Genomic DNA, 57,079 nt, shown 5'->3' on the forward strand with positions numbered 1-57,079 from the left:
GCGCCGGGACATCCCGCTGGTCGGCTCGCGGCTCACCCTCGCGTTCGTCGAGGCCAAGCTCAAGGAGCACCGCATCAAGCCGGTGCTGCGCGTCGTGGCGGAGGACCAGACCGCGCGGTTCGGCCCGTTCGACTGCGAGTTCGTCGCCGTCAACCACTCGATCCCGGACGCGCTCGCCGTCGCGGTCACGACCGGCGCCGGCACGGTGCTGCACACCGGCGACTTCAAGATGGACCAGCTGCCGCTCGACGGCCGCATCACCGACCTGCGCGCGTTCGCCCGGCTGGGCGAGAAGGGCGTCGACCTGTTCATGGTCGACTCCACCAACGCCGAGGTGCCCGGGTTCGTCACCAACGAGGTCGAGATCGGCCCGGCGCTGGACGCCGCCTTCGCGCAGGCGGAGAAGCGGATTGTCGTCGCGTCGTTCTCCTCGCACGTGCACCGCGTGCAGCAGGTGCTCAACGCCGCCCACGCGCACGGCCGCAAGGTCGCGCTCGTCGGCCGCTCGATGGTGCGCAACATGGGCATCGCCGCCGAGCTGGGCTACCTCGACGTCCCGCCGGGCGTCCTCGTCGAGCTCAAGCAGGCGGCCAGCCTGCCCGACGACCGCATCGTCTACATGTCCACCGGGTCGCAGGGCGAGCCTATGGCCGCGCTCAGCCGGATGGCCAACGGCGACCACAAGGTGCAGGTCGGCCACGGCGACACGGTGATCCTCGCGTCGTCGCTCATCCCGGGCAACGAGAACTCGGTGTTCCGGGTCATCAACGGGCTCACCCGCCTCGGCGCCCGCGTCGTGCACTCCGGCAACGCCAAGGTGCACGTGTCCGGCCACGCCAGCGCCGGCGAGCTCCTGTACTGCTACAACGTGCTCAAGCCGAAGAACGTCATGCCCGTGCACGGCGAGGTCCGCCACCTCGTGGCGAACGGGGCGCTCGCGGTCCGCACGGGCGTGCCGGCCGACCGCGTCGTGCTCGCCGAGGACGGCGTCGTCGTCGACCTCGTGGACGGCAAGGCGTCGGTCGTGGGCGCGGTCCCGTGCGGCTACGTCTTCGTCGACGGCTCGACCGTCGGCGCGGTCACCGAGAACGAGCTCAAGGACCGCCGCACGCTGTCCGAGGAGGGTTTCGTCTCCGTCTTCGCGGTCGTGGACACCGCCACCGGCAAGGTGCTCGCCGGCCCGCAGATCCTCGCGCGCGGCATGGCGGAGGACAACGCGGTCTTCGAGGAGATCCAGCCCGACGTCGTGAAGGCGCTCGAGGACGCGATCGCCGGCGGCGCCACCGACGCCTACCAGCTGCAGCAGGTGATGCGCCGTGTCATCGGGCAGTGGGTCAACCGGCGCCTGCGTCGCCGGCCGATGATCGTGCCGGTGGTCGTCGAGGCCTGACGGCGGGACGTCCGCCCCGGTCGGGGCGTCCGTGCGGCGGGGCCGCGCCAGTAGGCTGGCGCGGCCCCGCCGCCGTCCCCGGAGGAATCGATGACGCAGCCCGAACCGTTCACCCCGCCGTCCGGCGCGGCGCCGCCCGAGCAGCCGCACGCCGCGCCGGTGCCCGCGCCGCGCTACGGCGCGTACGCCCCGGGCGGCGTGCCCGCCGCGGGAGGCGCGCCGGCCGCCGGGAGCGACCCGTGGGCGCCCCCGGTCGCGCCGGCCCCGCTGGTGCCTGCCGGGCTCGCCACGGCGACGGTGGCCCTGGCGACGGCGTGGGTCGCACTGCAGGTGCTCCTCCTGGCGACGGCGTTCCCGGCGGTCGCGCCGTACGAGGCGGCGCTCGCGGCGGGCCGGCCCCTGTCGTCGGTCTGGACGGCGTACGACGCGATCGGCGGCTTCGTCATGCCCGTGCAGGTCGCGGCGTTCGTCGTCGCGTGCCTCTGGCTGCAGCAGTGCCGCCGCGTCGCCGTGGGGCTCGCCCCGGCCGCGCGGCAGGTGCGCGGACCGGTGTGGGTCTGGCTCGGCTGGGTGGTGCCCGTCGTGTCCCTGTGGTTCCCGTACCAGGTGCTGCGCGACGTGCGCGCCGCCGCGGTGGGCGGCGCGACGCCGGCCAGGCTCGGCTGGTGGTGGGCCTGCTGGCTGATCGGCCTCTGGTCGTCGAACCAGGCCGCCTTCTCGGCGGTCGGCTTCGGCTCGCGCGACCCCGCGACCATCCCCGTGTTCGAGGGCGTCGCCGCGGTGGCCCTCGTGGCGGGCGGCGTGATCTGGGTCGGTCTGGTGCGCGAGATCACCCAGGCGCTGCGGGCCCGGCTCGCCCCCGTCGCCTGACGCGCCCGGACGGGCCCGTACGCTGCCTGCCATGACCGCACCGCCGACGACCCCTCGCCCGCCGCGCGCCGAGCTGCACCTGCACCTGGAGGGCACCCTCGAGCCCGAGCTGGCGTTCTCCCTCGCCGAGCGCAACCGGGTCGCGCTGCCGTTCGCGGACCCGGCCGCGCTCCGCGCCGCGTACGACTTCACGGACCTGCAGTCGTTCCTGGACCTGTACCACGCGACGTCGCAGGTGCTGCGCACGGCCGAGGACTTCGCCGACCTCACCGTCGCGTACCTGCGGCGGGCGGCGGCGGGTGGCGTACGGCACGCGGAGGTCATGGTCGACCTGCAGACCCACGTCGCCCGCGGCGTGCCGCTCGAGGAGGTCGTGGCGGGCGTGGCGCGAGGCCTCGCGGACGGCGAGGCCGAGACCGGGGTCTCCGGGCTGCTGATCGCCGCCTTCCTGCGCCACCGGCCCGCGGCGGAGGCGGACGCGCTCCTGGACGACCTGCTCGCGCTGGACGCGCCCGTCGCCGGCGTCGGCCTGGCCTCCACCGAGGTCGGGTTCTCGGCCGCGCCGTTCGCGCCGGCCTTCGCGAGGGCCGCCGCCCACGGGCTGCGGCGCACGGCGCACGCCGCCGAGGAGGGGCCGGCCTGGCACGTCACCGAGGTGCTGGACGTGCTCGGCGCCGAGCGGGTGGACCACGGCATCCGAGCCCTCGAGGACCCGGACGTCGTCGCCCGGCTCGTGCGCGACCAGGTGCCGCTCACCGTGTGCCCCGTGTCCAACGTCCGGCTGCGCGCCGTGCCGTCGCTCGCCGAGCACCCGCTGCCCCGGATGCTCGCGGCCGGGCTCAACGTCTCGCTGAACTCCGACGACCCGTCGTACTTCGGCGGCTACGTCGACGAGGTCGACGACGCCGTGACCGCGCAGTTCCACCTGACGCGCGACCAGCGCGCCGACCTTGCCGCGGCGTCGTTCCGCGGGTCCTTCCTCCCGGCCGAGCGGGTCGCGACGCACGTGGCCGACGTCGAGGCCTGGCGCGGCGCGAGCGGCAACACGCGCCCGGGACCTGCGGCGTCGTGACCCGCGGCGCGGGTACCGTGGGGGCATCATGGCGACCCGGACACCCGCCCGCAGGATCACCGGGACTCCGCGGGGGACGGCACGAACGGGGCGGACCGCATCCGTGGCCGCCCCGACCCGGCGCGCGCCCGCCCGGTCGTCCTCCGGGCGCTCGTCGGGCAGATCGACCACGTCGTCCAAGGGGTCGGGCAGGTCCACCAAGGGGTCGGGCCGCGGCTCCGCCGGGCGCCGGCCGCCGGCGCGGACCGGACCGTCCTGGCCCGTCCGGGCGGTGCGAGGCCTGTACCTGGGCGTCGCGCACGGGCTCGGCGGACTGACCCGCAGCATCACCAAGGGAGCAAGAGACCTGGAACCCGAGCACCGCCGAGACGGCGTCGCCTTCTTCCTCATCGCCCTCGCGCTGGTCGTGGCCGCGCGCGAGTGGTGGGGGATCTCCGGCACCTTCGGCACCGTCGTGCACGCCGTCGTCGCCGGCACCGTGGGCCTGGCCGGCGTGGCCGTCCCCGTGCTGCTGCTGTGGCTCGGGTTCCGCGTCATGCGGCACCCCGAGCGGGGCCAGGCCAACTCCCGTGTGGCGATCGGCCTGATCTTCATCGTGCTCTCGGTGTGCGCGCTCGTCGCGATCGCCGAGGGCACCCCGGCCCCGGCCGACGGGTTCGAGGCCCTGCAGGACGCGGGCGGCATCATCGGCTACCTGGCCGCGACGCCGGTCGTGACCGGGCTGACCGAGTGGGTGGCCGTCCCGCTCTTCCTGCTCCTGGGCTTCTTCGGGCTGCTGGTGGTCACGGCCACGCCCGTGCACCGCATCCCCGAGCGCCTGCGGGGCCTGTACGACCGCCTCACCGGGAACCACCGCCCCGACGAGGCCACCGACGACGACGGGCTCGCGCTCGCCGAGGGCGTCTCCCGGCACGACGGCACGGACCCGGCGCCGCGCAAGAAGCGCACCCGCAAGACGAAGGCGCAGCGCGCCGCGGAGGCCGCCGCGGCGGACGGGCTCGACGAGTACGCCGGCGACGAGGCCTTCGAGAAGGCCGCCGTGCTCGAGAAGGAGGCGGCCGCGGGCCGTGCCGCAGCCGCCGCGGCGAAGGCCGGCCGGGGCGCCGCGACCCAGCGCGTCGGGGCCGCGGCGACCGCGCCGGTCGAGGCCGTCGCCACCGCCCCCGAGGAGCCCGCGCCGGCGCCCGCCGGCGAGCTGCCGCCGATGGGCCGCGCCGAGCAGCCGATGCTCGACGGCGACACCGTCTACCTGCTGCCCAGCGAGGACTCCCTGGGCAAGGGAGCGCCGCACAAGACGCGGTCGGCGGCGAACGACCGCGTGGTCGAGGCGCTCACCAAGGTGTTCGACGACTTCGGCGTCGACGCGCAGGTCACGGGCTTCACCCGCGGGCCGACCGTCACGCGGTACGAGGTCGAGGTGGGGGCCAAGACCAAGGTCGAGCGCATCACGTCGCTGTCGAACAACATCGCCTACGCGGTGGCGAGCGCCGACGTGCGCATCCTGTCGCCGATCCCCGGCAAGTCCGCGATCGGCATCGAGATCCCGAACTCCGACCGCGAGACGGTCGTGCTGGGCGACGTGCTGCGGTCCTCGGCCGCGCGCCGCACCGAGCACCCGATGGTCATGGGCGTGGGCAAGGACGTCGAGGGCGGGTACGTCGTCGCGAACCTCGCGAAGATGCCGCACATCCTCGTCGCCGGCGCGACGGGCGCTGGTAAGTCGAGCTTCATCAACTCGATGATCACGTCCATCCTCATGCGCGCCACGCCCGAGCAGGTCCGCCTCATCCTGGTGGACCCGAAGCGCGTCGAGCTGACGATCTACGAGGGCATCCCGCACCTCATCACGCCAATCATCACCAGCCCGAAGAAGGCCGCCGAGGCGCTGGACTGGGTGGTCCGCGAGATGGACGCGCGCTACGACGACCTCGCGACCTTCGGCTACAAGCACCTCGACGACTTCAACGCGGCGGTCCGCGCGGGCAAGGTCAAGCCGCTGCCGGGCTCGGAGCGCAAGATCGCGCCCTACCCGTACCTGCTGGTCGTGGTGGACGAGCTGGCCGACCTCATGATGGTGGCCCCGCGCGACGTCGAGGCCTCGATCCAGCGCATCACCCAGCTCGCGCGCGCCGCGGGCATCCACCTCGTGCTCGCCACGCAGCGGCCGTCGGTGGACGTCGTCACGGGCCTCATCAAGGCGAACGTGCCGTCGCGCCTCGCGTTCGCGACGTCGTCGCTCGCCGACTCCCGCGTCGTGCTCGACCAGCCCGGCGCGGAGAAGCTCATCGGCCAGGGTGACGCGCTCTTCCTGCCGATGGGCGCGGCCAAGCCGATGCGCGTGCAGGGGGCCTGGGTCACCGAGTCCGAGGTGCACAGCGTCGTCGAGCACGTGAAGGAGCAGCTCAAGCCGGTCTACCGCGAGGACGTCACCGCGCCGGCCGCGGCGAAGAAGCAGGTGGACGAGGACATCGGCGACGACCTCGACCTGCTGCTGCAGGCCGCGGAGCTGGTGGTGACCACGCAGTTCGGCTCGACGTCGATGCTGCAGCGCAAGCTCCGGGTGGGCTTCGCCAAGGCGGGGCGCCTCATGGACCTGCTCGAGTCGCGCGAGATCGTGGGGCCGTCCGAGGGGTCGAAGGCACGCGAGGTGCTGGTGAGCCCGGACGACCTGGCGTCCGCCCTCGCTCTGCTGCGCGGCGAGACGCCGCAGGCCTACGACCAGGCCGCCGACGACGGGTCGGCCGCGGCCGGCGACGGCGGGGCGGACCCGTACGCCGACGGCACCGACGGGCACGCGCCGCCCGTGGCGAAGGACTACCACGACGACGCCGACACCGACCCGGAGAACGGCTGGCGCTGAGGACGCGCGCGGCACCTCAGCCGTGGCGGGGGACGACCCGCGGCGGCGGTCCCGTCGTCGCGGCGGGCTCGCGCCGTTCCTTCGCGACGTCGCCGACGGCGTCGTGGACCCGCTCCTGGCGCGCGTCGAGCTCCGCGGGGGACAGGGACGTGCCGCCGGGACGGTCCAGCACGTCGGGCAGCGCGTGCACCTCGTGCCCCGCGCCGACGTCGACGGTGGCCCCGGTCCAGCGGACGCCGGTCACGAGGACGGGGTCGCCCGGCGCGTCCTGCGTGAACCGCGCCGTGAGCAGCACGCCGTTGCTGGTGCGCGCGTCGCAGCAGTCGGCGCTCTGGTTGGACAGCAGGTTGCCCAGGCCGTAGGCCACCCACATGCCGTGGCCGTCGGGCCCCGCACCGACCCGGTCGATCCGCTGGGGCACGTGGGCGTGGTGCCCGATGACGAGGTCGACCTGGCGCGACCGCGCCAGGCGGCGCACCACGTCCTCCTGCTGGTCCGTGAGGTCCTCGGTGTACTCCGTCCCGGCGTGCAGGCTCACGACGACGGCGTCGGCGCCGTCCGCGCGGGCCGCTCTCGCCTGCGCCACGAGGCGGCGGCCGTCGATGAGATCGACCGCCCAGGGCGCGTCCGGGTCCGCGGTGGCCGGGTTGAGACCGTACGCGGCGGCCAGGTGCACCACGGTGAGGTCGCGCCCGGCGCGGGCGAGCACGTAGCGCTGCGGCTCGTCCTGCTCCGCGCGGTCGCGGGCGGTGCCGGCGTGGCCCATGCCGGCGGCGTCGAGGCGGCGCAGGGTGGCCCGCACGCCGTCGACCCCGCGGTCGAGGGAGTGGTTGGACGCCGTGGAGCACCCGTCCCAGCCCTGCTCCGCCAGGTCGCGCACGAGGGCGGGCGGGGCGCCGAACAGCGGGTAGCCGGTCGGCTCCGTGCCCCGGGGCGCGACCGGGACCTCCAGGTGGCACAGGGCGAGGTCCGCGCCCCGCACCCAGGGGTCGAGACCGGCGAGCAGCGGGGAGAAGTCGGGGTCGGCGGCGCCGCCGGCCGAGCGGACGACAGGGGCGTGCGTGAGGAGGTCGCCCGCCGCGAGCAGCGTGAACGACGCCGGCCCGGGCGCAGGATCCGGGGACGGGCTCGGCGTGGGTGCCGCGGTCGGGCGAGGGGCGGTCGTGGGCGCCGGCCCAGGCGCGGCTCCCGGTGCGGTCGGGCCGGGCGACGAGCCACCCAGCGCGAGCGTGCCCGCCACGCCGACGGTCGCGCCGGCGAGGGCGGCGACGGCGTAGAGCCACCGCGCGGGACGTCCGTCGTCGGACGCATGGCGTGCCACCCGAGGAGGGTACTGCCGGCCGCCCCGGCACGGCGGGACGCGAGGGCCGGGGCCGCGCGCGCCCCCGACGCCGCTAGGGTGGTCCGGTGGTCAACGAAGCGCCCTCGCCCTGGAACGTCGCCAACGCGGTGACCCTCGTGCGCATCGCGCTCGTGCCGGTGTTCGCCTGGACCTTGTTGATGGACGGCGGCGACTCGGTCACGTGGCGACTCGTGGCGACGGGGGTGTTCGTCGTCGCCGCCGTCAGCGACCGCGTCGACGGCTACCTCGCCCGGTCGCGCAACCTGGTGACCGACGTCGGCAAGATCCTCGACCCGATCGCCGACAAGGCGCTCGTGGGCGCGGCCCTGATCCTGCTCTGCTGGCCGCTCGGGGAGCTGCCCTGGTGGGTGCCGACGGTGATCCTCGTGCGAGAGCTGGGCGTCACGGCGCTGCGGATGGTGGTGCTGCGGTACGCCGTGATGCCCGCGTCGCGCGGCGGCAAGCTGAAGACGGTGCTGCAGGCGGTGGCGATCACCCTCTTCCTGCTGCCGCTGGCGGCCCTCCCCGGCGCCGTGCACGTGGTGGCGTGGATCGTGCTGTGGGCCGCCATCGCGGTGACCGTCGTGACGGGCGTCGACTACTTCGTCCAGGGGTCGCGCCTCCTCGCCGCCGGCCGTCGCGAGGCCGGCCCCCGGCCCGCCGCGTGACCGACGACGGTCGCGGCCCGACGACGGGGGCGCTCGCCCGCGCGGTGCTCGACGGCGCCCGCGCGCGCGGCTGGTCGCTGGGCGCCGCGGAGTCGCTGACGGGCGGGCTGGTGGTGGCCACCCTCGTCGACGTCCCCGGGGCGTCCGCCGTCGTGCGTGGCGGCGTCGTCGCCTACGCCACCGACCTCAAGGCCGCGGTGCTGGGCGTGGACCCGGACCTGCTGGCGCGGCGCGGACCCGTCGACCCGGAGGTCGCCGGCCAGATGGCGGCCGGTGTGCGGCGCGCCCTGACCGCCGACGTCGGCCTCGCGACGACCGGCGTGGCCGGGCCCGACCCGCAGGACGGGCACCCGCCGGGGGTGGCGTACGTCGCGGTGAGCACCCCCGCGGGCGACCACGTGCGCCGGCTCGACCTCGCCGGCACCCGCGCCGAGGTGCGGGCCGGGGTGGTGCGGGCCGTGCTGGCCCTGGCGCTCGAGGCCTGGGACGGGCCGGCGCCCGACGGTGACGGCCCGGCGGTGCTGTGAAGGGTGCGTGACGAGCCTGTCGCGGGTCGGGGCGCCGGGAACAAGGCCCCGGGTGCCCGCGTTGCGCAGGGTGTGATGACCGACAGGGCACGAAGCCGTCTCGATGTGCGCCAGACCAGGCCGGGCGGGCCGCGCGCGCGGTACGGTAGTGCCACCCCTGGAACCAGGGGAGCGACAGGACGGACGAGGAACCCGGTCACGACCGGTCCGGTGCCGGGACGATCGGACACGGAGAGGGGGCGCGAGATGGTCGTACTGCGACGTGAGATCGGCGACGTGCTGCGCGACGCGCGGCAGCGCCAGGGGCGCACCCTGCGTGAGGTGTCGTCCGCAGCGAGGGTCTCGCTCGGATACCTGAGCGAGGTGGAGCGCGGGCAGAAGGAGGCGTCGTCGGAGCTGCTGGCGTCGATCTGCGAGGCGCTCGACGTCCCGATGTCTCTCGTGCTGCGTGAGGTCAGCGACCGGATCGCGGTGGCCGAGGGCCTGCACATCCCCGACACGATCCCGGCGGACGTCTACGCCGGGCTGCTCAGCCGCGCGGGCGAGCCGCGCGACGCCGAGGCGATGCGAGGAGACCTCGCACCGGTCGGCTGACCGTTCTGCTCAGCAGGACCTACAGATCCGGCCCCGCGGGTACCGCCCGCGGGGCCGGATCTTTCTGTGTCCGCGGTGATCTTCAGGGCGCGGCCTGGCAGGTGGGGCACCAGTAGATCGCGCGCTCGCCGCCGTCGGGGCGCCGTCCGGGGCCGCTGGTGCTGCCCAGCGCGACGGGCGTCCGGCAGCGCCGGCACGGCCTGCGGTGCCGGCCGTGGACGGCGAGCTCGACGGCCCCCAGCCCGGACCGCCGACCCACCTCGACGCTGCGCGCCATGAGCCGCCGGCCGGCCGCGAGCAGGGCGCGCCGCTCGTCGTCGTCCAGCTCTCCCACGGGCGTCCAGGGCCACCGCCGGGTGGCGAACAACGACTCCGCGGTCCAGATGGTGCCCAGCCCGGCCACCGTGCGCTGGTCGAGCAGGGCGACGCAGAGCGGGCGGGCGGGGTCGGCGACGAGCCGGCGCGCCCCTTCGTCGATCCGCTCCGGGAAGTCGTCGCCGAGGACGTCCGGGCCGAGGTGGGCCAGCAGGCGCGGCTCGTCGCGGGTGCGGAGCACGTCGAGCATGCCGAGCTGCAGGCCCAGGCAGGTCCACGACGACGTGGCCAGCACGGCGCGGACGGCGGGGGAGCGGCCGGCCGCCTCGCGGCTGCCGGTGCGGTACACCCGCCACGAGCCGTCCATCCGCAGGTGGGTGTGCAGCGTGCGACCGTCGTCCAGCCGGGTGAGCAGGTGCTTGCCGTACGCGACGGACTCGCGCACGGTCGCGCCCACGAGGTCGACGCCCGCCGCCGAGGGCCAGCGCAGCTCCGCGCGCTCCAGGGGTGAGCCGCGCAGCGCGACGCCGAGCCGTTCGGCGGTGAGCCGCAGCACGTCTCCCTCGGGCACGGCGTCCGCCTAGGCCGGCCGCAGGCCGCGCGGCGTCACGCCGAAGCCGGCGTCGAGCAGCGCGGCCGCGGCGGGGGTCCGGTCGCGGGCGGCGGTGAGCGCGGGGACGCCGTCGACGCGCTGGACCGTGACCCGCCCCAGGTGGTCGGCGCGGGTCTCGGTCACGAGCAGGCGGGCCGCCGCGGCGAGCCGGGCGGCGTCGCCCGCGTCGCCCCGGCCGAAGGACAGCACGGTGCGCCCACCGCGCTCGACGAACAGCACCAGCTCGCCGTCGACCAGCACGACGACCGCGCCGGCCTTGCGGCCCGGTCGGTGGGACCCGCCGGAGTCGTCCCCCGCGCCGCGGGACCGTGACGCGGAGGACGCCGGCCACGCGACGGCGGCCCCGTACGGGTTGGCCGGGTCGGTGGCGGCGAGGAGCACGGCGCCCGGCTCGGCCCGGCCACTACCTCGGCGGGACCCGCCGTCGTCGCCCTCGACGAGCGCGTCCCGGGCCCGCGCGCGGTCGGCGGCGTCCGTGCGCAGCTGGTCCACCGCGCCGGGCAGCGCGAACTGCGAGCCGCCGAGGCCTTCGACGAAGTAGCCGCGCCGCACGCTGCCGCGCTCCTCGAGCACCCGGAGCACGCGGTACACGTCGCGGAAGCGGGAGGTGACGCCCTCGGCAGGCGCCGCCGCGCGCGTCAGGACGCCGTGCCGCTCCAGCAGCACCTGGGTGAGTGCGTGCGCGCGCACGGTCGGGTCCTGCTCCACGGCGGGCAGCGCGGACCACCGGCCGCCGCCGGTGCGCGGCACCACCGCGGCCGACGTCGGGCGGGCGAGCCCGAAGCGCGACGCCCGCACCGGACGGGCCCGGCCGGGGGCCGCGGGGGCGCGGTGCGCGCCCCCGCCGTGCCGGGCGCCGCGCCGCGCCGACCCGCCGAGCGACTCGCGCAGCGGGCCCAGGCGGTCGTTCGACACCCAGCCCGCCCACACCATGTCCCACAGCGCGTCGAGCGTCGCCGACTGGCTCGCGTCGGCGAGCTCCGACAGGCGCGGCAGGAAATACCCGCCCGAGCCGGTGAGCAGGTCGAGCACCGCCCGGTGCAGGTCGGTGTCGAGGGGGCCGCCCTCCTCCAGCGGGTCCGGGTCGCGCAGCGTGAGCGGGGCGCCGTCGGCCAGGTGCAGGCTCACCATGCCGTCCCCGCCGCCGGAGCCCGGCAGCCGGCCGTGCCCGCACCACAGCACCTCGCCGGCGGTGGTCAGCTCGTCGAGCACGGCGGGGGAGTAGTCGGAGACCCGCGCCGGCAGCACCAGCGTCTCGAGCGCCGACGCCGGCACCGCCGCGCCGGACAGCTGCTCCACGACCCGCAGCACGCCGTCCGCGCCGCGCAGCGTCCCGCCGCCGGACCCGGTGCCGCCCACCCGCACCCCGATCCCGTGCCAGCGCGGCAGGAAGACGCCGAGCGACTCGGGCTCCACCGGCTCCACCTCGGCGCGCAGCGCCGCGAGGGAGCGGCGGCGCAGCGTGCGCAGCACCTCCGGGTCGCACCACTCGTCGCCCGTGCCGCCCAACGACGACGGCCGCAGCGCGCCGCGCGCCACGACGCCCGCCGCCTCGAGCCGCGCGAGCACCTGGCCCGCGACCGCGATCCCGAGGCCGAACCGGCGCGCGACGTCGACCGCCGGGAAGGGGCCGTGCGTGCGCGCGTGCCGGCGCACGAGGTCGCCGAGCGGGTCGGGGACGGGCTCGGTGAACGTCTCCGGCACGCCCACGGGCAGCGCCACCCCGAGCGCGTCGCGCAGGCGGCCCGCGTCCTCGACCACCGCCCACTGCTCGGCGTCGTCGCCCGGCCGGCCGCCCACGCGGACGCGGATCACGCGGCGCGCGCCCTCCAGGTCGGCCAGCCAGTCGGCGACCCGGTCGCGGGACTCCTCGCGCGTGCGGGCTTGCAGCGCCGCCAGCGGGTGCGGGCCGGTGCGTCGCAGCACGTCCCACAGGGCCTCGGCGTCGCGGGCCTGCCGGTCGGGCGCCAGCGCCTGCAGCTCCGCCTCGGTGCGCTCGACGGCGCCCGGGTCGAGCAGGTCCGCGAGCGGCGTGGCGCCCTGCTCGCCGAGCAGCTCCGTCAGCAGGTCCGGGTCCAGCGACAGGGCCGCCGCGCGCCGCTCCGCGAGCGGCGCGTCGCCGTCGTAGAGGAACTGCGCGGTGTACCCGAACAGCAGCGCCTGCGCGAAGGGGGACGGCGTCGACGTGGTCACCTCGACGAGCCGCACCCGGCCCGCCTGCAGGTCGCGCATGAGCTCGGTGAGCGCGGCGACGTCGAAGTCGTCGCGCAGGCACTCGCGCGCGGCCTCGAGCATGATCGGGAAGTCTGGGAACTGCGACGCCACCTGCAGCAGCTGCGAGGCGCGCTGGCGCTGCTGCCACAGCGGCTGCCGCCGGTCGGGCCGGCGGCGCGGCAGCAGCAGGGCCCGCGCGGCCGCCTCGCGGAAGCGGGCCGCGAACATCACGGAGCCGCCGAGCTCGTCGCGCACCGCGTCGAGCACCTCGTCCGGCTCGACGAGCAGGTCCTCGGCCGTGACGGCGGGGGCGTCGCCCGCTTCGGCACCGGCGGCGGGTTCGGCGCCCCACCCCGGCCCGCCGAGGTCCCAGCCGGAGTCGCCCGCGTCGGGCAGCCGCAGCACGATGCCGTCGTCGGCGTGCATCGCGGCCACGTCCGTCCCGTACCGGGCCCGCAGCCGCGCCGCGACGACCAGCGCCCACGGGGCGTGCACGGGCGCCCCGAACGGCGAGTGGATGACGACGCGCCAGTCGCCCAGCTCGTCGCGGAAACGCTCCACCACGACCGTGCGGTCGTCGGGCAGGCGGCCCGTCGCGCGGCGCTGCTCGCTCAGGTAGGAGGCGAGGTTGTCCGCCGCCCAGGTGTCGAGCCCGGCGTCGTGCAGCACCTCCCGTCCGCGCGCCGTGCCGCGCGCCTCGTCGTCCGCCAGGAGGGTGTCGGTCTCGCGGACGAACGCGCCCACCGCCCGGCCCAGCTCGGCGGGGCGCCCGGGGGAGTCGCCCTTCCAGAACGGGAGCCGCCCCGGCAGCCCCGGCGCCGGGGTCACCAGCACGCGGTCGGGCGTGATCTCCTCGATCCGCCACGTGGACGAGCCCAGGGTGAACGTGTCCCCGACGCGCGACTCGTAGACCATCTCCTCGTCGAGCTCGCCGACGCGCTTGCCCCCGCGGGGCCGGTCGGTCGCGCCACCGCCGTCCGCGGGCGCGCCGGTGGTGGGCGCCTCGGTCGCGAGGTAGACGCCGTAGAGCCCGCGGTCGGGGATGGTGCCGCCGCTGGTCGCGGCGAGCCGCAGCGCGCCCGGGCGCCCGGACAGGCGGCCGGTGGCGCGGTCCCACACGATGCGGGCGCGCAGCTCCGCGAACTCCTCGCTGGGATAGCGGCCGGCGAGCATGTCGAGCACGGCGCGCCAGGTCGCGTCGCCCAGCGCGCGGAAGGGGTGCGCCCGGCGGAACGCGGCCAGGAGGTCGTCGGCCTGCCAGTCGTCGGTGGCGAGCGCCGCCACCACCTGCTGCGCGAGCACGTCCAGCGGGTTCGCCGGCACGTGCAGGTGCTCGATCTCGCCCGCGCGCATCCGCTGCGCCACCACGGTGGCGGGGACGAGGTCGCCGCGGAACGTGGGGAAGACGACGCCGTGCGACACGGCGCCCACCTGGTGCCCGGCCCGCCCGATGCGCTGCAGCCCGCTCGCGACCGACGGCGGGGCGCCGACCTGCACCACCAGGTCGACGGCGCCCATGTCGATGCCGAGCTCGAGGGACGACGTCGCGACGACGGCCGGCAGGCGGCCCGCCTTGAGGTCGGACTCGGTGCGGGTGCGCTCCACGCGGCTCATGGAGCCGTGGTGGGCGCGGGCGAGGACCGTCGCGCCCTCGTCGGCCGGGAGCCCGACGGACGCGCCGGACTGCGCCTGCGCCTGCGCGGGCCACTGCGTGCCCGGCTCCGGCAGGTCGACGCCGGAGCGCTCCGCCCACAGCTCGTTCATCCGGGCGGTGAGCCGCTCGGCGCCCCGCCGGGAGTTGGTGAACACGAGCGTCGACCGGTGGTCCGCGACGAGGTCCACGACCCGCTCCTCGACGTGCGGCCACACCGACGCGCGTCGCAGCGGCGACGAGGCGCCCCCGGTGAGGTCCAGCTCCTCGTCGCCGAGGCCGCCGCCCGGCGTGGCCTCGGGCGCCGCCGGGTCGGGCACCCCGCCGGCGTCGAGGTCGGCCAGGTCCGGCACCGGGACGACGACGTCGATCGCCCACTTCTTGGTGGACTCGGGCTGCACCACCACGACCTCGCGGCCGCCGTCGTCGGGCGTGCGGTGGCCGGCCAGGAACTCCGCCACCCTCTCCACCGGGCGCACCGTCGCCGACAGGCCGATCCGCTGCGCCGGGCGCTCGAGCAGCGCGTCGAGGCGCTCGAGGCTCAGCGCCAGGTGGGCTCCGCGCTTGGTGCCCGCCACCGCGTGGATCTCGTCCAGCACGACCGTCTCGACGCCGGCCAGCCCGGCGCGCGCCTGCGAGGTGAGCACGAGGAACAGGGACTCTGGGGTGGTGACCAGCACGTCCGGCGGGCGGGTCGCGAACGCGCGGCGCTCGGAGGCCGGGGTGTCGCCCGTGCGTGCGCCGACGGTCACGTCCTCGACCGTCAGCCCGTCGCGGGCGGCGGCCTGCCGGATGCCCGCGAGCGGCGAGCGCAGGTTGCGCTGCACGTCGGCGGCGAGCGCCTTGAGCGGCGAGACGTACAGGACGCGGCAGCGGCGCGCCCGCTCCGGGGGCGGCTCGGTGGTCAGCCGGTCGATCGCCCACAGGAACGCCGCGAGCGTCTTGCCGGACCCGGTGGGGGCGACGACGAGCGCGTGCCGGTCGGAGCTGATCGCGTCCCACGCCCCGGCCTGCGCCGCCGTCGGCGCCGCGAACGCCCCGGAGAACCAGGCGCGCGTGGCCGGGCCGAACCGCGCGAGCACGCCGTCGCCGTCGGGGTCGGCGGGGGAGACGGGCGGGGGGACGACCACCCCGCCATCCTGGCAGGGCCCCCCGACACGCCGCAGGGCGAGGCGACGGGAGCCGGGCGGCGGATCATCGGGCATGGTGCCGGGCTCGCGCCGGGCACCCTCCCGTCCGTGCGAGGCTGGGGACGTGCGTTATCGCGAGTTCACCGAGCTGGTCGACGAGGTCTTCGGGCCGGCCTACGGGCGCGCCCTCGTGCGCGAGCAGGTGCTGCCGCGCCTCGACGGCCGCACCCCCGCCGAGGCGCTCGAGGCGGGGCTGGAGCCCCGCGACGTGTGGCACGCGCTGTGCGACGCGCTCGACGTCCCCGAGCCGGACCGCTGGGGCCGCGACGACCGCCGCCAGGCGCCGCCCGCCCGCTGAGGCGGGCAGTCCGCCCGCCGTCCACCCGCCGCCCGCGCCGAGCTCGAGCCCGCGCGGCATCATGGCGCCATGCGCCGCGACCGTCCCCCGCTCGTGACGGTGGCCGACGTCCGCGCCGCCGTCTGGTCCCTGGTCTCCACGGCGGCGGGCCTCGGGGTCGCGATCGCCGGGGTGGACGGCGTGCGCGTCGCCTCCCCGTGGGACGTCCTGCTCGTGGCGCTGGTGGTCGGCCTCGGCGACGCGCTGCTGCGGGCCCCGCTGCGCCGCCTCGCGCGCGCCGGGGGAGCGGTCGGGGCGCTCGTGCTCGGCCTGGCCGCGCAGGTGCTGGTCGTCTGGGCGGCGCTGACGTTCCTCCCGGGCGTGGCGAGCGACTCGTGGACGGACGTGCTCGCCGTGCTCGTCGTCGCGGCCGTGGTGATGGCGTGCGGGCACTGGGTGGTCGGGGCGCGGGACAACGCGTACGTCGTCGGCGACCTGCTGCGCCGGGCGCGGCGGCGCGCCGGCCTCCCGCGCCGCGCCGTCGGGGGCGGTGGCGCTGAAGACATTGACGCTGCTGACGGCGCTGACGACCGGCCCCCGGGCGTGCTCGTGGTCCTGCTCGACGGCGTCGCGCGGCCGACCCTCGACCACGCGCTGGAGGCGGGGCTGGTGCCCACCCTGGAGCGCTGGTTGGGCTCGGGCAGCCACCGGCTCGAGTCGTGGTGGGCGCGCGTGCCGTGCACCACGCCGGCCAGCACGCTCGGGCTGCTGCACGGCACCACCGACGCGGTGCCGGCCTTCCGGTGGTGGTCGCGACGGCTGGGCCGGCTGGTGGTGACGAACCGGCCGGCGGACGCCGCCGACGTCGAGCGCTCGGCCTCCGACGGCCGCGGCCTGCTCGCCGACGGCGGGGTCGCCGTCTCGACGATGTTCTCCGGGGACGCGCCCACGAGCCTCCTCGTGATGAGCCGCGCGTCCGAAGGGCTGGGGCCGGGGCAGCTGTTCGTCCGCTTCTTCGCCAGCCCGTTCGTCCTGGTGCGGGCCGTGGCCGGCACCGTAGGCGAGGCGCTCAAGGAGGTCTACCAGGGCTGGCAGCAGGTCGTGCGCGGGGTGCGCCCCCGCGTCCCGCGGCGCGGCTGGTACCCGGTGCTCCGCGCGGTGACCAACGTGCTGCTGCGCGACCTCAACACCTCGCTCGTGGCGGAGCAGCTCGTGCGCGGCGCGCCGGTGGTGTGCGTCGACCTCGTCGACTACGACGAGATCGCCCACCACGCCGGTCCGCTGCGGCCGGAGGCGCTGCGCGCGCTGGAGGGGCTGGACCGCGTCGTCGGGCTGTGGGAGGAGATCGCGCGCGGCGCACCGCGCCGCTACCGCACGGTGGTGGTCTCGGACCACGGCCAGTCGCTGGGGGCGACCTTCGAGCAGGCGGTGGGGCGGTCGTTCGCCGACGAGGTCCACCGGCTCATGGCCGTCCCCGCGCCGGTGCGCGGCGGCCCGGCGGACGGCGAGGCGTGGGGTCCGGCGAACACCGCGCTGCACGCGCTGCGCAAGGACGGCGACGGCGACGGCCGCCTCCTCGTCGGACCCGACCGCGACACCGCGCGCGCCGAGCTGCCGGAGGTCGAGGTCATCGGGTCCGGCAACCTCGGGATGGTGTGGTTCTGCCGCTCCCCACGGAGGCTGTCGGCCGCGGAGGTGGCGGCCCGGTGGCCCGCGCTGGTGCCCGGCCTGGTCGAGTCGCCGGCCGTCGGCTTCGTCGTGGTGCACGGCGCGCAGGGGCCGGTCGCGCGCGGCCGGCTCGGGTCGCACGACCTGGCGACCGGCCGGGTGACCGGCCGGGACCCGCTCGCGGGCTACGGGACGCGCGCCCGGGAGGACCTGCTGCGCGTCGCCGGGCTGGAGGACGCGGGCGACCTCGTGGTCGTGTCGGCCGTCGGCCCGATGGGACGCGTGCACGCGTTCGAGGGCCTGGTGGGCTCGCACGGCGGGCTGGGCGGGGCGCAGAGCGAGGCGGTGCTGCTCCACCCGGCCGACCTCGAGGTGCCGGACGACGAGCGCGAGGACGTGGACGGCGCCCGCGTGCTCGTGGGCGCCGAGTCGGTGCACCGGCGGCTCGTCGCCTGGCTGTCCGCGCTCGGCCTGCGGGAGGGGGCGTGAGCGGGGCGTCGGGAGAGGGCGGCCCGGTCGGCGGGGCGGCGCTCCGGGTGACCTGGCTCGGGCACTCGACCGTCGTCCTCGACGTGCCGCGCGCGGGCGGGGGCGCCGCCCGGCTCGTGACGGACCCGCTGCTGCGCCGGCACGCAGGCCTCCTGCGGCGCCGGGGCGATCGGCCGGACGTCGAGGCCTGGCGTGGCGCGGACGCCGCCCTGCTGTCCCACCTGCACCACGACCACGCCGAGCTGGGATCGCTGCGGCTGCTCGGCGACGTGCCGGTGCTGACCGCTCCCACCAACGCCCGCTGGCTGCGGGCCAGGGGGCTGCGCGGGGTGGGTCTCGACCCACCGGCAGCGCCCTCCGGGACGCCCGGCGCCGCGCAGCATGATGGCGCGCAGCACGGCGGCGCCTGGCACGAGGTGGCGGGCGTGCAGGTGCGCCTGACGACGGCGGTGCACGGCGACCGGCCGATGCCGCACCGGCCGAACGCCGCGAGCGGGCACCTGGTGCGCGGCGGCGGCGCCACCGTCTGGGCCGTGGGGGACACCGAGCACTACCCGGGCGTGGGCCGCGTGCGGGAGCTGGCGGGCGGCCGGGTCGACGTGGCGCTCGTGCCCGTCTCCGGCTGGGGGCCGCGCCTGTCGGGCGGGCACCTGGGCCCCCGCGGCGCCGCCGAGGTGTGCGCGGAGGTCCGCCCGCGCGTGGCGATCCCGGTGCACTGGGGCACCCTGCACGTGCCGGGCGGGCAGCACCTCCCACGCGGGTGGATGGACCACGCCGGCGCGGCGTTCGCGGCGGCCTGCCGCCGGGTGGCGCCGGACGTCCGGGCGGTGGTCCTGCCACCCGGCGGGACGTGGTGCGACACGCCCGGGGACGACGACCTCCTCGAACACGTGTTCGGGTAGAGTCTGTCCCCAGGAGGTCCTCGGACGTCGTCCTCCACAGCCGCGACGGGTCGCCCCGACCGTGTCGGTGGCGGCACGTACGGTCGACGACAACATGAGCACGCAGCCACGAACGCCGGCGCGCAGCCGCCGCGCCCAGAACGCAAAGGTGACCGACATGCCCGCAACGGCAGACCGCGAGAAGGCACTCGAGGCCGCGCTCGCCCAGATCGACCGCAGCTTCGGCAAGGGCTCGGTCATGCGCCTCGGCGACGAGGGCCGCGCGCCCGTCGAGGTCATCCCCACCGGCTCGATCGCGCTCGACGTGGCGCTCGGCATCGGCGGCCTCCCGCGTGGGCGCGTCGTCGAGATCTACGGCCCGGAGTCCTCCGGCAAGACGACGGTCGCGCTGCACGCCGTCGCCAGCGCGCAGCGGGCCGGCGGCATCGCCGCGTTCGTCGACGCCGAGCACGCGCTGGACCCGGAGTACGCCAAGAAGCTCGGCGTCGACACCGACGCCCTGCTGGTCTCGCAGCCGGACACCGGTGAGCAGGCCCTGGAGATCACCGACATGCTGATCCGCTCCGGCGCGCTGGACATCATCGTCATCGACTCGGTGGCGGCGCTGGTGCCCAAGGCCGAGATCGAGGGCGAGATGGGCGACAGCCACGTGGGCCTCCAGGCCCGCCTGATGTCGCAGGCGCTCCGCAAGATCACCGGCGCGCTGAGCTCCTCCGGCACCACCGCGATCTTCATCAACCAGCTCCGCGAGAAGATCGGCGTCTTCTTCGGCTCGCCCGAGACCACCACCGGTGGCAAGGCCCTGAAGTTCTACGCGTCGGTCCGCATGGACATCCGCCGCATCGAGACCCTCAAGGAGGGGACGGAGCCGGTCGGTAACCGCACCCGCGTCAAGGTGGTCAAGAACAAGATGGCCCCGCCGTTCAAGCAGGCGGAGTTCGACATCCTGTACGGCGTGGGCATCTCCCGCGAGGGCGGCCTCATCGACATGGGCGTGGAGCACGGGTTCGTGCGCAAGTCCGGCTCGTGGTTCACCTACGAGGGCGACCAGCTCGGGCAGGGCAAGGAGAACGCCCGGGCGTTCCTGCGCGACAACCCGGACCTCGCGAACGAGATCGAGAAGCGGATCAAGGAGAAGCTCGGCGTCGGCGCCAAGCTGGACGCCCCCGCGGCGGAGGCCCCCGTCGCCGGTGCCGCCGACTCCGCGACCGGCCTGACGGTCGACCCGGCGCCGGCTGCCAAGGCGGGCGCCAAGGGCAAGAAGGCGCCGTTCTGACGGGCACCGGCGGGCCCGGTGCCGTCGCCGGGGGAGTGATCGCGTGACGACGGGGGATACTGCCTCGGGCGGTCGCGGCGTGGGGAAGCGTCGCGGCCGCCGTCAAGGCACTCAGGGACCGGCCGGCGGCTGGGCGGATCGCTCGGGGTCCGGGTCGGAAGACGGCGGCGCGTCGCGTGCGCGCCGGCCGCGCCGCACGGTGGCCGAGCGGCTCGAGGCCGGCGAGCTGACCGTCGAGGACGCGACCGAGAAGGCGCGCGAGACACTGCTGCGGATCCTCACGGCCGCACCCAAGAGCCGGGCGGAGCTCGAGCAGTCGCTGGCGCGCAAGGGCTATCCGGAGGCGGTCGTGGGGCCGGTGCTGGACCGGTTCGACGAGGTCGGCCTCGTCGACGACGCCGCGTACGCCGACATGCTGGTGCGCACCCGGCACGCCGAGCGCGGGCTCTCACGGCGGGCGCTCGCGATGGAGCTGCGCCGTCGCGGCATCGCCGAGGAGACGGCCGCCGACGCGCTCGAGCAGGTGGATCCCGACGACGAGCGCGCCGCGGCGCTGGCCCTGGCCCGCAAGCACGTGGCGCGCACTCGGGGGCTGGACCGGGACGTGCGCGTGCGCCGCGCCGTCGGGGCGCTCGGGCGCAAGGGCTACGCGCCGGGCGTCTGCTTCGGCGTCGTGCGCGACGCGCTGGCCGAGGAGGGCGAGGACGCCCTCGACGAGGACTACGCCGGGGCGGACGACTGACCCACGGGTCGAGCGTCGTCTGGGTGGGCGGACACCGCCCTGCACGCCGTCGTCCGCCTCGAGAGACAGGACCGCACGTGCGAGACCCCCGGACGCGGGAGCGTCCGGGGGTCTCGCGCAGGTCGGCGCGCCGACGACGGGCCGCGCCCGCCGCATCAGCTCGCCGTGGCGTCCCCGGTGGCGGCGATGGCGTTGCCGGGGCCTCCCGGCCTGCCGGCGACGACGGTCGGGTTCCCGATCCCCGGCCCGGCCGCCGTCGTGCCGGACGTCCTTCCGCTGAGGTAGCGGGACAGCCACCGGGCCACGGCCGTCAGCGCCCAGTTGATGACGATGAAGATCACGGCCGCCACCGTGAGCGTCTGCAGGTTGTTGCTGTGCCCGTTGCCGAAGATCTGCGCGGCCCGCAGCAGCTCGTCGTACGTGATGATCTGGCCGAGCGCGGTGTCCTTGAGCACGACGACCAGTTGCGACACCAGCGCCGGGAGCATCGCGATGAGCGCCTGCGGCAGCTGGATCGACCGCAGCACCTGCCCCCCGGTGAGCCCCACCGCGAGGCCGGCCTCCGACTGCCCCTTCGGCAGGTTGCCGACGCCCGCCCGCACGAGCTCGGCGATGACCGAGCCGTTGTACAGGATGAGGGCGACGACGACGGCGAGGAAGGCGGGCTCCTCGCCGATCTTGTTGTAGCCGAACAGCAGCCAGAAGAAGATCATCATGAGCAGCACGGGCACGGCGCGGAAGAACTCGACGACCACGCCGCTGATCCCGCGGACGGTCCGCGACCGGGCGAGCCGGCCGGAGCCGAGGACCAGGCCGAAGACCACCGCGCCGACGACGGCGAACGCGGCCGCGCGCAGGGTGTTCTGCAGGCCGGGGATGAAGTAGTTCTGCCACGCGCTCGACGTGAAGACCGGCTCCCAGAGGGACGCGGCGAACTGGCCCTTGCGGGCCAGTTCGGCGACGACGAGGGCCGCGATCCCGAGGACCACCAGCGCGCCCACGACGTTGCCGAGGGCGATCCACCGCCGGGCGCGGGGCCCGGGGGCGTCGAAGAGGACGGACTTCTGGCTCATCGGCGCACCGCCAGTCGGTTGGAGAGGAAGGTGGTGAGCACGCCGATGGGGATCACGAGCACCGCGAAGCCGATCGCGAAGATCAGGAAGATCGCGTAGATGTAGTTCGCGTTGCTCTCGATCATCTCCCGCATCAGGGTCGACGTCTCCGTCGAGACGCTCACCGCCACCGCGACCGTCGAGTTCTTCAGCAGCGCGATGAGCGTGTTGCCCAGCGGCGCCACGGCGCCGCGGAACGCCTGCGGCAGGATGATCAGGCGGGCCGCCGGGAGGAACGACAGCCCGATCGCGCGGGCCGCCTCCGCCTGTCCCAGGGGGACGGTGTTGACGCCGGACCGGATCGCCTCGCACACGAACGCCGCGTGGTACACGGACAGGCCGATCACGCCGAAGCGGAAGAAGTTCTGCGTGAAGTCGTCGGACAGCGTGATCTGCAGCTGCGTCCAGACCGCCAGGAAGAGGAACGTCATGATGACGGTCAGCGGCGTGTTGCGCAGGACGTTCACGTAGGCGGTGCCGGCCCACTGGAGGCTCGCGATGGGCGAGATCCGCATGAGCGCGAGGACCGTGCCGATGATCAGCGAGAAGATCGCGGCCCAGAACGTGAGCTGGATGTTCACCCAGTACGCGCCGAAGACGTCGTACTCGGCGAACAGGGCACCGAACTGGGACAGGAAGTCACCCACGGTGTGTCAGCCTCCCGGAGGGTGGTGTGCGGCAGCTGCCGCGGTGGACGGGCGAGGGGAGCGACGCGGCGGCGCCGCTCCCCTCGCACCGATGGGACGGTCGGACGTCAGGCGCAGGCGGCCGGCGTCGGCGGGTTGAGGTCCGCGTTGGGCTCGTAGCCGGTGCCCTCGGTGTTCGCCTTCACGGCCTTCTCCCACGACCCGTCGTCGATCATCGACTGGATCGCCGCGTTGATGTCCTCGCAGGTGTCGTTGTCCTTCGGCAGGCCGACGCCGTAGTTCTCCTCCGAGAACGGGTTGCCCACGACCTTGACCTTGCCCTTGTTCGCGGGCTGGGCGGCGAGGCCGGCGAGGATGATGTCGTCCGTCGTCACGGCGTCGACCTGGCCCGCCGTGAGCGCGGTGACGCACTCGGCGTAGCCCGGGCGCTCGACGAGCTGCACGTCGGTGGCGTACTCGTCCTTGATGCGCTGCGCCGACGTCGAGCCGGTCACGGAGCAGAGGTTCTTGCCCTTCAGGGCCTCCGGGCCGGTGATGTCGGTGTTGTCCGCCGCGACGAGGAGGTCCTGGCCGGCGATGAAGTACGGGCCGGCGAACGCGACCTGCTCCTTGCGCTCGTCGGTGATGGAGTAGGTCGCGAAGATCATGTCGACCTGGCCGGTCTGCAGCATGGTCTCGCGGTTGGCCGACGGCGCCTCGACCCACTCGATCTGGTCCTCGGAGTAGCCGAGCTTCTCCGCGACGTAGCGGGCGACGTCGGTGTCGAAGCCGGTGTACTCGCTGCCGTCCTGGTAGCCCAGGCCCGGCTGGTCGAACTTGATGCCGATCTTGACGGTGTCGCCGCCCCCGGAGCCGCCCGTCTCCTCGCCACCGCCACCGCCGCCACCGACCTCCCCGCCTCCACAGGCGGCGAGCGTGAGTGCGGTGAGTGCGGCGAGCGTGGCGGCACCTGCGTGTCGTGTGCGCATCGTTCTTACCCTTCGTCGGTGCGAGGCCGGTCCCGTGCGGGTGCCCTGCCAGGTCGGTCGTGAGTCAGTGCGAGAGGATCTTGGACAGGAAGTCCTTCGCCCGGTCGCTCTTGGGCGCGGTGAAGAACTCCTCGGGGGTGGCCTCCTCGACGATCTGGCCGTCGGCCATGAAGACGACGCGGTTCGCGGCCTTGCGGGCGAAGCCCATCTCGTGCGTCACGACGATCATCGTCATGCCCTCCTTCGCGAGGGCGACCATGACGTCCAGCACCTCGTTGATCATCTCCGGGTCGAGCGCCGAGGTGGGCTCGTCGAAGAGCATCACCTTGGGCTTCATCGCCAGCGCCCGGGCGATCGCGACGCGCTGCTGCTGCCCGCCGGACAGCTGGGCGGGCATCTTGCCGGCCTGGTTCTTCACGCCGACGCGGTCGAGCAGCTCGAGGGCGCGCTCCTTCGCCGCCTTCGTCCGCTCCCCGCGGACCTTCACCGGCCCGAGGGTGACGTTCTCCAGGATCGTCTTGTGCGCGAAGAGGTTGAACGCCTGGAAGACCATGCCGACGTCGGAGCGCAGCTTCGCGAGGGCCTTGCCCTCCTCGGGCAGCGGCACGCCGTCGATGCGGATCTCCCCGGAGTCGATGGTCTCGAGCCGGTTGATCGCCCGGCACAGGGTCGACTTGCCCGAGCCTGACGGGCCGATCACCACGAGCACCTCGCCCCGGCGGACGGTGAGGTCGATGTCCTGCAGCACGTGCAGCTCGCCGAAGTGCTTGTTGACGTTCTTCAGCTCGACGAGCGGGGCTCCGAGGGCGCCCGACGCCTCGGCAGGGTCGGTCGTCGTGGTCGCTTCGCCGTGATCCATCTCTCGAACCTATCCACTCGGTGTTTCCGCGACCAGCACCGGGTTCTCCGGTTCCGCAACGGTTCAGTAACAGTGCACACGCCGTGCACGCGTGCCCGAGCCCTCGGCGGTGGTGACCACGGTGTCGTCGAGCGTCCGGGGAGCGGTCGTCGAGCGGTAGGGGTGGGTCGCCTCGTCGGGGCCCGGCCGTCGGGCACCGTACCCTAGTTGTGATGTCCAGTACCACGCAGAGCCCCGCCGTGTCGGCCCGTCCCACGGACGAGCCGTCCGCCCGGCGCACGTATCTCGTGCGCACCCTGGGCTGCCAGATGAACGTCCACGACTCCGAGCACATGGCCGGCATGCTCGAGCAGGCCGGCTATGAGCGCGCCACCGCCCAGGACGAGGCGGCGAGCCGCGCCGACGTCGTCGTGATCAACACCTGCGCGGTGCGCGAGAACGCCGCGACCCGGCTCTACGGGAACCTCGGGCAGCTGGCCGGCATCAAGGCGGACCGCCCCGGGATGCAGATCGCCGTGGGCGGGTGCCTCGCGCAGAAGGACCGCGGCGAGATCGTGTCCAAGGCCCCGTGGGTGGACGTCGTCTTCGGCACGCACAACCTCGACGCCCTGCCCGTGCTGCTCGAGCGCGCGCGGCACAACGCCGAGGCCCAGGTCGAGATCGCGGAGTCGCTGCAGGTCTTCCCCTCCACGCTGCCCACCCGGCGCGAGTCCGTCTACGCGGGCTGGGTGTCGATCTCGGTCGGCTGCAACAACACCTGCACCTTCTGCATCGTGCCGCACCTGCGCGGCAAGGAGCGCGACCGCCGGCCGGGAGAGGTCCTCGCCGAGGTCGAGGCGCTCGTGGCCGCCGGCGCGGTCGAGGTGACCCTGCTGGGCCAGAACGTCAACAGCTACGGCGTCGAGTTCGGCGACCGCGGCGCGTTCGCGAAGCTGCTGCGGGCCTGCGGCACGATCGAGGGGCTGGAGCGGGTGCGGTTCACCTCCCCGCACCCCGCGGCGTTCACCGACGACGTCATCGCCGCCATGGCCGAGACGCCCAACGTCATGCCGAGCCTGCACATGCCGCTGCAGTCGGGCTCCGACCGCGTGCTGCGCGCGATGCGCCGCTCCTACCGGTCGGCGAAGTTCCTGGGCATCCTCGACCGCGTGCGGGACGCCATGCCCGACGCCGCGATCACCACCGACATCATCGTCGGGTTCCCGGGCGAGACCGAGGAGGACTTCCGCGAGACGCTGCGCGTCGTGGAGGCCTCGCGGTTCAGCTCGGCGTTCATGTTCCAGTACTCGCCGCGCCCCGGAACCCCGGCCGCGACGATGGACTCCCAGCTGCCCAAGGAGGTCGTGCAGGAGCGCTTCGAGCGCCTGCTGGCCCTCCAGGAGCGCATCGCCGGCGAGGAGGCCGCCCGCCAGGTCGGCCGCACCGTCGACGTCCTCGTGTCCGAGGGATCGGGCAAGAAGGACGGCGCCACCCACAGGCTCTCGGGGCGCGCGCCCGACAACCGGCTCGTGCACCTCGCGCTGCCCGCCGACCTGCTCGTCGACGCCGCGGGCGACGCCGCGCAGCTCGCGGGTGCCCCCGACTCGCTCGACGACCCCCGCCTCGCGGACGCCGCGACGCTCGACCCGCGCGTGCCGCGCCCGGGTGACGTCGTGACGGTGGGGATCACGCGGTCGGCGCCGCACTTCCTGGTCGCCGACGCGGTGCTCGACGGCGGCGCGTACGCGGTGCGGCGCACCCGGTCGGGCGACGCGTGGGCCCAGCGGGAGACCGCGCGCCTCGGCGGGGGCGAGGACGAGCACGCGCACGGCGGCGCGCCGTCCGGCGGTCCGGTCGTGCTCGGGATGCCGTCGCTGCGGGCCTGACCCCCGGGTCCGGCCGGCCCGGGCGCCACGAGAAGGCGGTCAGGACAGGTCGTCCGGCTCCGGCCCGCCGGGCGTCATCGCGCCCACGGTGCTGAAGAACTGCGACGACGTCACGAGCCCGCAGGACACCGTGGCCGCGAGCTGCTCGTCGGTCGCGCCGTGCTCGAAGTCCACCGACACCTCGGCGTAGAGCGCGAGCCGCTCGCCCTCCGGGCGGGCGTACACCTTGGGCCACACGCGCTCGCGGTTCCAGTCGTTCACGGCCTGCAGCACCGCGAGACGGGCCCCGTCGGGCACCGTGCCGGCCCAGCGGCCGCGCACCTGCAGGATCTCGTCGTGGTCGCCGAGCAGCAGGAACCAGAACCGGTTGCCGTCCCAGGTACCGGTCACGTCGCCGTCGTCGTCGGTGCGGAACCGGTAGCCGCGGCGGGTCAGGTCGTCCGCGACGCGGGCGTGGGAGAGCGGGCGCGGCGTCGTCGCGGACGGCCGGCCCGGGCGGCCCGACGTGCGCTCCCCGCGCGCGGCCACGCGCGACCCGGCGTCCTGCACGGCGCGGCCGACGGCGTCGGCGGCCCGGCGGACGCCGCCGAGCATCCGACGGGCGACGCCGCCGGAGCGAGGCGCCGTCACGACGCGTCCCGCAGCGGGTCGCGGAACGTCGTGTCGAGGTGCTCGAAGAACATCGACCCCGTGCTCAGGCCGCACTGCAGCAGCTGGTCGAGCTGCGCCTCGCCGACGGCGCTGCCGACGTCCACCGTGACCTCGGCGCAGACGACCACGGAACCGTCGTCGCGCACGCGCACGTACGTCTTGGGCCAGATCCGCTCGGCGTTCCACTCGTTGCAGATCTCGAGGATCTCGGCGAGCCGGTCGATGCTGAGGTCGCGGTGCCACTGGCCGCGGACCTGGAGCACCTCCGACCGTTCGCCCAGCACGAGGAAGTAGAACAACCAGCCGTGCCACAGGCCGCCCACGTCGCCGTCGGAGTCGACGAAGTACGAGAAGCCGGAGCGCTCGAGCCAGTCCGTCACGCGGTCGCGCGACAAGGGGGCCAGCGCGTCGTCCGCGCCGACGTGGTCGGCCAGCAGACCCTCGATCCGGTCGTGGAGCTCGTCGTCCTGGACGTCGCCCACGAGCTCGTCGTCCCGGCCGACGGAGGTCGGCCGGATCTTGCTTGCCCGGCGTGAACCGAAGAACCTCACCCGTCCACGCTACACGTCGCGGCCGACGGGAGGTCCGGCGTGCCGCACGGGTGGACGCCCGGGCCGAGGTCGCCGGGGGACCGCGCCGGTGGCGACGGTAGGTTGGTCGCGTGCCAGCCCGCGCCGTCGTCCTGCCCGGAACGCCCCTGCTCGTGCCCGGTGCGGGCGGCGGCACCGACCTCCTCGGCGAGGTGCGGCTCGCCGTGGACGGCGCGCTCGACCGGCTGGTGGCCGACGTCGCGGCGCACGGCGACGGTGACGCACCTCTCGTGGTCCTGGCCCCCGTCCCGCGCGGCGCGAGCGGCGGGTTCGGCCGGCGACGCCCGTCCCTCGCCGGGGCTGGGGTCGCCGACCGCTGGGTGCCGGCGGTCGCCGGATGGGCGGGCGCCGCCGACCCGGCCGCGCACGTCCCCGCCTCGGTGGCGCTGGTCGCGCTGCACGCGGCCCTCGAGCGGGCCGGTCACCCCGCACAGCCGGTGGCCGTCCTCGAGGTGGCCGGCGCCGCGCCGGCAGCGCCGGCGGAGGGCGTCGCGGCACTGCGGCGGGCCCCGGCGGTCGTCGTCGCCGGGGGCGCGGCCCCTGGGGCCTCGGACACCGCCCGCGACGAGACCGGAGACGTGCCCGCCGACGCGGCCGGGCTCGGTCCCGTCCGGCTCGAGGCGGCCGTCGCCGCCCTGCTCGACGGCGCGGTCGCGCCGAGCGCCTGGACGTGGCGGGTGACGACCGTCGCCGGGGGGCACGAGCACCTGCCCGCCGCCTACGGCATCGCCGAGGGCGGCGTGCGCCGACCGGGACGCGACTGAGCTGGCGCAACGCCACTACGGAACGCCCCTACGGAGCGCTCAGGGCGCGCCCACGAGCGCGGCGGCGACGGCCTCCGCCTCCTGGTCGCGGCCCAGGCTCCGCAGCGCGCCGACGAGCTCGTCGGCGACGGCGGCCGCGCCGTCCCGGGCGCCCACGGCCGCGAGACCGTCCAGGGCTGCCCGCAGCGGGTCGACCGCCGCGGCCACGTCGCCCGCGGCCCGTCGTGCGCTGCCCACCAGCCAGAACGCGTGGGCCGCGTCGAAGGTCAGGCCGGCACGGGCGAACTCCTCGGCCACCGCCTCCGCCTCCTGCGCCGCCTCCGCGTGCCGCCCGGCCGTCGCGACGAGGCGCGCACGCACGTCGCGCAGCTGTCGCTCCTCCGCCCCGACGAGGGCGGCGCGGCGCGCGGCGAGCTCCTCGGCGAACGCGGGGGTGGGCGCCGCGGGCGCGTCGTCCGCCGGGCGCGCGAGGTCGCCGAGCACCCGCTCGACGGCGGCCAGCGCCGCGTCGAGGTCTCCCGTGCTGGCCTGGACCGCCGCGGCGGCCCGGACGACGGGCCCGACGTACGCCGGGTCGGTCCCCGCCGCACGGAGCAGCGCGACGGCGCGGGCGAACGCGCCGGCCGCGCCCTCGTCGTCGCCCAGCGCCGCGGCGACCTGGGCGGCCTCGGCCAGCGCGAAGCCGGCGTCCTCGAGCCGGCCGGCCTCCTCGGCCAGGCCGGAGGCCTCGAGATAGGCGGCGGACGCCTCGACGGGGTCCGGGCTGCTCTCGGCGAGCGCGAGCGCCGCGGCGACCGGGTCGGCACCGGCCGCCGGCCCCGTGACGCCGGCGACGTCGATGCCCGCCGGCGAGGCCGCGTCCGCGCCGGCGACCGTGCCCGCGACGGAGGCCGAGACGTCGTCGAGGGCGGTGCCCCCGGAGCGTCGGGCCGCCGTGCGCGTCGCGGCGGCGGCGAGCACGCCGAGCTCGACGGGCAGGCGCCGGGACTGCCGCTCCCAGGCGGCGTCGAGCAGGCGCGCGTGGCGGTCGGTGCCGTGCCGGGCGTCGAACGCACGGGCGATCGGGGCGAGCTCGCCGCGCGCCCACCGGTCGAGCTCGGCGACGGTGCGCGCCGGCACCCCGGCCAGCTCCACGGGCGTGTCGGCGTGCGTCTCGCGCAGCACCGCGGTGGCGACCGCGACGTGGGTGAGCACGGAGAGCCGCTCGCCCGGGGAGTCGGACACCGTGAGGTGCTCGGGGTAGGCGTGCAGCAGGCGCAGGGCGCGCTCGGGGTGGCCTGCCCGGGCGAGGAACTCCACGTGGCGGGACACGGTGATCTCCTTCGAGACCGCGGCCTCGAGGTGGCTCATGGCGCTGCGGTGCGCGGCGGCGGCGCCGTCCGCGTCGCCGAGGTCGAGCAGGAGCAGCTCGAGCAGCGACTCCATCCGCGCGGGCTCGTCGCCGCAGGTGGCGCCGGCGGCGACGGCGGCGCGGATCGCGTCGGCCGCCTCCTGGACCCGGCCCGTCTCCGCCAGGTACTCCGCCTGACCGCTGGGCGTGCAGGCGGCGCAGTCGGAGAACGAGTCGCGGGGCGTCGTGATCCAGGTGCGATATGCCTCCTCGGTGCCGGGGGCGCCCTGCGTGCGCAGCCAGGCGAACCGCTCGCCGGCCACCGCGCTGGTGCCGTTCCCGGCGAGCGCGTAGCGCCGCTCCATGTCGTCGAGGGTCGCGTCGATCTGCGCGGCCGGGACGGAGGGGAACCGCGCGAGCAGGCCGACCATCCACTTGAACGACCAGAACAGCGAGTGGGTGTCGCTGCCGTCGAACAGCTCGGGGCGCTCGTCCCACCAGCGCAGCATCTGCGTGAACGGGAGGAAGGCCTTCTCCGCCTCCGGGGTGGAGGTGTAGGAGTCGACGAGCGCGAACAGGGCGTACGCGCGCGCCTCCTCGGGGCCCTCGGCGGTGATCCGGGCGACCTCCTGCTCGGCGGCGGCGCTGCGCGCGACGCCGTACGGCATGCTCATGATCGTCGAGACGGCGCGGTTCGCCTCGTCCAGGGTGCGGGTCATCGGGCGTCGTCCTCGGTGTCGGTGGAACGGGTGTCGGTGGAACGGGTGTCGGGCAGCGCGCGCTCGAGCAGCGTGCGCAGGGCGTCGTCGAGCAGCCCCGCCTCGGCGCCGGCCAGGGGCCGGCCCGACGCGAGCAGCGCGGTGACGTAGAGCGACCGGGTGCCCGCGGCGCGGACCGGGGCGTCGCCGGCCGCGAGCAGTGCGCGGACGGTCGGGTTGGCGTCGTTCAGCACCAGCCGGCGGGCGCGTGCCGGGCCCGTGAGGCCGGCGAGCACGGCGCCCCACACGTCCGTGGCGTCGCCGACGGGCTCCGCGGCCTCGCGCGCCTGGCGCGAGTGCTCGCCGTCGCGGTCCGTCAGCAGCATGGCGGGCACCTCGGAGGGCTCGAAGACCCGCAGCTGCACGTCGCAGTCCTGGTCGGCCAGGTCGTCGCGGAGCGCCGCCAGCGCGTCCGTGACCTCGAGCTCGCGCAAGGGCTCGACCTCGGCCAGCACGGCCTCGAGGTCCCCCGGAGCCACCGGCGCGAGCCGCCAGGCGGGCCGCCGGCGCGCGACGCGGGCCAGCAGGTCGGCGTCGTACACGTAGCCCGCGTTGAGCACGGGCAGCCCCTGCGCGGCGGCGACGGCGGCCACGCGCCGGTACTCCTCCACGCTGGTGGTCCACAGCACCCGCGGCGGGGCCTCACCGTCGGCAGGCTCGGCGAGATCGGCGAGGGTGCGGGTGCCGACCGTGGTCTCGAACGGCAGCACCCGGGCGGCCAGGTCGAGCATCGCGTCGTCCTGCACCGCCAGCGCCCGGACGGCGAGGTGGTGCGTCGACAGGAACGCCCGGGCCAGGGGCGACGGCTCGGCGAGCGTCTCGAGCGTCCAGGCGCGGACGCGGTCGCCCAGCGCCTCGCGGGTGGCGAAGAGGACGTCGTCCTCGAACAGGCCCTCGCGGGACGCCGTCGGGCGCAGGGCGGAGGCGTCCACGACGCAGCGGACGAAGAACGCCCACTCGGGCAGGAGCCCCTCGACGCCGGTGCCGAGCAGCATGCGCTTGAGCGACACGCGGTGGTGCGCGGCCGTCGTGGGAGCCACGGCCGCGGGCAGCACGAACGCGACCCCGGTGAGGCCCGCGACGGGCAGGTCGAGGTCGATGTGCGCCAGGGGCGTGAAGCCGAGGGTGCGCTCGCAGTACGCCGCCAGCGCCCGCGCCCGCTCGCCGTCGTCCGCGTACGCCGCGCGCCACGGCACCTCGTCCCCGCTGAGGCGGCGCCGGGCGGTGCCGCCGTCCTCCAGCCGCACCTCCACCGACACGTCCACGGGCAGCAGCCCGCCGAAGTCGGCGGCGAGGGCGGCCACGGTGTCGGGCTCGAGCCAGTGCTCGGCGTCCCGCAGCGGGCGCAGCCGCACGACGCTCCCCGGACCCTCGGGCACCGGGGGCGCGGTCGGGTCCGCGGGGTCGAGCTCCGTCAGCTCGTACCGGCCGTCGGCGTACCCGCGCCAGCGCACGGGCACCGCCTGCGGGTCGCGCGCCGAGCGGGACACGAGGTCGATCTCGTCGGCGACCATGAACGCCGACAGCAGGCCGATGCCGAACTGGCCGAGGAACTCCTCGCGGCCGCCGCCGAACCCGGTGCCGAGATCGTCCGCCGACGGTCCGTCCTCGCGCTTCGAGCTGCGGCCGATGGTGGCCAGCAGGTCGCGGGCCTCCTCGGCGGTCAGGCCGACGCCCGTGTCGTGCACCTCGAGCCCGCCGTCGTCCAGCGGCCGCAGCAGCACCTGGGCGGGGGCGGCCGGGTCGAGGGCGCGCCGCGCGGTGATCGCGTCGACGCCGTTCTGCAGCAGCTCGCGCAGGTAGACGCGGGGGCTGGAGTACAGGTGCCGGCTGAGCAGCTCGACCAGGCCGCGCAGGTCGACCTGGAACGCGTCGGTGCCGCTGCTCACCGTGCGTCGCCCGCGGCCACCCCGGCGCCGGCCGCGCCCTCGGGGGCGGGGTAGCGCTCGTCCAGCATCTCGAAGAACGACAGGCCGGTCGCGAGGCCGCAGTCGACGATGCGCTCGAGCTGCTCGTCGTTCACCCCGCTGCGCAGGTCGGTCGCCACCTCGGCGAAGACCACGACCGGCGACCCCTCGTCCTCCTGGCGCGCGAAGACCTTCGGCCAGATCCGCCCGACGTTCCACTCGTTGAGGAGCGCCGTGAGCGTCCCCAGCTCGGACGCGGGGAGCGTCCGGCTCCACCGGCCGCGGATCTGCAGGATGGCCTGCGGCTCGCCGACCAGCAGGAAGTAGAAGGTGTTGTCGTCCCAGACGCCGCCGAGGTCGCCGTCCTCGTCGATGCCGAAGTACCACTCGCGGCGCGTCATCAGCGCCTCGAGCCGGTCGCGGGTGAGCGTCGTGGGCGCGGCGACCGTCGTAGCGGTCGGCTTGGTGAAGAAGGCCATGGGTCCTCGTCCTGTGCAGGCTCTCGGCGCACGCCTCGTTGCGCCGGGCATCGGTGGGTGGTGAAGAACACCCTAGCCAGGGCGGCGGGCCTCCCGATCACAGCTTCGCTCCCGGTCGGACGCGGTGGTCGCCGGGCTAGGCTCGCCGCGTGAACGCAGAGCCGAACGGCCCGGGGACGCCGGGCGTCCCCGTGGTCGTCGCCGTCGTCGGCCCCACGGCGACGGGCAAGTCGGACCTGGCGCTCGACCTGGCGCAGGCGCTCTCGGGCGGCGGGCCGGCCGGCGTCCGCGCTGACGCCGAGATCGTCAACGCCGACGCGTTCCAGCTCTACCGCGGCATGGACGTCGGGACGGCGAAGGTCCCGGTCGACGAGCGGCGCGGGATCGTGCACCACCAGCTCGACGTGCTGGACCCGCGGCAGGACGCGTCCGTGGCGCGCTACCAGAAGGCCGCTCGCGCCGACCTGGACGCCGTCGCCCGCCGGGGAGCGCGGGCCGTCGTCGTCGGAGGGTCCGGGCTGTACGTCCGCGCGCTGCTCGACCACATGGACTTCCCCGGCACGGACCCGACCGCGCGGGCCCGGCTCGAGGAGCGCGCCGAGCGCGAGGGGCGCCGGGCGCTGCACGACGAGCTCGCCCGCCTCGACCCCGACGCCGCGACGTCGATCGGCCCGCACAACACGCGGCGGATCGTGCGCGCGCTCGAGGTCATCGAGCTCACGGGCCGCCCCTACACCGCCAACCTGCCCCGCCAGGAGTACGTCCGCCCGGCCGTGCAGATCGGGCTCGACTGCAACCGGGAGGTGCTCGACGGGCGGGTGGCCGGCCGGGTGGCGCGGATGTGGGACGAGGGGCTGGTCGACGAGGCGCGCGCGCTCGCCTCGCCCGAGCAGGGCGGGACGGGGGCCGGGCTGGGCACAACGGCGGCCCGCGCCGTCGGCTACGCCGAGCTGGTCGCCTCCTGGCGCGGCGAGCTCTCGCTCGACGAGGCGCGCGAGGCGATCGTCGCGAACACCCGCCGGCTGGCCCGCAAGCAGATGGGCTGGTTCGGCCGGGACCCGCGCGTGCACTGGCTCGACGCCGGCTCGCCCGACCTGCTCTCCGAGGCGCTCGAGGTCGTGCGCGCCGCCGACGCCGGCGCGCTCCCCGCACCGGAGGCGGGGCCCGTGCGCCGTAGTCTGGGCTCATGACGCTGCGCTTCACCAAGGGTCACGGCACCCAGAACGACTTCGTGCTGCTGGCCGACACCCGGGGGGACCTCGAGCTGACCCCGGACCAGGTGCGGCGCCTCGCCGACCGCCGCGGGGGGATCGGCGGCGACGGCGTCATCCGGCTCGCGCCCACGGCCGCCCTCGCGCGCGCCGGGGAGGAGGTCGCCGACCGGGTCCTCGCCGAGGAGCCCGCGGCGATCTGGTTCATGGACTACCGGAACGCCGACGGCTCGGTCGCGCAGATGTGCGGCAACGGGGTGCGCGTCTTCACCGCGTTCGCCGAGCAGCTCGGCCTCGCGGACCTCGACGACGGGCAGGAGCTCGCGCTCGGCACCCGCGCGGGCGTGCGCCGGGTCCGCAAGGAGCCGGGCGGCTGGTACGCCGTCGACATGGGCCCGTGGGCCCTGCCCGGCGGCGACGCCGCGGCGGCGCGCGGCGCGGACGCCGCCGTCCTGGTGCACGGCTGGGAGGCGCCCCGCCCGGCGCTGAGCGTCGACATGGGCAACCCCCACACGGTGGTCGCGCTCGCGCGGGCGTCCGAGCTCGCCGAGGCCGACCTCACGCGCGCGCCGGAGGTGGACCCGCTGCCTCCCGAGGGCACGAACGTCGAGCTGGTCGTCCCGCTCGCCGAGACCGTCGACCCCGAGGGGCGGGCCGTCGGGCACGTGCGGATGCGGGTGCACGAGCGCGGGGTGGGGGAGACGCAGTCCTGCGGCACCGGTGCGTGCGCGGCGGCGCTCGCGGTGCGCACGTGGGCCTCAGCGGGTGCCGACGGCCCGGTGCCCGACGTCTGGGAGGTCGAGGTGCCCGGCGGGCTGGTGCGCGTCCGGCTGCTCGACGGCGGGCACGTGGAGCTCGCCGGCCCGGCGGAGCTGGTGTTCAGCGGCGAGACCGAGCTCGGGGAGCCCTGACCCCTCAGGGCCGTCGACCGGCGGTCCCGCCGACGGCGGCGTCAGCCGACGCGCAGGACCCGGAAGCCCTTGGACGACGCCTCGCGCTCGACGTCGCGGCCCAGCTCGGCCTCGATCCAGCGCGCGAGCGAGTCCGAGCCCAGGTTCTTCTGCACCACGAGCCAGGCGTCCGCCTGCGGCGCGAGCCGCGGGAGCCAGGCGCGCAGGAGGTCGTGCAGCACCGCCTTGCCCACCCGGATCGGCGGGTTCGACCAGATCGTCGCGAACCGCACGTCGTCCGGCACGTCCTCCGCGCGCACGGCGCGCACGTTCTCCAGGCCGAGCCGCGCCGCCGTCGAGCGGAGCAGGTCGAGGGCCCGCTCGTTGACGTCGACCGCCCACACGGTGGCGCCGGGGGAGGCGAGCGCCATCGTGAGCGCGACCGGCCCCCAGCCGCAGCCGAGGTCCAGCAGGTCGCCCGCGGCGGGCGGGGCGGGCACCTCGCGCAGCAGCACACGCGTGCCCTTGTCGACGCCCCCGGGGGAGAAGACGCCGGAGGCGACGTCCACCTCCACCTCCCGGCCGGCGAGCTGCACGACGGCGCGACGGCGCTCGGCGGCCGAGGCCGGCTGCGCGGTGAAGTAGTGGTCGGGCTGCTCGCTCACCCGGCGATCCTAGGTCGCGGCCGGACCGCCGTCGTCCGCGGTGCTCCCGCTGAGGAAAAACTCTCCACCGGGACGATCTGGCGTGGGACCCTTGTTGTACTCCTGTGGCGGCCAGGCCGCCGACCCCGACCCGAGAGGCACACCTTGACCCACACCCCGACCAACCCCGACACCCCGCAGGCCGACGAGACCGCCGGCGCCCCCGGTGCCGAGACCTCGGCGGACGCGCGCCGCGAGGCCGAGCGCGACGCCCAGGCGATCGCGCAGGACGTCGTCGCCCGGGTGCTCGCACGGGCCGGGACGGCGCGGTCCGAGGGCGCCACGGTGCACACCGCCCACGACGGCGACCAGCTCGACCTCGAGGAGCGCATCTCGCTGCGCCGCGTCGCCGGGCTCTCCACCGAGCTCGAGGACGTCACCGAGGTCGAGTACCGCCAGCTCCGCCTGGAGCGCGTGGTGCTCGTCGGTCTCTACTCCGGGGGCGAGGCCGCGGCCCGCGAGGCGGAGGTCTCGCTGCGCGAGCTCGCCGCGCTCGCCGAGACGGCGGGCTCGCAGGTCCTCGACGGGCTGCTGCAGCGCCGTCAGAAGCCCGACCCGGGCACGTACCTCGGCTCCGGCAAGGCGGCCGAGCTGGCGGAGGTGGTCGCGTCGGTCGGCGCGGACACCGTCGTCGCCGACACCGAGCTGGCGCCGTCCCAGCGCCGCGCGCTGGAGGACATCGTCAAGGTCAAGGTGGTCGACCGGACCGCGCTGATCCTCGACATCTTCGCCCAGCACGCCAAGTCGCGGGAGGGCAAGGCCCAGGTCGAGCTCGCCCAGCTCGAGTACCTGCTGCCGCGCCTGCGCGGCTGGGGCGACTCGATGTCGCGCCAGGCCGGTGGCCAGGTGGGCGGCCAGGGCGCCGGCATGGGCTCCCGCGGCCCCGGTGAGACGAAGATCGAGCTGGACCGCCGGCGCATCCGCAACCGGATGGCCAAGCTGCGTCGCGAGATCGCCGCCATGGCGCCCGGGCGCGAGACCAAGCGCCTCGACCGCAAGCGGCACGGCGTGCCGAACGTGGCGATCGCCGGCTACACCAACGCCGGCAAGTCGTCGCTGCTCAACGCGCTCACCGACGCGGGCGTCCTCGTCGAGAACGCCCTGTTCGCCACGCTGGACCCGACCGTGCGCCGCGCCCGGACGGAGGACGGCCGGCCCTACACCTTCACCGACACCGTCGGGTTCGTGCGGCACCTGCCGCACCAGCTCGTCGAGGCGTTCCGGTCCACGCTCGAGGAGGTGGGCGACGCCGCGCTGCTGCTGCACGTGGTCGACGCCTCCCACCCGGACCCGGAGGGGCAGATCGCCGCCGTGCGCGAGGTGCTCGCCGAGATCCCCGGGATCGCGGACGTGCCCGAGGTCGTCGTGCTGAACAAGGCCGACGTCGCGGACCCGGCCGTGGTGGGGCGGGTGCAGCGTCGCGAGCGACGCAGCGTCGTGGTGTCCGCGCACTCCGGCGAGGGCATGGCCGAGCTGCGGGAGCTGATCGCGGCCGAGCTGCCCCAGCCGCACGTCGAGATCGACCTGGTCGTCCCGTACTCCCGCGGCGACCTCGTGCACCGCGCCCACGAGGCGGGCAGCACCGTCGCCGAGGAGCACCTGGCCGAGGGCACGCGCCTGCGCGGACGGGTGGACGAGGGGCTCGCGGCCGAGCTCCAGCGCGTCGCCGTGGCGGGCTGACCTCACGCGTCGAGCCGCCCGCCGCCACGGCGACGGGCGTCCCGCCGTGGGCTGTGGGCGCGTCGCCCGACGGTCGGCGGGTCGCCCTAGGATCGTCGGGTGACTCCCCCCGACGCCGCCGACGCCCCGACGCTCCTCGACCTGGCGGTGGGTGCCCTCGGCGGCGGTCGTCGCGAGGGTCAGCACCGGATGGCGGAGGCCGTCGCGGAGTCCATGGACTCCGGGCGGCACCTGCTGGTCCAGGCGGGGACGGGGACCGGCAAGTCGCTCGCCTACCTGGTGCCCGCCGTGCAGCACGCCGTCGAGGACGGCAAGCGGGTCGTCGTCTCCACCGCGACGCTGGCCCTGCAGCGCCAGGTGGTCACGCGCGACCTGCCGCTGGTCGCCGAGGCCGTGGGGCCGAAGCTGCCCCGTCCCCCCAAGGTCGCCCTGCTCAAGGGCTGGCACAACTACCTGTGCAAGCACAAGGTCACCGGCGGGTACCCGGTCGAGGGTGCGACGCTCTTCGACCTCCCGGACGATCCCGGCCCCGGCGAGGGCGCCGCTGCGGAGCAGCACCCGGCGGCCTCGGGCCCGCGCGGGCGGGGCGGACGCCCGGGGGATGCGGCCTCGCTCGCCGACCACGTGCGCCGGCTGCACGCCTGGGCCGACGAGACCGACACCGGCGACCGCGACGACCTCGTGCCCGGCGTCCCCGACAAGGCCTGGCGCCAGGTGTCCGTCACCGCGCTGGAGTGCCTGGGCCAGCGGTGCCCGCTCCTCGCGGAGTGCTTCCCGGAGCGGGCACGCGCGGCGGCGCGGGAGGCCGACGTCGTCGTCACCAACCACGCCATGCTCGGCATCGCCGTCTCGGGGAACCCGGGCGTGCTGCCGGAGCACGACGCCGTCGTCGTCGACGAGGCGCACGAGCTCGCCGAGCGCGTGACGGCGGCCGCCACCGTCGACCTGTCCCTGACGGTCGTGGAGCACGCGGCGCGCCTCGCCCGCCGGCACGGCGGCACAGAGACGGAGGCGCTCGACGCCGCCTCGCAGCGGCTGGGCAGCCTGCTGGCCACCGCGCCCGCGGAGCGGTTCCCGCTCGGCCTGCCCGACGACCTGCGCGCCGCGGTGGCCGCGGTGCGCGACGCCGCGCGCGAGCTCCTCACGCGGCTCAAGCCGCAGGGCTCGGGCAAGCAGGAGGCCCCGGACGCGGGGATGAAGATGGCGCAGTCCGCCGTCCTGCAGCTCTTCGAGGTCGCGGAGCGGATGGCGGCCGAGGACACGACCGCGGACGTGCTGTGGTGCTCGCGCCCGCCGGAGAACGCGCCCTGGGCCGGCGACGGCGTGACGCGGCTGCACGCCGCGCCGCTGGCGGTGGCGGGGCTGATCCGCACGCACCTGCTGGGCGAGGCGACGGGCGTGTTCACCTCGGCGACCCTCACCCTCGGCGGCACCTTCGACCCGGTGGCGCGGTCGCTCGGACTGGCGGGTTCGGGAGGCTCCGACGAGACCGCGGACTGGGCGGGGCTCGACGTCGGCAGCCCGTTCGACTATCCCCGGCAGGGGATCCTCTACGTGGCCCGGCACTTGCCCGCGCCCGGTCGCGAGCCCACGACCGACGCCCAGCTCGACGAGATCGCCGGGCTGATCGAGGCCGCCGGCGGGCGGACGCTGGGGCTGTTCTCGTCCCGCCGGGCGGCGCTGGCCGCGGCGGAGGCGATGCGCGAGCGGCTGGACGTCCCCGTGCTGTGCCAGGGAGACGACCAGCTCCCGACGCTGGTGCAGGCGTTCGCCGCCGACCCGCCGACCTGTCTGTTCGGCACCCTCTCCCTGTGGCAGGGCGTCGACGTGCCCGGCCCGAGCTGTCAGCTGGTGCTCGTGGACCGGATCCCGTTCCCGCGGCCGGACGACCCGGTCAAGGCGGCGCGGGCCCGGTCGGTGGAGCAGGCGGGCGGCAACGGCTTCATGCAGGTCTCGGCCACGCATGCCGCGCTGCTGCTGGCGCAGGGAGCAGGGCGGCTGGTGCGCACGGGGGAGGACCGCGGCGTCGTGGCCGTCCTCGACCCCCGGCTCGCGACGGCGCGGTACGGGTCGTTCCTCACCCGCTCCATGCCGGACTTCTGGCCGACCACGGACGGCGAGCTCGTCCGCGCTGCGCTCCGGCGTCTCGACACCTAGCGTGGGGGCCGTGGACGAGACACGCAGGACGACCAAGCTCGCGATCGTCGGGGCGGGAGCGGTGGGTTCCACCCTCGCGTACGCGGCACTGGCCCGGGGCGCGGCGCGGTCCGTCGCCCTCCTGGACGTCAACCGGGCGAAGGTGGAGGCGGAGGTCCTCGACCTGCGGCACGGGGGCATGTTCATCCCGCAGGCGGAGATCGAGGGCTCGGACGACGTCGAGGTCTGCCGCGGCGCCGACATCGTGGCGGTGACGGCCGGGGCCAAGCAGAAGCCCGGGCAGAGCCGCCTCGACCTGGCCGAGGCGACGGTCGGCCTCACCCGGTCGATCCTGCCGGGGCTCCTGGAGGTCGCCCCCGACGCGGTGTACCTCATGGTCACCAACCCGGTGGACGTCGTCACGTACGCGGCGCAGGAGATCAGCGGCCTGCCCCGCGGCCGGGTGTTCGGCAGCGGCACCGTCCTGGACTCCTCGAGGCTGCGTGACGCGCTGGCCCGGCACTGCGGGGTCGCCGTGGGGAACGTGCACGCGAACATCGCCGGCGAGCACGGCGACTCGGAGATCGTGCTGTGGAGCTCCGCCACGATCGCCGGCGTGCCGCTCCTGGACTGGCGCCCGTTCCGGGGGCGTCCGCCGCTGGACGAGCCCGCCCGGCACCAGATCGCCACCGACGTCGTCGAGTCGGCCTACCGGGTCATCGCCGGGAAGGGGGCGACGAACTACGCCGTCGGCCTGGCGGCGACCCGGATCATCGAGGCGGTGCTCAACGACGAGCACCGGGTGATGAACGTGTCGTCACGCCTGGACGACTTCTACGGCATCAGCGACGTCTGCCTGTCCGTGCCCTCGCTCGTCGACCGCCGCGGCGTGGCGGAGACCATCGACACCCCGCTCTCGGACGAGGAGATCGCCGGCCTGCGCGCGTCGGCCGACGGCATGCGCGCCGTGCAGGCCCGGCTCGGCCTCTGACGGGCCCGAACCGTCAGAGGCTGCGGAGCACGGCGACGACCCGCCCGAGCACCTGCGCCTCGTCGCCCGGGATGGGGGAGTAGGCGGCGTTCTGCGGCAGCAGCCAGGTGTGCCCGTCGGCCTGCTTGAACGTCTTGACCGTGGCCTCGCCGTCGATCATCGCGGCGACGACCTCGCCGTTCTCGGCCACGGGCTGGCTGCGCACGACCACCCAGTCGCCGTCGCAGATCGCGGCGTCGACCATCGAGTCGCCCGCGACCTTGAGGAGGAAGAGGTCGCCGTCGCCGACGACCTGCCGGGGGAGCGGGAACACGTCCTCGACGACCTGCTCGGCGAGGATCGGGCCGCCGGCGGCGATCCGGCCGACCAGAGGGACGTAGGACGGTGCCTCCGCCGGCTGTGCGTCCGACGCGGCGACCGAGCCGGCGACGAACCCGGTCGCGCCGCCCTCGGGGCCGGCCTCGCCCGCCGCCGGGGTCTCGGGATCGACCACCTCGATCGCTCGCGGCCGGTTCGGGTCGCGGCGCAGGTAGCCCTTGCGCTCGAGGGTGGTGAGCTGGTGCTTGACCGACGACGGGCTCGCCAGGCCGACGGCCTCGCCGATCTCGCGCATCGTCGGCGGGTAGCCGCGCGCCTCGACCGAGGTGCGGATGGTCTCGAGCACGCGCCGCTGACGCGGCGTGAGGCGGTCGGCCGACGGCGACAGCTCGCTCACCGATGCCAGCGCGGTCGTCGAGCTCCCCGCCGTGTCCTGGGGGGTCTCGTCCTGGGTCGACCACGGCGTCGCCGCCGTCGTGGACGCCGGGGCCTGGTCCCGTCCGCTGGTCATCGCGTTCTCCGTCCTCCAGGGGCGCGGCCCGCGGGCGGGCCGATGAAATCCGACAAACCTTCCATCGCGCTGTCGGCCACTCTAGGCCAGTTCGGGGCCGACATCAAACATCTGTTCGATCAGGCCTCGACCGTGTCGCCCCGACGTGGTACACCTAGTACAGCAGTTCGACGTACAGGTGTTCGACGAACGGGTGTTCGACGAGGCGGCTCGCCTCGCGCGGCGCCACGGGACCGGAGGCAGGACGATGCAGAACGCGCACAGCACCAGCGACGCCCGCGGCTTCCTCGGCCTCGGGGGGCTCCGGCTCACCCGTAGGGGCCGGGTCGTGATCGCGGCGCTCGTCCTTCTCGTGCTCGTGGGCGCGGGGCTCGTCGGCCAGCGCGCCGTGGCCGAGGCGCCGGGCGCGGGCGTGGAGGTCCGGCTCCAGACGGTGGCGCCGGGCGACACGCTCTGGCAGTACGCGCAGTCGGTGCGCGGTGCGGGCGAGGACCTGCGCGACGTCGTCGCCGAGCTGCGCGAGCTCAACGACCTGCCGACGGCCGAGCTCCAGGCCGGCCAGGTGGTGCTGCTCCCGCAGGAGTGACGGCGTGCCGCCGCGGTGGATCCTGCTTGCGCGGACGGTCGCCCGCCGCTTACCTTGACGGGCAGCCGGGCGCCGGTCCGGAGCCGAGCGCAGGAGACCAGGATGCACTGCCCGTTCTGCCGCCACGCGGACTCGCGAGTCATCGACTCGCGCACGTCCGACGACGGCTCGTCCATCCGTCGTCGGCGCCAGTGCCCCGCGTGCCAGCGTCGGTTCACCACGATCGAGACGGCCAGCCTGTCGGTCGCCAAGCGGTCCGGGGTGACGGAGCCGTTCAGCAGGGACAAGGTCGTGGCCGGGGTACGCAAGGCGTGCCAGGGCAGGCCCGTGAGCTCCGACGACCTCGCCGTCCTCGCCCAGAAGGTCGAGGAGACCCTCCGCGCGTCCGGTCGCCCCGAGATCGAGGCGAACGAGGTGGGGCTGGCGATCCTGGGTCCGCTGCGCGAGCTGGACGAGGTCGCCTACCTGCGGTTCGCGAGCGTGTACCAGTCGTTCGAGTCCCTCGAGGACTTCGAGACGGCGATCACGTCGCTGCGGGCGGAGCGCGAGGCGCGCGCGGCATCGGCGGAGGGCGAGACCGGTGGGCCCGACGGCTCCGGAGAGGTCGGCGAGGACACGGTCGAGGAGCCCGCGACCGCAGGCCGGGGCGCCGCGGACTGAGCGGGCGCCGCGCCTGGTCCGTGCGAAATGCCTTGGCGCGGCGGAGGCCGCCGGGGCATGCTGGACGGCACCAGGTGCTGCGCGATCCTCTGCGCCAGCACACACCCCGACGGACGACGAGGTGACCGCGATGACGGACGACTCCAAGGCAAAGCCCTCCGAGGACACGAAGGCGCGCTTCCGGGAGGCGTTGGAGAAGAAGAACGCCGCCAGCCACCCGACCGCCGGCAAGGACGGCAACACCGGCCAGGTGCACGGCTCGGAGACCTCCGGGCCGGTGCAGAAGATGTTCCGCCGCAAGTCGGGCTGAGCGCAGGCGTGCGAAGGGCGGCCCCGGGAGTCCGGGGCCGCCCTTGGTGCGTCCGTGGCGCGGGTGCCGCGTCAGCCGGCCGCAGGGCCGGGCGGGAACTCGGGTCGCTCGAACGCGTCGCGGATGCGCAGGCGGATGGTCGAGTCCATCGCCTGCAGCTTGGCCGACGCGCCACGGTGCGTGACGTCCGAGATGTCGGTCACCACGTAGCCGATCTCGCCGCGCGTGGCGAGCGTCTGCGCCTCGATGTTGGCACCGTGGTCGGCGAACACCTGGTTCACGCGCGCGAGCACGCCGGGCACGTTGCGGTGCAGCAGCATGATGCGCCCGACGCCCGTCTGCGCGAGCTGCAGGTTCGGGAGGTTCACGGACAGCGTGGTCGACCCGGTCGCCACGAAGTCGCGCAGCTTCTTCGAGACGAACTCGCCGATCGCCTCCTGGGCCTCCTCCGTCGAGCCGCCCACGTGGGGCGTCAGGATGACGTTCGGCAGGCCGCGCAGGGGCGACGTGAAGCCGTCGCCGCGCTTCTTGGGCTCGGTCGGGAACACGTCCACGGCGGCGCCGCCGAGGTGGCCGGAGAGGATGTGCTCGCGCAGCGCCTCGACGTCCACGACGAAGCCGCGCGAGAGGTTGAGGAAGATCGCGCCGGGCTTCATCCCCGCGAACAGCTCCGCCCCGAAAAGGCCGGCGTTGCCGGGGCGCCCGTCGACGTGGATGGTCACGGCGTCGGCCTCGGCGAGCAGCTCCTCGATCGTCTCGACGCGGTGCGCGTTGCCGAGGGCGAGCTTCTCGGCCGTGTCGTAGAAGACGACCCGCATACCCAGGTTCTCCGCCAGCACCGAGAGCTGGGAGCCGATGTTCCCGTAACCGATGATGCCCAGGGTCCGGCCGCGCACCTCGTGCGAGCCCTCGGCCGTCTTGTCCCAGACGCCGTCGTGCAGGGCCTTGTCGCGCACCGTGAGGCGGCGGGTCAGCGCGATGATCTCGGAGATCGCGAGCTCCACGACGGAGCGCGTGTTCGAGTACGGCGCGTTGAACACCGCGACGCCGTGCGCGGCGGCCGCGTCGAGGTCGATCTGGTTGGTGCCGATGGAGAAGGTGCCCACGGCCTGGAGGCCGGGGACGCTCTGCAGGACCTTGCGGGTCACGGTGGTCTTGGACCGGATGCCGAGGATCTGGAAGTCCGCGAGGGACTCGATCAGCTCGGCCTCGTCGAGCGCGCCGGAGCGCGTGACGACCTCGATGCCCGCATCACGAAGATTCTGGGCAGCGACGGGGTGGACGTTCTCGAGAAGGAGGGCTCGCAGCACGAGGCCCATGGTGCGCCGTGCGGGCCCGCGCCCACAAACGCGTCTCACCAATCCGCGTCACGCGGCGGCGAGCTCCACGATGCCGGCGGGCAGGGCGCGTTCGTGCACGACGACGAGGCGCTGGGTCGGTCGGGTCATGGCGACGTACAGGTCGGACGCCCCGCCCGGGCCCTCGGCGACGGCCGCCGGCTCGACGAGCACGACCGCGTCGAACTCCAGCCCCTTGGCCGCGCGCGGGTCGAGCACGCTGACCTGCGCGTCCTCCGGGCGTTGGGCGAGCAGCCGGGCCCCCTCCCCGGGGCCGAGGGCGTCCGGCAGGACGCTCTCGAGGGCGGCGCGCAGCGCCTCGACCTGGTCGGCCGCGGCGACGACCGCGACGCGGCCGGCGCCGTCGGCACCGACGAACTCCCCCGCGAGGGCCACCGCCTGGCCCACGACCTCCTGCACGAGCGCCGGCCGCGCCGGGCCCGACGGGGTGACCCGGGTGAGCTCCAGCGCGCCGTCGACCTGCCGGGCGGCCGTGAGCGGCGAGACCGGCAGCGCGGCCTCGGCGGCCATCCGCTGCGCGGCGTCCGCGACCTCGGCCGGGGTGCGGTAGGAGACGGTGAGCTCCTCGAGGCGCCAGGAGTCGCCGAGGACGGGGTCCAACGCCCGCGCCCACGACCGGGCGCCCGCGGGCGACGACGTCTGCGCGACGTCGCCGACGATCGTCATGGAGCGCGTGGGCACGCGGCGCACCAGCATCCGCCAGGCCATGGGGGACAGCTCCTGCGCCTCGTCGACGACCACGTGCCCGTACGTCCAGGTGCGGTCCTCCGCGGCGCGCTCCGCCGTCGTCAGCCGCGGCCCGGTGGACTCGAACCGGGAGGCCAGCGTCTCGGCGTCCACCAGGCCGCCGCCCGCGCCGGTGGACTCGAGCACGGACCGGGCGTACTCGAGCTCGGCGGCACGCTCCGCCGCGCGGGCCCGGGCCTCCGCGCGCGCGATCGAGTCGTCCTCGCCGAGCAGCTCGGCGGCCTCGTCGAGCAGGGGCACGTCGGCCTCGGTCCAGGCGGCGTCCGCGTCGCGGCGCAGGGCCGCGCGCTCGGCCGCGGTGAGCTCGGGCGCCGCCTCCGCGAGCCGGTGCGGCTTGGCGAAGAGGTCGGCGACGAGCTTCTCCGGCGTGATCGGGAACCAGGCGAGGTTGAGCGCCACCCGCACGTCGCGGTGCGAGCGCAGGTCCTCGGTGACCATCGCGACGTCCTCGGGGGCGAGGTCGGCGTCCGCGGCGGCCCGGTACTGGTCGACGAGGCGCGCGAGCATGTCCCGGACGAAGGCCGCGCGGGCCTCGTTGTGCGGCTTGTGCGTCCGCCGGGCGCGGCCGATCGCGTCGCGCACGTCCCGCCGGCGCACGACGAGGTCGTACCCCTCGAGGCGGAGGCGGACGTCGCGGGCGGGGACGCGCTCGCGGGCGCGGACGGCGCGGCGCACGACGTCGCGCCACAGCAGGCGTCCCTTGATCTCGGTGGCCTCGGGGGTGTCGGCCTCGTTCGCCCGGACGCCCGGCAGGAGCTCGCCGACGGTGGTGGCCACGACGCCGGTCTCGCCCAGCGACGGGAGCACCTGGTCGATGTAGCGCAGGAACGCGCGGCTCGGGCCGACCAGCAGCACGCCGCTGCGCTCCAGCACGCGCCGGTGGGCGTACAGCAGGTAGGCCGCGCGGTGCAGGGCGACGGCGGTCTTGCCGGTGCCGGGGCCGCCCTGGACGACGAGCGCGCCGGCGAGGTCGGCGCGGATGATGCGGTCCTGCTCGCCCTGGATCGTGGCCACGATGTCGGTCATCCGGCCGGTGCGGCGGGCGGCGAGCGACGCGAGCAGCGCGCCCTCGCCCGAGAGCGTCGAGGCGGCCAGGCTGCCGTCGCCGTGCTCGCCGTCCTGGAGGGCGTCGAGGTCGAGGACCTCGTCCTCGAGCCCCGTGACCGCGCGCCCGGTGGTCACCAGGTGCCGGCGCCGTCGCACCCCGGCGGGGTGCAGCGCGGTAGCCCGGTAGAACGGCGTCGCGGCGGGCGCGCGCCAGTCCGTCAGGAGCGAGCGGTGCTCGGCGTCCGCGAGGCCGAGGCGGCCCACGTACCGGGTGTCGCCGTCGTCGAGGTCGAGGCGCCCGAAGGCGAGGCGGTCCTCGACCGCGTCCAGCTGTGCCACGCGGTCCTCGTAGAGGGTGGCGAAGGCGTCGCGCTCGCTGCGGTTCTGCGGTGACCCGGACGGCCCCGAGCGACGGACCTCTGCGAGCCGGTCGCGCGTCGCGCGCCGCAGCTCGTCCAGCCTGGCGTACAGGCCGTCGACGACCTCCTGCTCGCGGGCCAGCTCGTCATGCCTGCCTGCCACGCATCCTCCCAGCGTCCTTCGGGCCGCGCTCTCACGGCGGCGCAGCCCCGGCGGCGGACCATCATTGCAGATGCCGCGGGCGCTCGGGCACGGGCCCGCCCCCGAGCGGCGACGCGCCGGGCCCGCGGGACCCGGCCGGAGCGGGAGGGCCGGGGCTAGGATCAGGCCCATGAGCAGCGGCGACGTCCTGCAAGACGGGTCCGAGGGACCCGCCGAGGACACGGCCGCGACCGTCCTCCTCGTCGAGGACGACGACGGGGACGCGATGCTCGTCACGGAGCTGCTCGAGGACGCCGAGGTGACGGTCGCGCTGCGGCGGGCCCGCTCGGTGTCCGAGGCGGTCGACGCGCTCTCCCGGCCCGGCGGCGCGCCGGGGATCGACTGCGTGCTGCTCGACCTGGGCCTGCCCGACGCGGTGGGGCTGACGGCGGTGAGCCGGCTGCGCGAGGTCGCCGAGCGGGTGCACGACGTGCCCGCCCTCGTCGTGCTCACCGGCCTGACGGGCGGGGACCAGGGCCTGCAGGCGGTCGCCGCGGGGGCCGACGACTACCTCGTCAAGGGCGAGACCGACTCCGGGCTCCTCGGCCGGTCGCTGCGCTACGCGCTCCAGCGGCGGCGCTCGGCCGCCCAGCAGCGGGCCCTGTACCGCAGCGCGGTCCGGGCCGAGGAGACGGCGCGGCTCGAGCGGGCGCTGCTGCCCAACCCGCTCGTGGGCGACGAGCGGATCTCCGTGATGGTCGGCTACCTCCCGGGCGGGGGCGGGCTGCTCGGGGGCGACTTCTTCGACACCGTGGAGCGGCCCGACGGCACCGTGCTGTCGGTCGTGGGCGACGTCGCCGGGCACGGTCCCGACGAGGCGGCGCTGGGCGCCACCCTGCGCACCGCCTGGCGCACCCTCGTCCTGACGGGCACGCCGCCCGAGCGCATCCTCGAGCACCTGGAACGGGTGCTGCTGACCGAGCGCGCCCGCCCGGAGGTCTTCGTCACCCTGTGCCAGGTGATGGTCACCCCCGACCGGTCCGCCGTCGACCTCTACCTGGCGGGCCACCTGCCGCCGCTGCTCATCACGGGGCCGGTCGGCGACCTGCGCTGCGAGCTCCTCCCGCCCACGGGCCGCGGGCGGGCGCTGGGGGTGCCCGTCGACGGCGGGTGGGCCCCGCGGCGCATCGACCTCGACGGTCCGTTCGCGCTCATGCTCTACACCGACGGGCTGGTCGAGGCGGAGGTGCGACGGGGCGCAACGGTCCCCGCCGCGGCCGCCGACGAGCCGGTGCTGGACGGGGTGGGCCGCGACGCCCTCGGCCTCGTCGCGCTGCGCGCGGAGCGCCCCGCGCGGGTGGGCCCCATGCGCCGGAGGGTGCCGCGACTCGGGCAGTCGGGCCTGCACGACCTCGTCCGCGAGGACCTGGAGGCCCACGGGGTCGTCGGGGTGGTCGAGCGGGTGCTGCGCCGCGTGCGCGCGCTGCACGGCGGCCCGCTCACCGACGACGCGGCGCTGCTCGTCCTCGGGTGGACCGGGCGCGACACGCCGTACCTGGGGGAGCGCTCCTCGACCCTCGCCGACTCGGCCGAGTGGGCCCGCCCGTGAGGCGCGAGCGCCCGCTGCACGACGTCGTGCTGCGGCTCCTCCTCATCGTCGGCGCCGTGCTGCTGCTCGCGCTCGCCGTCGCCCTGGTCGCGATCCAGCGCTCGCTGGTGCTCCTGCGGGTCGGCGCGGGTGACGAGGCCATGGACGCCGCCCACGCGTGGAACCTCACGTTGCTGCTCGTCGTGATCGTCCTCGTCCTGCTCGTGGTGGCCATGGGCCTGTTCATGTGGCGGGCGCTGCAGCGGGGCGTCACCCGGCCCCTGGCCCGGCTCGCCGACTCCGTCCGTGCGGCCAGCACGGGGGAGCACGAGCACGAGATCCGGGTCGAGGGCACCGGCGAGGTCGCGGCGCTCGCGGCCGACGTCGAGCACATGCGGCGCGAGCTGGTGGCGCAGGTCGCCGAGGTGCGCGCGTCGCACGCCGAGACCGAGCGCACCCACGCCCAGCTCGCCGAGCAGGCGCGCGAGCTGGCGCGCTCCAACCAGGAGCTGGAGCGCTCGAACCGCGACCTCGAGCAGTTCGCCTACGTCGCGTCGCACGACCTGCAGGAGCCGCTGCGCAAGGTCGCGAGCTTCACCCAGCTGCTGCAGAAGCGGTACGGCGAGCAGCTGGACGAGCGGGCGGACCAGTACATCGCCTTCGCGGTCGACGGCGCGCGCCGCATGCAGCGGCTCATCCAGGACCTGCTGAGCTTCTCGCGGGTCGGTCGCTCGGGCAGCGAGCCGGAGGACGTCGACCTCGAGCGGGTGCTGGAACAGGTGCGGCACGACCAGGAGGGGCGGATCGCGGAGGCGGGCGCCGAGGTCACGCACGACCCGCTGCCGGTCGTGCACGGGGAGCGCGCGCTGCTGACGATGCTGCTCGCGAACGTGGTGGGCAACGCCGTGAAGTTCCGCGACCCCGCCCGTCCGCCGCACGTGCACCTGTCGGCACGCCGGGTCACGACGCCGGAGCCGGGCTGGGAGCTGTCCTGCACGGACAACGGGATCGGCATCGACCCGCAGTACGCCGAGCGCGTCTTCGTCATCTTCCAGCGGCTGCACCCCAAGGACGTCTACTCGGGCACCGGCATCGGGCTCGCGCTGGTCAAGCGGGTGGTCGAGCACCACGGCGGCAGGGTCTGGCTCGAGCCGGCGCCCGGCGGCGGGACGTCGGTCCGCTGGACCCTGCCCGACCGCGAGGCGTCGGACGCCGTCGTCGGTTAGTCTCGGGAGACGTCGCTGACCTGCGACGATGCTGCGCGCGACGCAGCGGCGACGCGCCCCGACCGGGCGCCCGACGACGAGGGAGCGGCATGACGGACCACCAGGCGGGCATCGAGGTCCTCCTCGTCGAGGACGACCCCGGCGACGTGCTCATGACCCGCGAGGCGTTCGAGGAGCACAAGGTCGTCAACCGGCTGTCGGTCGTGTCGGACGGGGTCAGCGCGATGGCCTTCCTGCGCAAGGAGGGCGAGCACGCCGAGGCCCCGACGCCGGACCTCGTCCTCCTGGACCTCAACCTGCCACGCATGGACGGCCGCGAGGTGCTCGCGGCGGTGAAGGCCGACGAGCGGCTCAAGCACATCCCGGTGGTCGTGCTCACGACCTCCGAGGCGGAGGAGGACGTGCTGCGGTCGTACTCGCTGCACGCGAACGCCTACGTGACGAAGCCGGTGGACTTCGACCGGTTCATCCAGGTGGTCCGGCAGATCGACGACTTCTTCGTGACCGTGGTGCGGCTGCCGCACCGCTGAGCGGGAGCTCGACACCGGGAAGGATCCGGGGCGCGGCACGGTTGTGACTCCTGCGGGCGCGAGCCCGTCGGCAACGTGCCGGAGAACCGAGGAGGAGACCCTTGCTGGACCCGCAGAGCATCTACGAGGTCGACGAGGCCGCCGTCGGGCGCGTCCTGCCCCACCCCGGGCCCGACGCGGCGCCGACCGGTACCGGACCCGTGCTGCTGCACGCGCTCGACGGCTTCGTCGACGCGGGCTCCGCGGGCGAGATCGCCGTGGAGCACGTCACCGAGGAGCTGACCACGACGCGGCTGGTGACCTTCGACGTCGACCAGCTCCTCGACTACCGGTCGAAGCGGGTCGGGATGACGTTCGACGCCGACCGCTGGTCGTCCTACGACGAGCCCTACCTCGCGATCGACCACGTGGCGGACCGGGAGGGCACCGGCTTCCTGCTGCTGCACGGCTCGGAGCCCGACCTGCAGTGGGAGCGCGTCGTCGCGGCCGTGAAGGGCCTCGTCGAGCGCTTCGACGTCTCCCTGACCGTGGGCTTCCACGGGATCCCCATGGGGGTGCCGCACACGCGCCCGCTGTCGCTCACGGCGCACGGCACGCGTCCGGGCCTCGTCGACGACTACACGTCGTTCTTCGGCACGGTGCGGGTGCCCGGCTCGCTCGCCGCGCTCCTGGAGTACCGGCTCGGCGAGGCGGGGCACGACGCGATCGGCTTCACCGTGCACGTGCCGCACTACCTCGCGCAGTCCCGCTACGCGCCGGCGGCGGTCGTCGCGCTGCGGCACGTGGAGCGCGCCACCGGGCTCGACCTCGCGACGGGCCTGCTCGCGGAGGCCGCAGCGGACGCGACGATCGAGGTCGAGAAGCAGGTGGGGGAGTCGGGCGAGGTCAAGGCGGTGGTCAAGGCCCTCGAGGAGCAGTACGACGCCTTCACGAGGTCCGTGGGCCGCCCGAGCCTGCTGGCCGAGCAGGCGCCGCTGCCGACCGCCGACGAGCTCGGCGCGGAGTTCGAGCGGTTCCTGGCCCAGCAGGACGACGACTGACCCGACCGCAGCGGCGTCACGGGCCGGCCCGTGACGCCGTCCGCAATGGCCGTTGCGCGGCTTCCGCGGCATATCCGTGGCACGTCGGTGTGGTCCGTGCCACACTGACCGCGTTGCAGAGGCGCTCCTTCGCACGAACCGGCGGCGGCGACCTGTGCAGCGACGGGTGGCCGCCCGGCCCGCTCGTGCCCGTTGTGACGGAAGGTCGAAGGATCAGCATGGCGCAAGGTTCTGTGAAGTGGTTCAACTCGGAGAAGGGCTACGGCTTCATCGCCCAGGACGACGGCGGTGCCGACGTCTTCGTGCACTACTCCGCGATCCAGACGCAGGGATACCGCACCCTCGACGAGGCCCAGCGGGTCGAGTTCGAGATCACGCAGGGCCCGAAGGGTCCGCAGGCGGAGCAGGTCGTGCCGCTCTGAGCCCCTGGCTCGCCTGACGACGGCCGCGTCCCCCGCCGGGGGCGCGGCCGTCGTCGTGCCGGGTCCGGTCAGGCCCCCGCGAACCTCGCCAGCTCGTCCCCGACGAGGAGGCGCGCCGGCACGGGCAGGCTGCGCAGGCGCCGCGCGAGGCCGGCGTCGTCGAGGTCGAGCTCGCCGGCGGCCGGGTCCGCGGTGGCGGCCGTTGCGTCGTCCGGCGCCGCCCGCACCGCGACGAGCACCACGTTGCCGTACCGGCGCCCCTTGAGGACGGCGTGCTCGGCGATCACCCCGAGGCGGCCGTCCGCGACCGCGTCCGGACCGAACGCGTCGGCGAGCGTGGCGGATTCCCGGCGTGCCAGGTGCAGGGGCGGGCGGTCCGCGCAGTTGGCGAGCAGGACGCCGCCCGGGCGCAGCACGCGGTGCGCGGCCGCGGCGAACCCGGCGTCGGCCAGGTGGTCGGGTGTGCGGTCGCCGGCGAAGACGTCCCGCACGACGACGTCGAACGACCCCGGCGCGAGGGACGCGAGGGCGTGGCCGGCGTCGTCGGCGCGCAGCCGCAGGCGGGGGGAGCGGGGCAGCGCGAACCACGACCGGACCAGCTCCAGCAGGCGGGCGTCGACGTCGACGCCGAGCTGGCGCGAGTCGGGCCGCTCGTGCTCGACGTGGCGGGCCAGGGCGCACCCTGCCGCGCCGAGGTGCAGCGCCCGCAGCGGCCCGGCGGGCAGGCCGGCCAGCACGGCGGCCATCTGCTGCATGTACTCGAAGGCGAGGAACCCGGGGTCGGCGAGGTCGAGGGCGGAGCTCGGCACGCCGTTGACGTGCAGCGTCACGCGGTCGGGGTGGTCCGGGTCGCGCTCGACGTGCGCCGTTCCCGTGTCGATCGGCACCTCCCCGTCGGGGAGTGTCGGTGCGTCGGAGGATGCTGGGTGGCGTCGACCGGACCGGCGCTCGGGGCGCGATCCGCCTCGGGGGGAGCGGGACATGCGACCAGTCTCCCCGCTCGGCGGGGTCGGGCGGGACGGGCGATCGACGGTTGACAGGTTCGAACAGGTGTTCGACACTGGACGGGCGCGGGGGAAGCCGCGGAGCACGGGAGGTGCAGGATGTCGGCTCGCACGAGATCTGTCGGGGCGACGGGCGGTCGTGGCCCGGTCGGCGCGGGTGTCAGGCTGCCGCCGAGCCCCGAGGTGACGCGGCTGCTGGACCGGGCGGACGCGGAGCTCGGGGCGGCTGCGACCGCGACGGACCCGGCCGAACGCTTCGTGCACGCGCACCTGGCGGCGCTCCGCGCGGCCGCGGCGGTGGTCGCGCTGCGGGGGCGGCCCTCGACCCGGAGCCGGGCCCGCTCGGTGTGGGACATGCTGGCGCTGGTGGAGCCGGACCTCGCCGCCTGGTCGGGCTACTTCGCCTCGGGCGCGCGCGTCCGTGCGGCGGTCGAGGCAGGGCTCGAGCCCGACGTCGACGCCCGGCGCGCGGCCGAGCTGGTGGCGTGCGCGGAGGACTTCCGGGACGAGGTCGGCCTCCTGGTCGACCCGCGTGCCGGGTTCGCGCGGCCGCTCGCGGTCGCCCCGGCGGCGTCGTGAGCCGCGGGCCGCGGTCCGCCGAGGCGTTCCGGGACTGGGGCAGCGACGAGTCCGGGACGTCCGTGCTCCACGTCGACATGGACGCGTTCTTCGCGTCGTGCGAGCTCGCGCGGCGGCCGGAGCTGCGGGGCCGTCCCGTGATCGTGGGCGGCCGGGAGCGCGGCGTGGTGCTGGCCGCGACCTACGAGGCCCGGGCCTTCGGGGTCCGCTCCGCCATGTCGATGGCCGCGGGGCTGCGCCTGTGCCCGCAGGCGGTCGTGATCCCGCCCGACCACACGCTGTACCACGAGGTGTCCGAGTCCGTGATGGCGCTCCTCGCCACGATCACCCCGCTGGTGGAGCGCATCTCGGTCGACGAGGCCTTCCTCGACGTGAGCGGGGCGCGTCGGCGGCTCGGGGCGCCCACGGCGATCGGGGCGCGGCTGCGCGAGCGGGTCCGTGCCGAGCACGGGATCACGTGCTCCGTCGGGGTGGCACGGAACAAGTTCGTGGCCAAGCTCGCCTCCACGCATGCGAAGCCCGACGGGATGATGCTCGTCCCCGCGGACGCGACCGTGCCCTTCCTGCGGACGCTCCCCGTCGGGGCGCTGTGGGGGGTCGGCGAGAAGACGGAGGCCGCCCTGGCGCGGTGGGGCATCACCACGGTGGCCCAGCTCGCGGACACGGACGTGCCGACGCTGCAGGCGGCGGTGGGGTCGGTCTCCGGGGCGCACCTGCACGACCTCGCGTGGGGACGTGACCCGCGGCCGGTGGTCCCGGGGCACGAGGAGCGCAGCGTCGGTGCCGAGACGACGTTCGAGCGCGACCTGTGGGACCTCGGTGCGGTGGAGCAGCGGGTCCTCGAGCTCGCCGACCGAGTCGCGGCCAGGCTCCGGCACCAGGGTGTGGTCGCGCGGACGGTGTCGATCAAGGTCCGCACCAGCGACTTCCGGACCCTGACCCGGTCCCGCACCCTCGACGGCCCGACCGACGTGGCCCGCGCCATCTTCCTCGTCGCGCGCGACCTGCTGGGTGCTGCGGACCTGCGCGGCCTGCCCGTGCGTCTGGTCGGCGTCCGCGGCGAGAACCTGCAGGTCAGGTCGGGTCTCGCCGAGCAGGTGACCCTCGATGAGGCCGTGGATCCGCGCCAGGAGGCCCGTCGGGAGGCCGAGCTGGCCCTCGACGCCGTGCGCGAACGGTTCGGCCGATCCGCGATCAGTCTCGGCGCGGCGCCCGGCCGTCGCCGAGGTTCACCCCCGCCGACTACCGTGCCGGGCGGCGCAGGCATATCCTGAGGACGTTACCGTTCCACCGCGAGACCCGGGGGGACTCGATGCCACTGTCCGAGTACGAGCAGCGAGTGCTGGAGCAGATGGAGCGCGCGCTGAGCAGCGACGATCCCCGTCTGGCCAACACGCTGCAGCAGGCGCGCCGCCGGTCGCCCCTGCGCTATGTCCTGGCCGGCGTCGGAGTCGTCGCGGGGTTGCTGCTGCTCGTGGTCGGTGCTGCGACGTCGCAGGCGTGGGTCGGGGTCGTCGGCTTCGTCCTGATGTTCGCGGGCGTCGCCTATGCGTTCGCCGCGCCCCGCCGGTCGGGCCCCACGGGAGTGGTCCGGCCGGACGGCACTGTCGACCCTGCGACCAACCCGGACCGCTCGCGGCCGGGTCGCGCCGCGCCGCGGCCGGCGCCTGCCGCGAAGAAGGAGGGGTTCCTGGCCCGTCTCGAGGAGCGCTGGGAGCGACGGCGCGACCAGGGGCGCTGACCAGCCAGGGCATGCGCGAGCGGGGACATCGACCAGCCCCGTGAACACCGCCCCTCGGCGCGACGACTCGTCGTTCCGCACCACCGAGCCCGTCCTGTTCTCCACGAGAGCAGCGGCGGGCTCGTCGGCGTCCCGGGCAGGTGCTCCGCGGCGGCACCGCCGGGCACTGCCGGCACCGCGTCGCCGGCGGCCTGTCCCGGGCGGCCGCCGGGAGACGCCCGTCACCGCGACGACAGGGTCTCACCGAGGCCGTCGGTCACCGCGTCGGTGAGGCGTTCCAGCTCGTCGGGCTCGGGCGGGCGTGGCTCGCGCGCGTACCGGCTCGCCTCCGCCGCCCCGGCGAGCGACGTGAGGTCGTCGAGCACGCGGGGGTCGAGCTCTCGGCCGCTCCGGGTGGTCACGGCGGACGCGATCGCCTGCGGGGCCCGGCGAAGGGTCGTGGCGGGCGGCAGCCGGACGCCCTCGGCGGCGAGGGCGGCGAGCACCTGCTGCCAGGCGAGCTCCGGATCGAGCTCCTGCGCGGCGCGCCGCCGGCGAGCGAGCAGGAGCACGAGCCCACCCATCAGCACGACCACGAGGCTGCCCGCGGTGATCCACACCCAGCCGGGGAGCCCGGTGTCGACGACGGGCGTGACGGAGGCCGCCGTCGACGCGGTCGGGGTCGCCTCGTCGTCGGTGGGCGTGCTGCCCGCCGTCGGCCGGCGGTCGCGCAGGTCGTTCCCGGTGGGAACGGGCGCCGGGGCGCCCTGGACGCGCGGCATCGTGTAGGCGGGCGGGCTGCCGGTCTGCTGCGCCGGCGTGGGCTCGAAGCGGACCCATCCGCTGCCGGGGAAGTAGATCTCGGGCCAGGCGTGCGAGTCCTGCCCCGTGATCTGCCACGTGGTCTCGCCCGTCCGGTCGCCGGGCAGGTAGCCGACCGCGAGCCGCGCGGGGATGCCGAGGGACCGCGCCATCACCACCATCGTCGTCGCGAACTGGATGCAGTACCCGGTGCGGTCCTGCAGGAAGTCCCACACCGGGTCGCCCGTGCCGCCGCGGGGGATGGTGGTCGAGTAGGTGAACCGCGTCGGGTCGCGCAGCCAGCGCTGGAGGGCGACCGCCTGGTCGTAGGCCGTGGCGGCGTCGCCCACGACCTCCCGGGCGGTGTCCTCGACGTCCCCCGCGTGCGCCGTCCCGGGCACCTGGGTGTAGAGCTCGTCGAGCTCGGCCTCGGGGGCCTCGCGGAGGGTGTCGGGGTCGAGGTCGCGCGCGTGCACGGTCAGGGAGTAGGAGTCGCCCGCGTTCGTCAGGCCCCCGACGACCTCGTCGCGGGCGGGGTCGTAGCCCCAGCCGCCGCTGCCGGTGCGGACCTGGCGGGGGTCGATGCTGATGGGCAGCTTGTCGTCGCGCAGCTCACCGACGTCGACGGCGACCGTGCGGACGCCGAGCCCGCCCGACGGCGGGTCGTCGGGCCACAGGACGTCCCCCTCGCCGAAGTCTCGGCCCCCGCGCTCCTCGCCGCGCTGCCACCGCCGCCCGTCGAAGGCCGTCGCCGTGTAGCTGCGCAGCGGCCCGACGTCGGCGTCGGACCCGGTGTCGTAGGAGAGGACGACGGAGCTCGACCGCTCGGTGAGGCTGCGCAGGATGTCGAGGTCCTCGGACAGCCGGATGGTGTCGCCGGTGGTGGTGAAGGCCCGGTACCAGCCCGCGGGGCCGCCGGGGAGCGCGGCGGAGGCGCTGCCCACGAGCCCGGCCACGACCGCGAGGACCACGGCCCCGGCCGTCGTCGCGACCGCGCGGGTCCGCTCGGCGCGCCGGACCGGTGCCGGGGTGCGCTCGGCCCGCCGGCCGCGCGCGACGAGCGGTCCGTCGAGGGTGAGGAGCAGCAGCAGGGCCGCGACGGTCACGACGAAGACGGCCCACGGCACGCGTCCCGTGAGCACGAGCGTCGGTGTCCAGAGGGCGAGGAGCGGCAGGCCGACGGCGGCGGGGCGGCGCAGCGCGCCGGCGAGCGCGTCGGCGAGCAGCAGCACGAGCAGGGTGCCACCCACCGTGAGCAGGCCCATGGGGACGCTCCCGGTGACCGGCGCCACCTCGGACCGGGCGATCTCGCCGGCCTCGCCGAGCCGGGCCACGACGCGCGACAGGTGCTCGGGGGTGACGAGGAAGGTGGGGTCGGCGGTCGGGCCGCCGTACCGGGCGAGGACGAACCACGTGGCAACGACGCAGCCCACGACGCTGGGCCACGCGGAGCCGGACTCCTTGGTGCGCAGGCCGCGGGCGCGCGCCCGGCGCTCGAGCACCACGCGGGTGGCGACCGTCGTCGCGCTGACCAGGAGGATGCCGAGCAGGCCGGCCCGCGTCCAGCCGCCCGGCAGCACGATGCTCGTCAGCGAGAGCATGGACGCGGCGACGGCCACGGCGACCAGGACGCCGGAGGCGACGGTGCGTGCGGTCGGACCGGCATGGGCGGGGATCATGCGGCACCCTCCGCGAGGAGCGCCCAGGCGCGGTCGGGCGGGGTCCCGGGCGGGCAGGTCGTCACGCGCCAGCCGGCGGCGCGCAGCGCGCCGACGGTGTCGGCGGCCGGCGTCGGGCCGGGCGCCCGCGGCTCGGCGGGAGCGACGACCAGCGCCCAGCAGGTGCCCTCGACGCCGAGCTCGGCCATCTCGTGCAGCGCCGCCTCGGGCTGCGGCCCGAGCACGGCGACGACGATCTCCTCCTGGGAGC

Annotated in this window: 49 protein-coding genes (2 of these 49 running past the window's edge); 30 read left to right on the top strand and 19 right to left on the bottom strand. The window is 75.6% G+C overall.

Annotation, left to right across the window (positions count from 1 at the left end; genetic code table 11):
• The 4 genes from AAG589_RS09885 to AAG589_RS09900 all read left to right on the top strand — a co-directional run.
• A protein-coding gene (locus AAG589_RS09885; RefSeq protein ID WP_430567044.1) for a ribonuclease J crosses the window boundary here: on the top strand, positions 1–1,390 show its 3' portion. The gene continues 296 nt to the left of window position 1, outside the view; only the last 1,390 of its 1,686 coding nucleotides appear in the window; its start codon lies off the left edge, out of view; it ends in the stop codon at positions 1,388–1,390.
• Between the two features lie 90 nt (positions 1,391–1,480).
• On the top strand, positions 1,481–2,260 hold the full coding sequence (locus tag AAG589_RS09890; RefSeq protein ID WP_430567045.1) for a DUF4328 domain-containing protein: 780 nt from the start codon (positions 1,481–1,483) through the stop codon (positions 2,258–2,260).
• A gap of 31 nt (positions 2,261–2,291) precedes the next feature.
• The gene (gene add / locus AAG589_RS09895; RefSeq protein WP_430567046.1) at positions 2,292–3,332 is read left to right on the top strand and encodes an adenosine deaminase; all 1,041 of its coding nucleotides are present in this window, start codon (positions 2,292–2,294) and stop codon (positions 3,330–3,332) included.
• Positions 3,333–3,603: 271 nt separating this feature from the next.
• On the top strand, positions 3,604–6,192 hold the full coding sequence (locus AAG589_RS09900; protein WP_430567047.1) for an FtsK/SpoIIIE family DNA translocase: 2,589 nt from the start codon (positions 3,604–3,606) through the stop codon (positions 6,190–6,192).
• A 16-nt stretch (positions 6,193–6,208) separates the two neighbouring features.
• Here AAG589_RS09900 and AAG589_RS09905 read toward each other — a convergent pair whose 3' ends face one another.
• Positions 6,209–7,513 (bottom strand): CapA family protein, encoded by a 1,305-nt coding sequence (locus tag AAG589_RS09905; RefSeq protein WP_430567048.1) that lies wholly within the window; start codon positions 7,511–7,513, stop codon positions 6,209–6,211.
• A gap of 86 nt (positions 7,514–7,599) precedes the next feature.
• On the opposite strand from AAG589_RS09905, the gene pgsA reads away from it, so the two are divergent.
• The 3 genes from pgsA to AAG589_RS09920 all read left to right on the top strand — a co-directional run bounded on the left by pgsA (position 7,600) and on the right by AAG589_RS09920 (position 9,323).
• The gene (gene pgsA / locus AAG589_RS09910) at positions 7,600–8,202 is read left to right on the top strand and encodes a CDP-diacylglycerol--glycerol-3-phosphate 3-phosphatidyltransferase (RefSeq protein WP_430567049.1); all 603 of its coding nucleotides are present in this window, start codon (positions 7,600–7,602) and stop codon (positions 8,200–8,202) included.
• Positions 8,199–8,729, top strand: a complete 531-nt coding sequence (locus AAG589_RS09915) for a CinA family protein (protein ID WP_446719703.1) — start codon at positions 8,199–8,201, stop codon at positions 8,727–8,729. Before pgsA ends, AAG589_RS09915 begins: the two co-directional genes overlap by 4 nt.
• A gap of 246 nt (positions 8,730–8,975) precedes the next feature.
• Positions 8,976–9,323, top strand: a complete 348-nt coding sequence (locus tag AAG589_RS09920; protein WP_430567050.1) for a helix-turn-helix domain-containing protein — start codon at positions 8,976–8,978, stop codon at positions 9,321–9,323.
• A gap of 82 nt (positions 9,324–9,405) precedes the next feature.
• Here AAG589_RS09920 and AAG589_RS09925 read toward each other — a convergent pair whose 3' ends face one another.
• Together AAG589_RS09925 and AAG589_RS09930 are read right to left on the bottom strand one after the other, a co-directional pair.
• Entirely contained in the window at positions 9,406–10,209 is an 804-nt protein-coding gene (locus AAG589_RS09925; RefSeq protein WP_430567051.1) for a DNA-formamidopyrimidine glycosylase family protein, read from the bottom strand.
• A 9-nt stretch (positions 10,210–10,218) separates the two neighbouring features.
• Complete coding sequence (locus AAG589_RS09930) at positions 10,219–15,321, bottom strand: ATP-dependent helicase (protein WP_446719704.1); 5,103 nt, start codon at positions 15,319–15,321, stop codon at positions 10,219–10,221.
• 49 nt (positions 15,322–15,370) lie between these two features.
• Between AAG589_RS09930 and AAG589_RS09935 the strand changes: the two genes are divergently transcribed.
• From AAG589_RS09935 to AAG589_RS09955, 5 genes are all read left to right on the top strand, one after another.
• Entirely contained in the window at positions 15,371–15,604 is a 234-nt protein-coding gene (locus tag AAG589_RS09935) for a DUF3046 domain-containing protein (RefSeq protein WP_430567053.1), read from the top strand.
• Between the two features lie 69 nt (positions 15,605–15,673).
• Positions 15,674–17,740: an alkaline phosphatase family protein gene (locus tag AAG589_RS09940; protein WP_430567054.1), complete on the top strand. Its 2,067-nt coding sequence runs from the start codon at positions 15,674–15,676 to the stop codon at positions 17,738–17,740.
• Positions 17,737–18,642: an MBL fold metallo-hydrolase gene (locus tag AAG589_RS09945; protein WP_430567055.1), complete on the top strand. Its 906-nt coding sequence runs from the start codon at positions 17,737–17,739 to the stop codon at positions 18,640–18,642. Before AAG589_RS09940 ends, AAG589_RS09945 begins: the two co-directional genes overlap by 4 nt.
• A gap of 157 nt (positions 18,643–18,799) precedes the next feature.
• Complete coding sequence (recA, locus tag AAG589_RS09950) at positions 18,800–19,918, top strand: recombinase RecA (RefSeq protein WP_430567056.1); 1,119 nt, start codon at positions 18,800–18,802, stop codon at positions 19,916–19,918.
• Positions 19,919–20,117: 199 nt separating this feature from the next.
• A complete protein-coding gene (locus AAG589_RS09955) occupies positions 20,118–20,660 on the top strand; it encodes a regulatory protein RecX (protein WP_430567057.1) in 543 nt (180 codons plus the stop codon).
• Positions 20,661–20,815: 155 nt separating this feature from the next.
• On the opposite strand, the gene AAG589_RS09960 is transcribed toward AAG589_RS09955, so the two are convergent.
• The 4 genes from AAG589_RS09960 to AAG589_RS09975 all read right to left on the bottom strand — a co-directional run bounded on the left by AAG589_RS09960 (position 20,816) and on the right by AAG589_RS09975 (position 24,246).
• Positions 20,816–21,733 carry an amino acid ABC transporter permease gene (locus tag AAG589_RS09960; protein WP_430567058.1) on the bottom strand — a complete coding sequence of 306 codons (918 nt, stop codon included), beginning with the start codon at positions 21,731–21,733 and terminating at the stop codon, positions 20,816–20,818.
• On the bottom strand, positions 21,730–22,419 hold the full coding sequence (locus AAG589_RS09965; RefSeq protein WP_430567059.1) for an amino acid ABC transporter permease: 690 nt from the start codon (positions 22,417–22,419) through the stop codon (positions 21,730–21,732). The genes AAG589_RS09960 and AAG589_RS09965 overlap by 4 nt, the downstream gene beginning before the upstream one ends.
• 107 nt (positions 22,420–22,526) lie before the next feature.
• A complete protein-coding gene (locus AAG589_RS09970; RefSeq protein WP_430567060.1) occupies positions 22,527–23,387 on the bottom strand; it encodes a glutamate ABC transporter substrate-binding protein in 861 nt (286 codons plus the stop codon).
• 64 nt (positions 23,388–23,451) lie between these two features.
• Entirely contained in the window at positions 23,452–24,246 is a 795-nt protein-coding gene (locus AAG589_RS09975) for an amino acid ABC transporter ATP-binding protein (protein ID WP_430567061.1), read from the bottom strand.
• A gap of 212 nt (positions 24,247–24,458) precedes the next feature.
• Here AAG589_RS09975 and miaB point away from each other — a divergent pair, with 212 nt between their 5' ends.
• Positions 24,459–26,111: a tRNA (N6-isopentenyl adenosine(37)-C2)-methylthiotransferase MiaB gene (miaB, locus tag AAG589_RS09980; RefSeq protein ID WP_430567062.1), complete on the top strand. Its 1,653-nt coding sequence runs from the start codon at positions 24,459–24,461 to the stop codon at positions 26,109–26,111.
• 39 nt (positions 26,112–26,150) lie between these two features.
• Here miaB and AAG589_RS09985 read toward each other — a convergent pair whose 3' ends face one another.
• Together AAG589_RS09985 and AAG589_RS09990 are read right to left on the bottom strand one after the other, a co-directional pair.
• Entirely contained in the window at positions 26,151–26,741 is a 591-nt protein-coding gene (locus AAG589_RS09985) for a YbjN domain-containing protein (protein ID WP_430567063.1), read from the bottom strand.
• Entirely contained in the window at positions 26,738–27,313 is a 576-nt protein-coding gene (locus tag AAG589_RS09990; RefSeq protein WP_430567064.1) for a YbjN domain-containing protein, read from the bottom strand. The genes AAG589_RS09985 and AAG589_RS09990 overlap by 4 nt, the downstream gene beginning before the upstream one ends.
• A gap of 110 nt (positions 27,314–27,423) precedes the next feature.
• Between AAG589_RS09990 and AAG589_RS09995 the strand changes: the two genes are divergently transcribed.
• A complete protein-coding gene (locus tag AAG589_RS09995; protein ID WP_430567065.1) occupies positions 27,424–28,116 on the top strand; it encodes a hypothetical protein in 693 nt (230 codons plus the stop codon).
• 39 nt (positions 28,117–28,155) lie between these two features.
• Here the strand turns inward: AAG589_RS09995 and AAG589_RS10000 are convergent, their stop codons facing one another.
• Genes AAG589_RS10000 through AAG589_RS10010 form a run of 3 tightly spaced genes read right to left on the bottom strand, consistent with a single transcriptional unit; the run spans position 28,156 to position 32,590 of the window.
• Positions 28,156–30,165, bottom strand: a complete 2,010-nt coding sequence (locus AAG589_RS10000) for a hypothetical protein (protein ID WP_430567066.1) — start codon at positions 30,163–30,165, stop codon at positions 28,156–28,158.
• Entirely contained in the window at positions 30,162–32,093 is a 1,932-nt protein-coding gene (locus tag AAG589_RS10005) for an HSP90 family protein (protein WP_430567067.1), read from the bottom strand. The genes AAG589_RS10000 and AAG589_RS10005 overlap by 4 nt, the downstream gene beginning before the upstream one ends.
• Positions 32,090–32,590, bottom strand: a complete 501-nt coding sequence (locus tag AAG589_RS10010; RefSeq protein ID WP_430567068.1) for a YbjN domain-containing protein — start codon at positions 32,588–32,590, stop codon at positions 32,090–32,092. Before AAG589_RS10010 ends, AAG589_RS10005 begins: the two co-directional genes overlap by 4 nt.
• A gap of 149 nt (positions 32,591–32,739) precedes the next feature.
• On the opposite strand from AAG589_RS10010, the gene miaA reads away from it, so the two are divergent.
• Together miaA and dapF are read left to right on the top strand one after the other, a co-directional pair.
• Positions 32,740–33,780: a tRNA (adenosine(37)-N6)-dimethylallyltransferase MiaA gene (gene miaA / locus AAG589_RS10015; RefSeq protein WP_430567069.1), complete on the top strand. Its 1,041-nt coding sequence runs from the start codon at positions 32,740–32,742 to the stop codon at positions 33,778–33,780.
• Positions 33,777–34,712 carry a diaminopimelate epimerase gene (gene dapF, locus AAG589_RS10020; protein ID WP_430567070.1) on the top strand — a complete coding sequence of 312 codons (936 nt, stop codon included), beginning with the start codon at positions 33,777–33,779 and terminating at the stop codon, positions 34,710–34,712. The genes miaA and dapF overlap by 4 nt, the downstream gene beginning before the upstream one ends.
• A gap of 41 nt (positions 34,713–34,753) precedes the next feature.
• Here dapF and AAG589_RS10025 read toward each other — a convergent pair whose 3' ends face one another.
• A complete protein-coding gene (locus AAG589_RS10025; RefSeq protein ID WP_430567071.1) occupies positions 34,754–35,356 on the bottom strand; it encodes a class I SAM-dependent methyltransferase in 603 nt (200 codons plus the stop codon).
• 144 nt (positions 35,357–35,500) lie between these two features.
• Here AAG589_RS10025 and hflX point away from each other — a divergent pair, with 144 nt between their 5' ends.
• The 3 genes from hflX to AAG589_RS10040 all read left to right on the top strand — a co-directional run bounded on the left by hflX (position 35,501) and on the right by AAG589_RS10040 (position 40,202).
• Positions 35,501–37,075 (top strand): GTPase HflX, encoded by a 1,575-nt coding sequence (hflX, locus tag AAG589_RS10030; protein WP_446719705.1) that lies wholly within the window; start codon positions 35,501–35,503, stop codon positions 37,073–37,075.
• A gap of 99 nt (positions 37,076–37,174) precedes the next feature.
• On the top strand, positions 37,175–39,232 hold the full coding sequence (locus AAG589_RS10035) for an ATP-dependent DNA helicase (protein ID WP_430567072.1): 2,058 nt from the start codon (positions 37,175–37,177) through the stop codon (positions 39,230–39,232).
• A gap of 10 nt (positions 39,233–39,242) precedes the next feature.
• Entirely contained in the window at positions 39,243–40,202 is a 960-nt protein-coding gene (locus tag AAG589_RS10040; protein ID WP_430567073.1) for an L-lactate dehydrogenase, read from the top strand.
• Between the two features lie 13 nt (positions 40,203–40,215).
• Here AAG589_RS10040 and lexA read toward each other — a convergent pair whose 3' ends face one another.
• Entirely contained in the window at positions 40,216–41,031 is an 816-nt protein-coding gene (lexA, locus tag AAG589_RS10045) for a transcriptional repressor LexA (protein ID WP_430567074.1), read from the bottom strand.
• Between the two features lie 247 nt (positions 41,032–41,278).
• Here lexA and AAG589_RS10050 point away from each other — a divergent pair, with 247 nt between their 5' ends.
• The 3 genes from AAG589_RS10050 (at position 41,279) to AAG589_RS10060 (ending at position 42,587) form a co-directional block, all read left to right on the top strand.
• Positions 41,279–41,617, top strand: a complete 339-nt coding sequence (locus tag AAG589_RS10050) for a LysM peptidoglycan-binding domain-containing protein (RefSeq protein ID WP_430567075.1) — start codon at positions 41,279–41,281, stop codon at positions 41,615–41,617.
• Between the two features lie 102 nt (positions 41,618–41,719).
• Complete coding sequence (gene nrdR / locus AAG589_RS10055) at positions 41,720–42,277, top strand: transcriptional regulator NrdR (protein ID WP_430567076.1); 558 nt, start codon at positions 41,720–41,722, stop codon at positions 42,275–42,277.
• Positions 42,278–42,407: 130 nt separating this feature from the next.
• Positions 42,408–42,587, top strand: a complete 180-nt coding sequence (locus AAG589_RS10060; protein WP_430567077.1) for a DUF5302 domain-containing protein — start codon at positions 42,408–42,410, stop codon at positions 42,585–42,587.
• A 71-nt stretch (positions 42,588–42,658) separates the two neighbouring features.
• Here AAG589_RS10060 and serA read toward each other — a convergent pair whose 3' ends face one another.
• Both serA and AAG589_RS10070 read right to left on the bottom strand, forming a co-directional pair.
• Positions 42,659–43,897: a phosphoglycerate dehydrogenase gene (gene serA, locus AAG589_RS10065; protein WP_430567078.1), complete on the bottom strand. Its 1,239-nt coding sequence runs from the start codon at positions 43,895–43,897 to the stop codon at positions 42,659–42,661.
• A 57-nt stretch (positions 43,898–43,954) separates the two neighbouring features.
• Positions 43,955–46,261: a HelD family protein gene (locus AAG589_RS10070; protein WP_430567079.1), complete on the bottom strand. Its 2,307-nt coding sequence runs from the start codon at positions 46,259–46,261 to the stop codon at positions 43,955–43,957.
• A 169-nt stretch (positions 46,262–46,430) separates the two neighbouring features.
• On the opposite strand from AAG589_RS10070, the gene AAG589_RS10075 reads away from it, so the two are divergent.
• The 5 genes from AAG589_RS10075 (at position 46,431) to AAG589_RS10095 (ending at position 51,046) form a co-directional block, all read left to right on the top strand.
• On the top strand, positions 46,431–47,849 hold the full coding sequence (locus AAG589_RS10075) for a PP2C family protein-serine/threonine phosphatase (protein ID WP_430567080.1): 1,419 nt from the start codon (positions 46,431–46,433) through the stop codon (positions 47,847–47,849).
• A complete protein-coding gene (locus tag AAG589_RS10080; protein WP_430567081.1) occupies positions 47,846–49,054 on the top strand; it encodes a sensor histidine kinase in 1,209 nt (402 codons plus the stop codon). The genes AAG589_RS10075 and AAG589_RS10080 overlap by 4 nt, the downstream gene beginning before the upstream one ends.
• Positions 49,055–49,143: 89 nt before the next feature.
• Entirely contained in the window at positions 49,144–49,584 is a 441-nt protein-coding gene (locus AAG589_RS10085) for a response regulator (protein ID WP_430567082.1), read from the top strand.
• 101 nt (positions 49,585–49,685) lie between these two features.
• Positions 49,686–50,624, top strand: coding sequence for a proteasome assembly chaperone family protein (locus AAG589_RS10090; protein ID WP_430567083.1), 939 nt, complete (start codon positions 49,686–49,688; stop codon positions 50,622–50,624).
• A 218-nt stretch (positions 50,625–50,842) separates the two neighbouring features.
• Positions 50,843–51,046 (top strand): cold-shock protein, encoded by a 204-nt coding sequence (locus tag AAG589_RS10095; RefSeq protein ID WP_429728529.1) that lies wholly within the window; start codon positions 50,843–50,845, stop codon positions 51,044–51,046.
• Between the two features lie 68 nt (positions 51,047–51,114).
• Here AAG589_RS10095 and AAG589_RS10100 read toward each other — a convergent pair whose 3' ends face one another.
• Complete coding sequence (locus AAG589_RS10100) at positions 51,115–51,933, bottom strand: spermidine synthase (protein WP_430567084.1); 819 nt, start codon at positions 51,931–51,933, stop codon at positions 51,115–51,117.
• Between the two features lie 300 nt (positions 51,934–52,233).
• On the opposite strand from AAG589_RS10100, the gene AAG589_RS10105 reads away from it, so the two are divergent.
• The 3 genes from AAG589_RS10105 to AAG589_RS10115 are packed head-to-tail and all read left to right on the top strand — an operon-like array spanning position 52,234 to position 54,370.
• The gene (locus AAG589_RS10105; protein ID WP_430567085.1) at positions 52,234–52,629 is read left to right on the top strand and encodes an SAV_6107 family HEPN domain-containing protein; all 396 of its coding nucleotides are present in this window, start codon (positions 52,234–52,236) and stop codon (positions 52,627–52,629) included.
• Complete coding sequence (locus AAG589_RS10110; RefSeq protein ID WP_430567086.1) at positions 52,626–53,903, top strand: DNA polymerase IV; 1,278 nt, start codon at positions 52,626–52,628, stop codon at positions 53,901–53,903. Before AAG589_RS10105 ends, AAG589_RS10110 begins: the two co-directional genes overlap by 4 nt.
• A gap of 38 nt (positions 53,904–53,941) precedes the next feature.
• Entirely contained in the window at positions 53,942–54,370 is a 429-nt protein-coding gene (locus tag AAG589_RS10115; protein ID WP_430567087.1) for a DUF3040 domain-containing protein, read from the top strand.
• Between the two features lie 221 nt (positions 54,371–54,591).
• Here AAG589_RS10115 and AAG589_RS10120 read toward each other — a convergent pair whose 3' ends face one another.
• Positions 54,592–56,829: a transglutaminase family protein gene (locus AAG589_RS10120; protein WP_430567088.1), complete on the bottom strand. Its 2,238-nt coding sequence runs from the start codon at positions 56,827–56,829 to the stop codon at positions 54,592–54,594.
• A protein-coding gene (locus AAG589_RS10125; RefSeq protein WP_430567089.1) for a DUF58 domain-containing protein crosses the window boundary here: on the bottom strand, positions 56,826–57,079 show its end. It continues 1,153 nt past the right edge of the window; the window shows 254 of its 1,407 coding nt (coding positions 1,154–1,407); its start codon lies off the right edge, out of view; its stop codon occupies positions 56,826–56,828. Before AAG589_RS10125 ends, AAG589_RS10120 begins: the two co-directional genes overlap by 4 nt.

Origin of the sequence: Isoptericola sp. F-RaC21 (assembly GCF_038593535.1) — a bacterium.
Taxonomy (GTDB): Bacteria; Actinomycetota; Actinomycetes; order Actinomycetales; family Cellulomonadaceae; genus Isoptericola.

Excerpts from the sequence above, each read along its gene's own strand:
- add (WP_430567046.1), top strand. The coding sequence starts at position 2,292 with ATGACCGCACCGCCGACGACCCCTCGCCCGCCGCGCGCCGAGCTGCAC.
- AAG589_RS09920 (WP_430567050.1), top strand. The coding sequence starts at position 8,976 with ATGGTCGTACTGCGACGTGAGATCGGCGACGTGCTGCGCGACGCGCGG.
- AAG589_RS10120 (WP_430567088.1), bottom strand. The coding sequence starts at position 56,829 with ATGATCCCCGCCCATGCCGGTCCGACCGCACGCACCGTCGCCTCCGGC.
- AAG589_RS09970 (WP_430567060.1), bottom strand. The coding sequence starts at position 23,387 with ATGCGCACACGACACGCAGGTGCCGCCACGCTCGCCGCACTCACCGCA.
- AAG589_RS09940 (WP_430567054.1), top strand. The coding sequence starts at position 15,674 with ATGCGCCGCGACCGTCCCCCGCTCGTGACGGTGGCCGACGTCCGCGCC.
- AAG589_RS10095 (WP_429728529.1), top strand. The coding sequence starts at position 50,843 with ATGGCGCAAGGTTCTGTGAAGTGGTTCAACTCGGAGAAGGGCTACGGC.
- lexA (WP_430567074.1), bottom strand. The coding sequence starts at position 41,031 with ATGACCAGCGGACGGGACCAGGCCCCGGCGTCCACGACGGCGGCGACG.
- miaB (WP_430567062.1), top strand. The coding sequence starts at position 24,459 with ATGTCCAGTACCACGCAGAGCCCCGCCGTGTCGGCCCGTCCCACGGAC.
- AAG589_RS10115 (WP_430567087.1), top strand. The coding sequence starts at position 53,942 with ATGCCACTGTCCGAGTACGAGCAGCGAGTGCTGGAGCAGATGGAGCGC.
- dapF (WP_430567070.1), top strand. The coding sequence starts at position 33,777 with ATGACGCTGCGCTTCACCAAGGGTCACGGCACCCAGAACGACTTCGTG.
- AAG589_RS10050 (WP_430567075.1), top strand. The coding sequence starts at position 41,279 with ATGCAGAACGCGCACAGCACCAGCGACGCCCGCGGCTTCCTCGGCCTC.
- AAG589_RS09960 (WP_430567058.1), bottom strand. The coding sequence starts at position 21,733 with ATGAGCCAGAAGTCCGTCCTCTTCGACGCCCCCGGGCCCCGCGCCCGG.
- nrdR (WP_430567076.1), top strand. The coding sequence starts at position 41,720 with ATGCACTGCCCGTTCTGCCGCCACGCGGACTCGCGAGTCATCGACTCG.
- AAG589_RS09890 (WP_430567045.1), top strand. The coding sequence starts at position 1,481 with ATGACGCAGCCCGAACCGTTCACCCCGCCGTCCGGCGCGGCGCCGCCC.
- AAG589_RS10085 (WP_430567082.1), top strand. The coding sequence starts at position 49,144 with ATGACGGACCACCAGGCGGGCATCGAGGTCCTCCTCGTCGAGGACGAC.
- recA (WP_430567056.1), top strand. The coding sequence starts at position 18,800 with ATGCCCGCAACGGCAGACCGCGAGAAGGCACTCGAGGCCGCGCTCGCC.
- AAG589_RS10060 (WP_430567077.1), top strand. The coding sequence starts at position 42,408 with ATGACGGACGACTCCAAGGCAAAGCCCTCCGAGGACACGAAGGCGCGC.
- AAG589_RS09975 (WP_430567061.1), bottom strand. The coding sequence starts at position 24,246 with ATGGATCACGGCGAAGCGACCACGACGACCGACCCTGCCGAGGCGTCG.
- AAG589_RS10010 (WP_430567068.1), bottom strand. The coding sequence starts at position 32,590 with ATGGCCTTCTTCACCAAGCCGACCGCTACGACGGTCGCCGCGCCCACG.
- AAG589_RS09930 (WP_446719704.1), bottom strand. The coding sequence starts at position 15,321 with ATGCCCGATGATCCGCCGCCCGGCTCCCGTCGCCTCGCCCTGCGGCGT.
- AAG589_RS10075 (WP_430567080.1), top strand. The coding sequence starts at position 46,431 with ATGAGCAGCGGCGACGTCCTGCAAGACGGGTCCGAGGGACCCGCCGAG.
- AAG589_RS10000 (WP_430567066.1), bottom strand. The coding sequence starts at position 30,165 with ATGACCCGCACCCTGGACGAGGCGAACCGCGCCGTCTCGACGATCATG.